This is a genomic window from Mycobacterium sp. MUNTM1, assembly GCF_054660795.1.
In genome coordinates this window covers 1-57,251 of sequence record NZ_BAAGDE010000010.1, presented here as the reverse complement: position 1 = coordinate 57,251, position 57,251 = coordinate 1, and the positions used below count along the sequence as shown (strand labels likewise).

Genomic DNA, 57,251 nt, shown 5'->3' with positions numbered 1-57,251 from the left:
TGTCCAGATCGAGGCCCTGCCGTCGCCACCCCTCGGTCATGAGCCGCGCCTGTTCCTGCCCCTCCGGCGTCGTCGGGGCGACGGTTCCGAAGTCGGCGGCGAACCGGCTGCCCTCGCTGGACAACGGAATGATGGCGTCGAGCAACCGGACTTCGGCCTCGGGCGGAAGGAACCCGATCAGCACCCCCTCGGCGAGCCACGTCGTCGGCTGATCCGCGTCAAAGCCCGCCGCCTGCAAGGCCGCCGGCCAGTCCTCGCGCAAATCGATACCCACGGTGCGGAGTTCGGCCGTGGGGGCCGCGCCGATCTCGGCCAGGGTCGCCGTCTTGAACGCGATCACCTCCGGCTGGTCGATCTCGTACACGGTCGTCCCGGCCGGCCACCGCAACCGGTAGGCCCGGGAGTCCAGACCCGATGCCACGATCACCACCTGGCGCAGCCCGGCCTGCCCCGCCGCGGCGAAATAGTCGTCGTAAAACCGGGCCCGGGCGGCGAATGTGTCCACCATCCGCGAGAATCCGACGCCTTGCTCCAGGTCCATCGAATCGAGTTCGCCGGCGGCGAGCCTGGTGAATACGTCCAACCCCACGGCGCGCACCAGCGGCTCGGCGAACTCGTCGGTGATGACCGGTTGCGGGCGCCTGGTTGCCGCCGCCCGGGCCGCGGCCACCATGGTGGCGGTCGCACCCACGCTGTTGGCCAGGTCCCAGGTGTCGCCTTCGGTTCGTGCCATGGCTGCTCCTTCGATGTGGTGGCAAAACCACGGTATGCCTGCTCGGTAAATAGCGACGTCGCCTACGGTTTCCCTATGCCTGCAGTGACTCTGGAACGTCTCGAAGACAACATCGCCTGCATCACCCTGAACCGGCCGGAGCGCCTCAACGCCATCGATGGGTCGTTGATCGGCGGCGTCCACGAGGCCCTGGATGTGCTGGACAAAGGTGAGTACCGGGTGGCGATCCTGACCGGTGCCGGACGCGGATTCTGCGCCGGCGCCGATCTGAGCGGCACCGGCCAACCCTGGACGCAGAACAAGCCAACCACCCCGGCGTTCAAGGTCAACTACGACGCCCAGGTCCGGCTGGCCAACCTGTACACCCGGATCTACGAGATGGACATTCCAGTCATCGGCGCGGTGAACGGCGTCGCCGTCGGGGGTGGGCTGGCGTTCTCGTTGGTCTGCGATATCCGGGTCGCCTCCGAGCAGGCCCGGTTCGGCTCGGTGTTCATCAAGGCGGGATTCTCGTCGATGGACATGGGCACCAGCTACCTGCTGCCCAAGATCGTCGGCGCCGGGGTGGCGCGCGAACTCATGCTCACTGGTCGCATCATCGACGCGGCCGAGGCCTACCGCATCAAGCTGGTGCACGAGGTCGTCGCCGCCGATGAGCTGATGCCAGCCGCGCTCAAGCTGGCCCGCTCGATCGCCGAGAACAACGCATACGGCGTGTGGCAGACCAAGATTGGCCTCAACGCCGCGCTGGATGCGCCCAGCCTGCGCCATGCCATCGAGATCGAGAACCGCACCCAGATCCTCAGCGGCTTCACCAACAACCCGGTCGAGGCCGCGATGGCGCACCGGGAAAAGCGCGCCCCGAAATGGGATGTGCTGTAACGCTTTTAAAGCTTCGCGATCACGTTCTCGGCGAACATCTCCAGGTTGCGGATCTTGCTGTCCAGCGGCTCGGTGTCCTTGCCCTTGATGTAGGGGATGCGGAAGCCGACGATGACGTCGGTGACGCCCTTGTCCTCGAGCCGTTTGATCCCGTCCGCGGTGTAGGCGTCGGTCGAGATCACATGGATCTCGAACGGCCCGGTCTTGCCGGCTTCTTCGCGGAACTTCTTGAGCTTGGCCAGCAGGTGGTCGAGTTCTTGCGCGTCACCGCCGCCATGCATCCAGCCGTCCAGGCGCGCCGCGCGCCGCAGCGCCGCATCGGCGTGCCCACCGATCAGAATCGGGACGGGCTTGGTGGGGGCCGGGGACATCTTGGTCTTGGGGATGTCGTAGAACTCGCCGTGGAATTCGAAGTAGTCGCCGGTGGTGAGGCCCTGGATGATCTCGATACACTCGTCCATCCGCTTGCCGCGCCTGGCGAACGGGACACCCAACAACTCGTAGTCCTCGGGCCACGGGCTGGTGCCGACACCGAAGCCCACCCGGTTGTCGGTCATCGCGGCCAGTGACCCGATCTGCTTGGCCACCAACGCCGGTGGCCGGATGGGCAGCTTGAGCACGAAGAAGTTGAACCGCAGCTTCGTGGTCACCGCGCCCAATGCCGAAGTGAGCACGAAGGTTTCGATGAACTCCTTGCCGTCCAGGAATTCGCGGTTGCCGTCCGGGGTGTAGGGGTACTTCGAGTCGGATTCGAAGGGATAGGCGATGCTGTCGGCGATCGTCATGGCGTCGTAGCCGGCCGCCTCGGCTGCCTTGGCCAGCGGGATGTAGTACCTAAAGTCCGTCATCGCCTCTGCGTAGGTAAACCGCACGTCATCTGCCTTCCTGAAGGGGTCGTCAGTCGACATTAGAACGTGTTCTAGTTTCAGCACAACCGGCAGATCGGCGCGGCGGCACCCGGGCCGCCGGCCAGAGCAGGTTTCGGTCTACAGCTGGTTCTCGGGGCCGATCACAGCCCAGACCGTCTTGCCCGACGAGGTGGGCGTGCTGCCCCACGCTCGGGACAACGCGTCCACGATCGCCAGCCCGGACACGTCGATGCCCTTCTTCGGCGACGGCAGTCGCACCGCGGGCGTGTTGCTCGCATCCGACACCGCGATGGTCGCCGTGGTGCCCAGCGCTTCGATCCGCACCGCCGGAACGCTGGCGGTGTGTTCCAGCACGTTCTCCACGAACACGTTGACCACCACCAGCGCCACCGGAATGAGCTTGGACTGCGACCAGGTGGTGAGCCATTCACGGACCAGGCGCCGCGACTCGCGCAGGCTGGTCAGATCGGCGGGTAGCTGCACATCGGCGCGCCGCACCGGGCGGCGGCTGTTCTGGCCGAGCGCCTTCAGCGCGGCTTTCTCACTCGCATAGACCGGCATGAAGTGGGTGACCCCGCTATTGGCGATCGCCTCGCGGACCGCGCGGTTGGTGCAGACGAGCACGATCGGAATGTGCGGCGCACCGCCGGCCTGCCAGTACGCGCTCATGAAGGTTGCCCACGCCGATTCGGAGGGCACCTTGAGCCCGGAGACATTGACGATCACGGCGGCGGCATCGTCCAGCGTGGCTTTGAGGATGCGTTCGCGGAGTGCGCTCGAGTTGGCGGCATCAAGCTCGCCGTCGACGGTCAGGACGGCAACCGAATCATCGGTCCGCATCGCAACGGCCACCGGGCTCATCCCAGCTCGGTCCTGGCGTCCGGTTCCATTTCCCGCTCCTCGCATCATGCCGGGCCGATTGCTTGAGTATCCGCTCTCAGCGGCAAAAGTCTACTTCGCGAACCAGCGGCCTCAATACAGCCGGAAACCGCAGGCTGCGTTCGGGATCCCGGTAAATCCATTCCGCAAACCCGCAACGAAAGCACCATGCGCCCCCTCCCACACGCCCCGGGGAGTCGACCAGCCCCACCCCGACGCGCTATGGAGTCGAATGCCCAGCACGCGCTTCCATCCCGGTTACCACGCGGTGACCGCCGCCAAACTTTTCGGTATGCCCCGAAAAACAGCGCGTTAACCAGCGCAAAGGCATCAGCCATCGCCCGGCGCGGCCGAGCCCTATCGGCTCAGCGGTTGCTCAGCGCGTACGGGGGCGCGCCCACCCCCGCGACCGAGTGCGTCCCCCACGGTGTCTGTTCGACGATGCGCGCCCGCGCGCTGCGCTCGCCGACCGTCAGGGTGCCCGTCCGTGATTGCTTGAGGATCTCGCCGGACAACGGTCCCGACGGAGAACCGAACAGCGTTCCCTGCCAGTGGTAGCGGCCGTCGATCGGGTCCAGGTGGCCGGTCAGCCGGACCCGCACCGGGTGGCGGGCGCCGCCGATTTCCAGCGTGGCGGCGCCGTCGTATGTGTCGTCGCCGGCGGGCGCGCTGGCCGAGAGGTCGAAGGCGGACGCCACCGGGGGCGGCTCTGCCGGCCGCAGTTGGGCGCGCTCGTTGAACACCCGCTGGCTGCTGGCGCGCACCTCGATGCGACCGCTGGCCGTGCGCTCCATGACTTTCAGGCACTCGGCGACGTAGCGCGCCTGAGCGTCCGGATCGGGAGCGGTGACGAAGAAGTAATTGGGGAACCCGCGAATCGCCACCCCGCAGAACGGCTCCATGCCGTCGTGCCAGGCCTGCCGGATGGTCAGCCCGGCCGAGCCGACCAGGGTCTGGTCGGCGACGTCCTCGGGGATGAAGTAGCCGGTGCCGTAGATGATGGCATCGACGCGGTGGACGGCGCCGTCGGCGGTGCGCACGCCCGACGCCGTCACCGCCTCGATCGCGGACGCGGCGATGGCGACCCGGGGCCGCGAGGCCGGCGTGCGGCGCAACCGGCGAGCGGCGCGGGCGTACCACGCCGGGATGTCGGCCACGACGCGACGCGGCGCGCGGGCGAACACGGTGACCGAGTTCGCCACCTGGGTCAGCCGCCCGAGGTGGTGGGCGGCCGCGGCGTCGGTGCCGATCACCGCGATCTGCTTGCCGGACGGATCGAATCCGGGATCCCACGCCGCGGCGTGAAACGCCGCTCCGCCGAACTCGTCGTGTCCGGGGATGGCCGGCAGCCAGGGCCGCTGGACCGGATGGTCGGCGGCGACGACGACATCGGCCCGGATTCGGTCGCCGCCGGCCATGGTCAACAGCCAGGTATCGGAGTCGTCGTCAAAGCGTGCGTCCCGGGTCGGCCCGTCCAGCATCACCAGGCCGGTGAAACCGGCTGCCAGCAAGGCGGTTTGGGCGCTCTTGCCGCACACGCCCGCCCCGGCGACGACGATGTGGCAGCGGCGCTCGGCGCGATCCGGCGGCTGCGTCACAGAAACCTGCTGCGCTTCCAGCCGAGGCGTGCGATCGAACCCATCAGGCCGACCTCGGTCAAAAATGCCGCCAGTGGCGCGAATCCGGCGACCTGTATGTCGCGGCGATGCGGACTGGTGCGCGCGGCCTTGCGGGCGCGTTTGGGGTCCAGACCCGCCCGCGCATAGGGCACGGGGTTGCTGAACAGGTAATTGAAGAAGTAGCCGCCCAGCCCGTTGATGTTGGCCATGAACCAGCGGTTGAGCCGGGGCATCTCGACCACGCGCTTGCGCGCGCCGTCGCGCGCGAACTGGATGTGGCGGGCCTCTTCGGTGACGTGAATCCGCATGAGTCGCTGAATGATTGGCTGCAGTTCCGGGTCGTCCATCATCTGCCGCTGCAGCGAGTCGAAGATCTCCTCACCGATCAGGGCGGCCACCCACAGCATCGATCCGCGCTGGAACGCCAGCGGCAGGCAGTTGATGATCATTCGGTGAAACAGTTTGGGGCGCACCGGTTTGGCGCCGATGCGTTCGATCGCCTTGCCGAACATCACCATGTGGCGGGTCTCGTCGCCCAGTTCGGTCAGCTTGTAATGGGTCGACCGGCTGGTCGGGTCCTCGTGCAGGATCGTGCGCAGCAGCGCTTGGTTGAGCATGTTCTCAAACCAGATGCCGGCCGACAGCGTGTTCACCAATTCCTGCCGGGACAGCTCGATCTGTTGCTCGCGGGTCATCTCGTCCCACATCGGCGTGCCGTAGAGCGACACCAGTCGGGGCGGCAGATAGAACTTGTCCGGGTCCAGCGGCGCGTCCCAGTCGATGTCGACGACGGGTTCGTAGGACTTTTTGACCGAGCCCTTCAGCAATCGGTCCGAGAAGTCTTCACGACTCGGCCCACCTGGCTTCACCGGTGTAGTCATCGCTGGCGTCCCTCCATTGGGTGCTTCAGACGGTACCCATGGTACTGGGTACTTGCGGTCCCGGCTAGATGCTGGAGGCCGCGATTCGGCAATCTGACGGGCAACGAGCATCAGGAGGCGGCGGAGTGGGCCGGCACATTCACGTCATCGGCGTCGGCGCCGGTGACCCCACCTACGTGACCGTGCAGGCGATCGAGGCGCTCAACGACACCCAGGTGTTCTTCGCGATGGACAAGGGCGAGCAGAAGAGCGACCTGGTGGCGCTGCGGCGCGAGATTTGCGGGCGTTTCATCCGTGAGCCGGGCTACCGCTTCGTCGAGCTGCCCGACCCCAAGCGGGGCGATGACGCCGACTACCGGGACGCGGTCGCGGATTGGCACGCCGCCCGCGCGAAGATCTGGGCCGACGCCATTTCCGCCGAGCTGGGCCCGCACGGCGTCGGCGGGTTTTTGGCCTGGGGCGACCCGTCGCTCTACGACAGCACGCTGCGCATCCTCGACGCGGTGGCCGAACGGGTCGACTTCACGTTCGATGTCATCCCGGGCATCACCGCCGTGCAGGCGCTGACCGCCCGGCACCGCATCCCGCTCAACGAGGTCGGCGAACCCGTGCTGATCACCACCGGGCGGCAGCTGCGCATCCACGGGCCGGCCGCGGGGTCCGCCGTCGTGATGCTCGACGCCGACTGCTCGTTCCAGGTCTGCCCGCCGGACACGCGAATCTGGTGGGGCGCCTACCTGGGCACCGACGACGAGCTGCTCATCGCGGGCGCGGTCGGCGAGGTGGGTCCCCGCATCGTTTCGCTGCGAGCGCAAGCCCGCGCCCGGCACGGCTGGATCATGGACACGTATTTGCTGCGACCGGCACACTGAAACCGTGCCCGAACTACCCGAGATCGAAGCGCTGGTCGACCATCTGCGCCGCCACGCCGTCGGCCTGACGATCGGGCGGGTCGACATCGCCGCCCTGTCCGTGCTGAAGACGTTCGACCCGCCGATCAGCGCGCTGCACGGCCAGGCCGTGACCGGGGCCGAGCGGTGGGGCAAGTACCTGGGGCTGCGCACCGACAACCTTTTCCTGATCGCCCATCTGTCACGGGCGGGCTGGCTGCGGTGGTCGGACAAGCTGGCCGCGGCTCCGCTGCGGCCCGGCAAGGGCCCGATCGCGCTGCGGGTGCACCTGGGCACGCCCGGTGCGGCGCCTGGCTTCGACCTCACCGAGGCGGGCACCCAGAAGCGGCTGGCGGTGTGGCTGGTGGCCGACCCGCAGCAGATCCCACAGATCGCCGCCCTCGGGCCGGACGCGCTGGACTTGGACCTGGATGCGCTGGGTGATCGGTTGGCCGGCAACACCGGCCGAATCAAAACGGTCATCACCGACCAGAAGGTGATCGCCGGGATCGGCAACGCCTACAGCGACGAGATCCTGCATGTGGCACGCATATCGCCGTTCGCCACCGCCGGCAAGCTGTCCGACGGGCAGCTCGCCACGCTGCACGACGCGATGGTCTCGGTGCTCACCGATGCGGTGAGCCGGTCGGTCGGGCAGGGGGCGGCCACCCTCAAGGGCGAGAAGCGCTCCGGATTGCGGGTGCACGCCCGCACCGGGCTGCCCTGCCCGGTATGCGGGGACACCGTGCGCGAAGTGTCGTTCGCGGACAAGTCTTTCCAGTACTGCCCCACGTGTCAGACCGGCGGCAAGATCCTGGCCGACCGGCGCATGTCGCGTTTGCTGAAGTAGTCGCCCGACTCGGATTTGACACCTGTCGATATGCTGCCCCGATGACTCGCCAGAAGATCCTCATCACCGGCGCCAGCTCGGGCCTGGGCGCCGGCATGGCGCGCGCCTTCGCCGCCAAGGGCCGCGACCTCGCGCTGTGCGCGCGTCGCACCGAGCGGCTCGATGAGCTGAAAGCCGAGCTGTCGCAGAAGTATCCGGGCATTCGGATCGCGGTCGCCGCGCTGGACGTCAACGACCACGAGGCCGTCCCCAAGGTGTTCGCCGAACTCAGCGACGAGCTGGGCGGCATCGACCGCATCGTCGTCAACGCCGGCATCGGCAAGGGCGCGAAACTGGGCTCCGGCAAGTTGTGGGCCAATAAGGCCACCATCGAGACCAACCTGGTCTCGGCGCTGGTGCAGATCGAGACCGCGCTGGAGATGTTCAACAAGAACGGTTCGGGCCACCTGGTGCTGATCTCGTCGGTGCTCGGCAACAAGGGCGTGCCGGGCGTCAAGGCCGCCTATGCCGCGAGCAAGGCCGGGGTGAGCTCCCTGGGCGAATCGCTGCGCGCCGAATACGCCAAGGGCCCCGTCAAGGTGTCGGTCATCGAGCCCGGCTACATCGAGTCGGAGATGACGGCCAAGTCCAACAGCACAATGTTGATGGTGGACAACGAGACCGGTGTCAACGCGCTCGTCGCGGCCATGGAACGGGAGCCCGGCCGCGCCGCGGTGCCGTGGTGGCCGTGGGCCCCACTGGTGCAGCTGATGCGGGTGCTGCCGCCCCAGCTGACGAAGATGTTCGCCTGAGGTTAGCCCCCCGCGCGAGCGTGCGTTGCCTGTCCGCGACACGCCGACCGCGCGCGTGCAACTGCGCACGCTCGGCGGAGAAAAGTCAGCTGGTTCGCCCGCGCTCGCTGCGATACCGGCGCACCAGGGCGTCGGTGGAGCTGTCCGACTGCGGCGCCGGCGACCCGTCCGCGGTGATCACCGGAAGCAATGCCTTGGCCTGGGTTTTGCCCAGCTCCACGCCCCATTGGTCGAACGAGTCGATTCCCCAGATCACGCCCTCGGTGAACACCTGATGCTCGTAGAGCGCGATCAGCTGGCCCATCACCGACGGGGTGAGCCGATTGGCCAGGATCGAGGTCGACGGCCGGTTACCGGGCATCACCTTGTGCGGCACGATATCCGCGGGCGTGCCTTCGGCGGCGATCTCTTCGGCGGTCTTACCGAAGGCCAGCACCTGGGTCTGGGCGAAAAAGTTGCTCATCAACAAGTCGTGCATGCTGCCGTCGCCCTCGGCGGTGGGCAGGTCGTCGAGTGGCTGGCTGAAGCCGATGAAGTCGGCGGGCACCAACCGGGTGCCCTGATGCAGCAACTGGTAGAACGCGTGCTGCCCGTTGGTTCCCGGTTCGCCCCAGAAGATTTCACCGGTGTCCGTGGTGACCGGGCTGCCGTCCGCGCGGGTCGACTTGCCATTAGACTCCATGGTCAGCTGTTGCAGGTAGGCCGCAAAGCGCGCCAGGTCGTTGGAGTACGGCAGCACGGCGCGCGATTGCGCGCCCATGAAGTTGGAATACCACAGACCGATAAGCCCAAGCAGGACAGGCGCATTGGATTCCAGCGGCACGGTCTTGAAATGCCGGTCGACGATGTGGAACCCGGAAAGGAAGTCCGCGAAGGCTTCTCGGCCGATGACGGCCATCACCGACAGTCCGATCGCCGAGTCCACCGAATAGCGGCCGCCGACCCAATCCCAGAAACCGAACATGTTGTCGGTGTTGATACCGAAGTCGTCGACCAGACGTTTGTTGGTGGAGACGGCGACGAAGTGCTGCGACACCGCGGCGTCGCCGAGGGCATCGGTGATCCAGCGGCGCGCGGCCGTGGCGTTGGTCAGGGTTTCCAGCGTCGAGAACGTCTTCGAGGCGACGATGAAAAGTGTTGTGGCGGGGTCCAAGTCGGCCAGGGTGGCGATCAGATCCGCCGGGTCGACGTTGGAGACGAACCGCGCCGAGATTCCCGCGTCCGCGTAGTGGCGCAGCGCCTGATTGACCATCACCGGGCCGAGGTCCGATCCTCCGATGCCGATGTTGACCACCGTGCTGATGCGTTTCCCGCTGGCACCCGTCCATTCACCGCTGCGCAACCGATCGGTGAATTCGCCCATGGCGTCCAGCACCTCGTGCACGTCTTGGACGACGTTCTCGCCGTCGACGACCAGCTCGGCGTCCCGGGGCAGTCGCAGCGCGGTGTGCAAGACCGCGCGATCCTCCGAGGTGTTGATGTGCACGCCGGCGAACATCTGATCGCGACGCTCTTCGAGGTTGGCCGTGCGCGCCAGATCGACCAAGAGCCGCAGCGTTTCTCGCGTGATGCGGTGCTTGCTGTAGTCGATGTAGAGGTCGCCGACCGAGACGGTCAGCTCGCGGCCGCGATCGGGGTCGTCGTCGAAGAACTGCCGCAGATGGGTGTTGCCGATTTGTTCATGATGCCTGCGCAGGGCGTCCCACGCCGGGGTGGCGGTGATGTCGGAGAGGGTGGGCACGGAGGTCATTGGCGTCGCTCCATCTTCATCGCTTTGCTCTGCATCGTCGCCGATGCGGGTCATGCCTCGACCCTATGGGCTGTGACGTGACGGAGCCAGGTGTAGCGGGGAGCTCTGCGTCGGCGGGAATGAACCGCCGACGTCAGTGGCCGAGCCGGCCCCTGCCCAACCGCAGCAGCAGTATCGCAAGGTCCTTGCCTTCGGGGCCGAGCGCGCTGTAGCGCTCTATGACCTTCATTTCGCGGCTGTGCACAAGCCGCGTGCCGCCGGACGCCATCCGGGCCTTGCCGATCGCCTGTGACACTTCGGTGCGCCGCTGCACCGCCGCGAGGATCGCGGCGTCGAGCCGGTCGATCTCTTGGCGCAACTCGTCGATGTCGGTGACCTCTTGGGTCTCCACCGTGTCGATGTTCATCTCTGCTGACTCCGCGTCTTCGTCGTGATGTGGGGGTTCTGGTCTCATGCAGTATCGGGCCTCACAAAAGACGAGCCCCGAGTGCCGAAAGCGGACCACGGGGCTCTGCGGAAGCAGTCAGGCCACGGGCACCGCGAACCGGTACCCGTAGGGAAATCGGCGCCGCCACTCCTGGTTCGAAGAGCGTCGCCGGCACTGCACGTTGAGCACGAATCGAGTGTGCCACTACAAACGGCAACGGCGCAAAGAAAACGCGTTTAAGCTGCGCCTTTTGCACTTGGGTGCAATTACGCCGCCGGACGGAATCCGGGCGGAAAGTGCATTACTACACGCCGGATCCCCGCTCGTCCGCGTGACGCCGTCCCGGCCGCCCGGCCCACTAGCCTGGTCTGATGCCAGGGCGGTAGTGCGTCAGTGGGCGGCGGTAAGTTTGGACTGACATGAGTGTGCACGCAACAGATGCCAAGCCGGCCTCCGAAGCAGACCAGCTGCTCGAGGGCCTCAACCCGCAACAGCGCCAAGCGGTCGTGCATGAGGGTTCCCCACTGCTGATCGTCGCGGGTGCGGGTTCGGGAAAGACCGCGGTGTTGACCCGCCGCATCGCCTATCTGATCGCGGAGCGCGGGGTCGGGGTCGGCCAGGTGCTGGCCATCACCTTCACCAACAAGGCCGCCGCCGAGATGCGCGAACGGGTGGTGCGGCTGGTGGGCAACCGGGCCCGCGCCATGTGGGTCTCCACCTTCCACTCGACCTGCGTGCGCATCCTGCGCAACCAGGCATCCCTGATCGAGGGTCTCAACTCCAACTTCTCCATCTACGACGCCGACGACTCGCGGCGCCTGTTGCAGATGATCGGGCGCGACATGGGGCTCGACATCAAGCGCTACTCGCCCCGGCTGCTGGCCAATGCCATCTCCAACCTGAAGAACGAGCTGATCGATCCCGCGCAGGCGGTGGGCAACCTGACCGACGATTCCGACGAGTTGTCCCGCACGGTGGCCAGCGTCTATGGCGAATACCAGCGGCGGCTGCGGGCGGCCAACGCGCTGGACTTCGACGACCTGATCGGGGAAACCGTGGCGGTGCTGCGGGCCTTCCCGCAGATCGCCCAGCACTACCGGCGCCGGTTCCGGCACGTCCTCGTCGACGAGTACCAGGACACCAACCACGCGCAGTACGTGTTGGTGCGCGAACTGGTCGGCCGCGGCGGTTCAGCGAGGCTCGCCGGAACGGGCCCCCAGGCCGGCGCAGGCGAGGCGAAGCTGGGACCGCCGAATCAGCCCGATTCTGACGAGGTTTCCGACGAGGTGCCGCCCGCTGAACTGTGCGTCGTCGGCGACGCCGACCAGTCGATCTATGCGTTCCGGGGCGCCACGATCCGCAACATCGAGGACTTCGAGCGCGACTACCCGGACGCGACAACCATTCTGCTGGAACAGAATTACCGCTCGACCCAGAACATCCTGTCCGCGGCCAACTCGGTGATCGCCCGCAACTCCGGGCGACGCGACAAGCGGTTGTGGACCGCCGAGGGTGCCGGTGAGCTGATCGTCGGGTATGTCGCCGACAACGAGCACGACGAGGCCCGTTTCGTCGCCGAGGAGATCGACGCGCTCGCCGAGAAGGGCGAGATCAACTACAACGACGTCGCCGTCTTCTACCGCACCAACAATTCGTCGCGGTCGTTCGAAGAGGTATTCATCCGCGCCGGCATCCCGTACAAAGTCGTTGGGGGAGTGTGCTTTTACGAGCGCAAGGAGATTCGCGACATCGTCGCCTATCTGCGGGTGCTGGACAACCCCGGGGACGCGGTCAGCATGCGTCGCATCCTCAATACCCCGCGCCGCGGCATCGGCGATCGTGCCGAGGCGTGTGTGGCGGTGTACGCCGAGAACACCGGCGCCAGCTTCGCCGACGCGCTCGTCGCCGCGGCCGAAGGCAAAGTGCCGATGCTGAATTCGCGTGCGGAGAAGGCGATCGCCGGTTTCGTCGAGTTGCTCGACGAGCTGCGCGGCCGCCTGGACGACGATCTCGGAGACCTGGTCGAGTCGGTGCTCGAACGCACCGGATATCGCCGGGAACTCGAATCCTCCACCGATCCGCAGGAGCTCGCGCGCCTGGACAACCTCAACGAACTCGTCAGCGTGGCACACGAATTCAGCACCGACCGGGCCAACGCCGCGGCGCTGGGCGAGTCGCTGCAAACGCCCGAAGACGAAGACGTGCCGGACACCGGTGTGCTGGCGGAGTTCTTGGAGCGGGTCTCGCTGGTCTCCGACAGCGACGAGATCCCCGAGGACGGGGCCGGCATGGTCACCCTGATGACGCTGCACACCGCCAAGGGCCTGGAGTTTCCGGTGGTGTTCGTCACCGGCTGGGAGGACGGAATGTTTCCCCACATGCGGTCGCTGGACGATCCGGTGGAACTCTCCGAGGAGCGGCGGCTGGCCTACGTCGGAATCACTCGGGCGCGGCAACGGCTCTATGTGAGCAGGGCCATCGTCCGGTCGTCCTGGGGGCAGCCCATGCTCAACCCGGAATCACGCTTCCTGCAAGAGATCCCGCAGGAGCTCATCGAATGGCGGCGCACGGCGCCGGCCCCGTCGTTCAGCGCGCCGGTGAGCGGCGCCGGCCGGTTCGGCACGCCGCGGGCGGCCCCGACCCGCTCGGGGATGAGCAAGCGCCCGCTACTGGTGCTCGCGGCGGGCGACCGGGTGACGCACGACAAGTATGGGCTGGGCCGGGTCGAGGAGGTGTCCGGCGCCGGCGAATCGGCGATGTCGCTGATCGACTTCGGCAGCTCCGGGCGGGTGAAGCTGATGCACAACCACGCCCCGATCAGCAAGCTCTAGCGGGCGGCGTTCGGCGAAGCTCAGGCGTCCAGCCAGCGTTTGGTCTGCGGCAGCAGCACCAGCACGACCGTGGCGATCGGCAATATCGGCAACAGGTGGACCACCCACGCGACGCGGGCGCCGGCGATGAACACGCCGATATAGGTGAGGACGGCGACCAGCGCGCCGGCCATCAGAAGGTAGCGGCTGATCGATCGCCGCTGCAGCAACAGGATCACGCCCGACACCGTGGTACCGGCGAACACCAGGGCCAGGAAGGCGACCGCGATGCAGAACAGCCGGTCGGTGCGCCACCAACCGGCGATCAGGTCGGTGGCCACCACCGAGGTGGCCCAGCCGCTGACGATGCTCACCGCGCAGGCGGCGACGGCCGTTCGATCGGTGGGCTCAAGGGCCGGCACTCCGGCATAGCCGGTGCGACCCGGACGGGAACCGGCCCGGTAGGGCGCGGGTTGCGGGGCGAAGTGGGTGGTCGGGCTGTCCGGTGTGGTTGGGATGGGCCCGGTCGGCGCGCGCCGGATGATCCGTGTCCGTGATTCGGAGGGCGAATCGTGCTCGTGCGTGGGCTCGGGCGGACGCGGACCGGAAGTTTCGTCGTTCGGCGCGGTCACCTCAGCCAGCGTAGTTGCCGACCATAAGACCACGCTTAGCGAGCCACGGCACGGGGTCGATCCGTTCGCTGCCGCCCTGCAGCACCTCGAAATGCAGGTGCGGGCCGGTGGAATTGCCCCGGTTGCCCATCGTGGCGATCTGGTCGCCGGCCATCACGCGCTCACCGACGCTGACCAGCGTGGTGTTGATGTGGCCGTAGAGCGTGACTGTGCCGTCGGCGTGTCGGAGCTTGACCAGCATGCCGTATCCGCTGGCCGGGCCGGAGTCGATGACGACGCCGTCGGACACCGCGTAAATCGGTGTCCCGATCGAGTTGGCCAGGTCGATACCGGCGTGCAGCACGCCCCACCGGTAGCCGAAGTTGGAGGTGAAGATGCCCTTCGTCGGCATCACGTAAAGCGGCTGCGACAACCGCGCCTCGCGCTGAGCGCGATCGTTGGCGAAGGCGACGCCCTTGGCGAGCTCCTGATTGTGCAGCGCGGCGGTGGCCGCGGGCGCCGCGGCGATCACCTGGGGGCCGCGGACGGTGTTGGTGCCGCTCGCCCCGCCGGTGAGCGCGGACGCGTTGGCGGTCAGCACGGCGTCGGTCTTGGGGGCGTCAGCGTGGCTGGTGGCCGTGTGGGCGGCCGCGGCGGCGGCGCCGGCGGCCATCGCCGAGATCAGCAGCCGGCCCCGGGCCGCGCTGGTCGGTTGTTTGCGGTGCTGCCCGCCGCGGCGGGCCACGCCGACGACGTCCGTAGTGTGCGAGCGCTCGGTGCGCGGCTCGACGGACACCCGCGGCAGCACCTCGGTGACGGGCGCGGCCAGCCATACCGGGCGCACGTCGTCGGCCTCGTTGAGGTCGTCGAGCTCGGGCGCCAGCAACACCTGGGCTTCGTTGTCGAACGGTGAGTCGCTGCTGAAGTCCAAGTCGCCGAGATCGCCGGCGTCGTCGCTGAACTCGAAGTCATCGAAGTCAAACCCGTCGAGCGGAAGGATCTCGGTGACTTCGGTGCGATGCGGTGCGTCGGCCCACCGGGCGCCCGCGGCGCGACCTACCCTCACGACGCCTTCAGTTACGGCAGACGGCCGGGCAAAAAGGTGCTGGGACAACCTGAAATGTCCTCGTATCGTGACCATAACGTTATCTGGACCCTAGGAAGGTATCCGCTGACGCGCGGGGCTGGCAACCTCGTTGGAAAATCCGGGCGGAATTGTGATTTGGATCACGCGGGCGGTCAACCCCTAGCCGGTGAGCTGTGCCACATCGGCGGACGCGGCGGTAAAGGCTGTTTGAGGGGTGGATACAGTTCGTCCGTGCGAGTTGCCGAGTGCGGCACCGCCCACCAAGAGGCCTAGTAGTTGAGTCGAGCGAAGACAGAGAGTCCATGGACCTTTTCGAGTATCAAGCAAAAGAATTGTTCGCCAAGCACAACGTACCGACTACACCGGGACGCGTGACCGACACCGCCGAGGGGGCTCGGGAGATCGCCACCGAGATCGGGCGTCCGGTGATGGTCAAAGCGCAGGTGAAAGTCGGCGGGCGTGGCAAGGCCGGCGGCGTCAAGTACGCGGCGACGCCCGACGACGCCTACGAGCACGCCAAGAACATCCTCGGCCTGGACATCAAGGGACACGTCGTGAAGAAGCTGCTGGTCGCCGAGGCCAGCGACATCGCCGAGGAGTACTACATCTCCTTCCTGCTCGACCGCGCCAACCGCACCTACCTGGCGATGTGCTCGGTCGAGGGCGGCATGGAGATCGAAGAGGTGGCCGCCACCAAGCCCGAGCGCCTGGCCAAGGTTCCGGTGGACGCCGTCAAGGGTGTCGACCTGGCGACCGCGCGTTCCATCGCCGAGCAGGGCCACCTGCCCGCCGAGGTGCTCGACGCCGCCGCGATCACCATCAACAAGCTGTGGGAGGTCTTCGTCGCCGAGGACGCCACCCTGGTTGAGGTCAACCCGTTGGTGCGCGACCCGCAGGACCAGATCCTGGCGCTGGACGGCAAGGTCACGCTGGACGCCAATGCCGACTTCCGTCAGCCCGGCCACGCCGAGTTCGAGGACCGCGACGCCACCGACCCGCTGGAGCTCAAGGCCAAGGAGCACGACCTCAACTACGTCAAGCTGGACGGCTCGGTCGGCATCATCGGTAACGGTGCGGGCCTGGTGATGTCGACGCTTGACGTCGTCGCCTACGCGGGCGAGAAGCACGGCGGGGTCAAGCCGGCCAACTTCCTCGACATCGGTGGTGGCGCGTCGGCCGAGGTGATGGCCGCGGGCCTCGACGTCATCCTGAACGACAAGCAGGTCAAGAGCGTGTTCGTCAACGTGTTCGGCGGCATCACCTCCTGTGACGCCGTCGCCAACGGCATCGTGACCGCGCTGAACATGCTCGGCGACGAGGCCAACAAGCCGCTCGTGGTCCGGCTCGACGGCAACAACGTCGACGAAGGCCGGCGCATCCTGGCCCAAGCCAACCACCCGCTGGTGATCCAGGCCGAGACCATGGACGCCGGTGCCGACAAAGCCGCCGAACTGGCGAACAAGTCTTAAGGAGAGATGACCCATGTCTATATTCCTGAACGCAGACTCCAAGGTCATCGTCCAGGGCATCACCGGCGGTGAGGGCACCAAGCACACCGCGCTCATGCTGAAGGCCGGCACCCAGGTGGTGGGCGGCGTGAACGCCCGCAAGGCCGGCACCACCGTGTCGCACGTGGACCCGGTCGGCAAGGACGTCGAGCTGCCCGTCTTCGGCACCGTCGCGGAGGCGATGAAGGAGACCGGCGCCAACGTGTCGGTCGTCTTCGTACCGCCGAAGTTCGCCAAGGACGCGATCATCGAGGCCATCGACGCCGAGATCCCGCTGCTGGTGGTCATCACCGAGGGAATTCCGGTGCAGGACAGCGCCTATGCGTGGGCCTACAACGTCGACAAGGGGCACAAGACGCGCATCATCGGGCCGAACTGCCCCGGCATCATCACCCCGGGCGAGGCGCTGGCCGGGATCACCCCGGCGAACATCAGCGGGCCGGGCCCGGTCGGCCTGGTGTCCAAGTCGGGCACCCTGACCTACCAGATGATGTACGAGCTGCGCGATTTCGGCTTCTCCACCTCGATCGGCATCGGCGGTGACCCGGTGATCGGCACCACCCACATCGACGCCATCGAGGCCTTCGAGAAGGACCCCGACACGAAGGTCATCGTGATGATCGGTGAGATCGGCGGTGACGCCGAGGAGCGCGCGGCCGACTACATCAAGGCCAACGTGTCCAAGCCGGTCGTCGGCTACGTCGCGGGATTCACTGCGCCGGAAGGCAAGACGATGGGCCACGCGGGCGCCATCGTGTCCGGCTCGTCGGGCACCGCGGCCGCCAAGAAGGAGGCCCTGGAGGCGGCCGGCGTCAAGGTGGGCAAGACCCCGTCGGAGACGGCCGAGCTGGCCCGGGAGATCCTGCAGAGCCTGTAGGGCTTCACCGAAGCTGCGGTTGGGTCGCGAATCCGCGATCCGGCCGCAGTTTCTTTTTGCCCCGGGCCATCGGTTAGCCTGTCGAACTAACAGTTGCCAGGAGGTTTGTCATGCCGGTCGATCCTCGTACTCCGGTGCTCGTCGGCGTCGGCCAGTTCACCGAGCGCATCGACGACCCCGACTATCGGGGAATGTCGGCGGTCGACCTCGCGACGGCGGCCGCGCGGGCAGCACTGGACGACACCGGCGCCAAAGGCGTTGCGAGGGCCATCGACACGGTCTTTGGGCTACGGCAGTTCGAGATCTCTGGACCGATGCCTGCGAGGCTGGGCAAGTCGAACAACTACCCGCGTTCGGTGATGAACCGGCTCGGCGGCGATCCGGCCCGCGTGGTACTCGAACCAGTCGGCGGGCAGGGGCCGCAGAAGCTTGTCACCGAGGCGGGCAACGCGATCGCGGCGGGCGCGGCCGACGTCGTGATGATCATGGGCTCGGAGCCCGGATCGACGGCTCGCTACTTCGCCGATCGCGAGGACAAGCCTGACTTCACCGAACACGTCGAGGGCCAACTGGAAGATCGAGGCCACCGGATCTCCAGCTATATCGACGAGTACACGATCCAGCACGGTCTGACCGGGGCGCCCGTGCAGTACGGGCTCCTGGAGAACGCTCGGCGCGCGCGGCTGGGGCGCGGCGTGGCCGACTATCGGCGCGAGATGGCCGAACTGTTCGCCCCGATGTCCAAAGTGGCCGCCAAGAACCCGTTTTCGTCGTCGCCGGTGGAGCGTTCGGTCGACGAGATCGTCACGATCACCGACGACAACAGGATGATCTGTGACCCCTACCCCCGGTTGCTCGTGGCTCGCGATCAGGTCAACCAGGGCGCGGCGGCGGTGCTGATGTCGGTAGAGGCGGCGACCCGTCTCGGGGTGGCCGAGGAAAAGCGGGTGTACGTGCACGGCCACTCGGACATGGCCGAGCAGTCGCTGCTGGATCGCATCGACCTCGGTGCCAGTCCAGCAGCGGTCCACGCGGCCCGAGAGGCGTTGCGGGTCGCCGGAATCGGCATCGACGACATCGCTACCTTCGACCTGTACAGCTGCTTCCCGTTCCCGGTGTTCGTGATCTGTGAAGCGCTGGGCATCGACGGTGACGACCCGCGGGGCCTGACCCTGACCGGCGGATTGCCGTACTTCGGTGGTCCCGGGAACAGCTACTCGTTGCACGGGATCGCCGAGACGGTCGCCCAAATGCGGGACAGGCCAAGGCAGTTCGGCCTCGTCGGCGCCAACGGCGGCATCATGAGCAAGTATTCCATCGGTATCTACTCGACCACGCCGGTCAATTGGCGGACCGACAACTGCGCACAGTTGAGGCAGCAGATCGACGCGCTGCCGAAGGTCGACGTCACGAAGACGCCCGACGGCGCGGCGAGGATCGAGACATACTCCGTGCACTACGATTGGCCGGTCCGCACCGGCGTCATCGTGGGCAGGCTCGAAGCGGACAACACTCGGTTCATGGCCACCACCGACGACGACGATCTCGTCGCGTTGATGTGCGATGGCGATCCGCTCGGTGCCGAGATCGCGGTGTGGTCGACCGACAACGGTAACCGGGCTTCGCTCGGCTAGATGTTCTACCGCCTCTGACCGCGCGACACATCAACCACGCACACGGCGCGCCGCGAACGGTCGCCGTTCAAGTCTCGCGAGATGAAGGGCAGTCAGACCAGGGCGGCGAGTTTGCCGGCCAGCCGCTCGACATAGGTGGCGACCTCGTCCTCGGACTTGTCCGGCAGCCCGAACAGCACCTCGGTCACCCCGAGTTCCGACCAACGCGCCAGCTTCTCGGGCACTGGCTTGAAGTCCAGCGCCACGATCTGCGGGGCGCCGTCGCGGCCCGCGGCCGCCCAGGTGTCCTGCAGCAGCTTCACCGGCTCGTCGATGTTGAAGTCGCGCGGAGTGGTGATCCAGCCGTCGGCGCTGCGCGCGATCCACTTGAAGTTCTTCTCGGTGCCCGCGGCGCCCACCAGCACCGGGATGTGCGACTGCACCGGCTTGGGCCACGCCCAGCTGGGACCGAACTTCACGAACTCGCCGTCGTACTGGGCTTCCTCCTCGGTCCACAGCGCCCGCATCGCCTCGAGGTATTCGCGCAGCATGGTGCGGCGTCGGCCCGCTGGCACGTTGTGGTCGGCGAGTTCGTCGGTGTTCCAGCCGAACCCGACGCCCAGGCTGACCCGTCCACCTGACAGGTGGTCAAGGGTGGCAATACTTTTCGCCAAGGTGATCGGGTCGTGCTCCACCGGCAGGGCCACCGCGGTGGACAGCCGCACCCGCGAGGTGACCGCGCAGGCAGCCCCGAGACTCACCCATGGGTCTAGTGTCCGCATGTAGCGATCGTCGGGCAGCGATTCGTCGCCCGTCGTGGGGTGAGCCGCCTCGCGCTTCACCGGAATGTGAGTGTGTTCTGGCACGTAGAAGGTCTGAAAGCCGTGGTCGTCGGCGAGCTTCGCGGCCTTCGCCGGGGAGATGCCGCGATCGCTGGTAAAAAGCACAAGCCCGTAATCCATGCAGAGAATTAGAACGTGTTCTACCTCTGCTGAGCAAGCCGTTGTGACACGGACCGTCTCGCGAGGGGGTGGCGGCGGCGCCGGTGTGGGCCGCACCGTCCAAGCCAGTGGCGACGGCACGGGTTGCCGCACGTGCGCTAGCGTGGGTGATCGACCGCGTCGCTAACGCAGCGAGGCGCCTGGAAGCACAGCGTTGCACTGCAACCGTGGCGACCGCTAGGCAGTTCAAGGCACTGAAAAGCAACAGGAGGAGCCATGACCTACTCTCCCGGAAGCCCGGGCTATCCGCCGGCGCAACCCGGCGGCGGCTATGCGGGCGCCACACCGTCCTTCGCCAAGGACGACGACGGAACGAGCAAGCTGCCGTTCTACCTGAACATCGCGGTGGTTGTGCTGGGTCTGGCGGCGTACCTCCTGAACTTCGGGCCCACGTTCACCATCGGCGCCGACCTCGGCCCGGGCATCGGTGGGCGCGCCGGCGACGCGGGCACCGCGGTGGTGGTCGCCGTGCTGGCCGCGCTGCTGGCCGGGCTCGGCCTGCTGCCGAAGACCAAGAACTACTCGGGAATCGTCGCGGTGATCGCGGTTCTGGGTGCGCTGCTGGCCATCACCGAGACGATCAACCTGCCCGCCGGTTTCGCGATCGGGTGGGCGATGTGGCCGCTGGTGGCGGCCGTCGTGCTGCAGGCGATCGCCGCGGTCGTCGTGGTCCTGCTGGAGTCCGGGGTGATCACCGCACCGGCGCCGCGGCCCAAGTACGACCCCTACGCGCAGTACAACCAGTACGGGCAATACGGCCAGTACGGCCAGCAGCCCTACTACGGACAGCAGGCGGGCGGCCAGCAGCACGGGGGCCAGCAGCAGTCGCCGCAGGGATACGGTTCGCAGTACGGCGGCTATTCGCCCAGCGCGGCGCCCACCCAAAGCGGCGTTCCGACCGGCGGTTTCGGTGCTCAGCCGTCGCCGCAGTCGGGTGCCCAGCCCTCGGCGCAGCAGCAGGGCCCGTCCACGCCGCCCACCGGCTTCCCCAGCTTCAGCCCGCCCCCGAACGTCGGCGGATCGGATGCCGGTTCGGCGACGACGAACTTCTCTGAGCAGGGTGGGGGCCAGCAGTTCGGCCAGGAGCAGCAGTCGGGGTCGTCACCGTCTGGGCCAGCGCCCGTCTAACCGTGCGCTGTCGCGCCTAGTCGGGGACGTGCCCCAGAGTGACACGGGTGGAGGACAACCGGGCAGCAGGCGCTCGCCAGGCGCGTGACCTCGTCAGGGTCGCGTTCGCGCCGGCGGTGGTGGCGTTGGTCGTCATCGCCGCGGTCACGCTGATCGAGTTGTTGATCGCCAACAGCGACATGACCGGCGCGCTGGGCGCGATCGCCAGCATGTGGCTGGGCGTGCACCAGGTCCCGGTCTCGATCGGTGGCCGCGAACTCGGTGTGATGCCGCTGCTGCCGGTCCTGTTGATGATCTGGGCGACCGCGCGCAGCACGGCTCGCGCCACCACGCCCCACTCGTCGTGGCTGGTGGTCCGCTGGGTCGTCGCCTCCGCGCTGGGCGGCCCGCTACTGATGGCGGCGATCGCCCTGGCGGTCATCCACGACGCGTCGTCGGTGATCACCGAGCTGCAAACACCCAACGCCCTGCGCGCGTTCCTCAGCGTGCTCGTGGTGCACGCCATCGGCGCCGCGATCGGTGTGTGGTCCCGGGTGGGGCCGCGCGCGCTGGCGGCGGCGTCGCTGCCGTTCTGGCTGGGCGACTCCGTGCGCGCCGCATCCGCCGGTCTGCTGGCGTTGCTCGGGATGTCCGGCCTGGTGGCCGCCGGGTCGCTGGTCGTGCACTGGTCGACCATGCAGGAGCTCTACGGCATCACCGATTCGATCTTCGGCGAATTCAGCCTCACCCTGCTGTCAATGCTCTACGCGCCCAACGTGATTGTGGGCACCGCGGCGATGGCCGTCGGCTCCAGCGCGCACATCGGGTTCGCGACCTTCAGTTCATTCACCGTGTTCGGCGGCGACATCCCGGCCCTGCCGGTGCTGGCCGCGGTCCCCCGGCCGCCGTTGGGGCCGGTCTGGGTGGCGCTGCTGATCATCGGTGCGTCCTCCGGCGTCGCGGTCGGCCAGCAATGCGCCCGGCGTGCGCTGCCGCCGCTCGCGGCCGCGGCCAAGCTGCTGGTCGCCGCGGTCGGCGGGACGCTGGTGATGTCGTTGCTCGCCTACGCCGGCAGCGGCCAGCTGGGCAACTTCGGTCACGTCGGTGTCGACCAGGGCGCGTTGCTGGTCGGCGTCTTCCTCTGGTTCGGGGTCGTCGGCGGGATCACCGTGGTGATGAGCGGCGGGATCATGCGTCGTCCCCGACGGATCAAGCCCAGGCCCGCACCCGTCGCGGCTGTCGACGAACCCGCGGACTTCACGGGCGTTTTCGATGACTTGCCGCCGCCCGAGGACGTGGACGGGGCGGGGCAGGACGCGGTCCCGGCGGATTCGAGCGACGTGCCCGCGGGCGATGTGCCTCCGGACGATGCGGTCGCCCCTGGTGACCCCGCCGAACCCGACGCATCGGCCGGTGGCGACGAGCCGCCGCCCGCCGAACCGGGGCGGGATCCGTCCGAGCGAGATTCCGCGGATTAGGGCTTTTGCCCTGCGGCCAGCCTGATCGTCGGCGCGATGACGTCGCCAGTAGGCTCGCCGATGTGGTCGAACCGCTCCATGTGCCCCCGAACGCACCGGCACGGGTAGTGGTGCTGGCGTCGGGCACCGGGTCGCTGCTGAACTCGCTGCTGACGTCCGCCGTCGCGGACTACCCGGCCCGGGTGGTCGCCGTCGGCGCCGACCGCGACTGCCTGGCCACCGAGATCGCCGCGGCCGCGTCCGTGCCCGCGTTCACCGTCCGGCTCCGCGATCACCCGGACCGCGACGCCTGGGACGCGGCCATCACCGAGGCCACCGCCGCGTACTCGCCCGACCTGGTGGTCTCCGCAGGGTTCATGAAAATCCTTGGGCCGCAGTTTCTTTCGCGATTCTACGGCCGGGTCATCAACACCCATCCCGCGCTGCTGCCGGCGTTCGCGGGCGCGCACGGAGTGGCCGACGCGTTGGCCTACGGTGTGAAGGTCACGGGCTGCACGGTGCACCTGGTAGACGCGGGGACGGACACCGGGCCGATTCTGGCGCAGGAATCCGTTCCGGTGCTCGACGGCGACACCGAAGAGACCCTGCACGAACGCATCAAAGTCACCGAACGCAAGCTCCTGGTGGACGTGGTGGCCGCGATCGCGACCGGCGGCCTGACCCTGGTCGGGAGAACAGCGACGATCGGACGAAAGGCGACGAACCGATGAGCACCGACGACTGGCGCGAAGACGCCAAACGGCCGATCCGGCGCGCCCTGATCAGCGTGTACGACAAGACCGGGCTGGTCGACCTCGCGCAGGGCCTGGCGGGCGCGGGCGTCGAGATCGTCTCGACCGGGTCCACCGCGAAGGTCATTGCCGACAAAGGCATTCCGGTGACCCGGGTCGAGGAGCTGACCGGTTTCCCCGAAGTCCTCGACGGCCGCGTCAAGACCCTGCACCCGCGCGTGCACGCGGGCCTGCTGGCGGACCTTCGCAAGCCCGAGCACGCCGCCGCGCTCGAGGAACTCGGGATTGCGGGCTTCGAGCTCGTCGTCGTCAACCTGTATCCCTTCACCGAGACCGTCGACTCGGGGGCCAGCATCGACGAATGTGTCGAACAGATCGACATCGGCGGCCCGTCGATGGTGCGGGCCGCGGCGAAAAACCACCCCAGCGTGGCGGTGATCACCGATCCGCAGGGGTACGACGGAGTGCTCGCCGCGGTGCGCGGCGGCGGCTTTACCCTCGCCGAGCGCAAAAAGCTGGCCTCGCTGGCGTTTCAGCACACCGCCGAATACGACATCGCGGTCGCGAGCTGGATGGAGTCGACGCTGGCTCCCGAACACCCCCCGACGACCTTCCCGAAGTGGCTGGGCCGCAGCTGGCGTCGCTCGGCGATGCTGCGCTACGGCGAGAACCCGCACCAGCAGGCGGCGCTGTACAGCGACCCGGGCGCGTGGCCGGGCCTGGCGCAGGCCGAGCAGCTGCACGGAAAAGAGATGTCCTACAACAACTTCACCGATGCGGACGCGGCCTGGCGGGCGGCCTTCGATCACGAGCAGACCTGCGTGGCAATCATCAAGCACGCCAACCCATGTGGCATCGCCATCTCGTCGGCGTCGGTCGCTGACGCACATCGCAAGGCGCACGAGTGCGATCCGCTGAGCGCCTTCGGTGGGGTCATCGCGGCCAACACCGAGGTCAGCCTGGAGATGGCCGAGTACGTCAGCACCATCTTCACCGAGGTCATCGTCGCGCCCGCGTACGAGCCGGCCGCCCTGGAGGTGCTGACCCGCAAGAAGAACATCCGGGTGTTGGTGGGTTCGGAGCCGCTGAGCGGTGGCACCGAACTGCGGCCGATCAGCGGTGGCCTGTTGGTGCAGCAGCGCGACGAGCTCGACGCGCACGGCGACAACCCGGCGAACTGGACGCTGGCCACCGGCTCACCCGCCGATCCGGCGACGCTGGCCGACCTGGTGTTCGCGTGGCGCGTCTGTCGCGCCGTGAAATCGAACGCGATCGTGATCGCCGGCGGCGGCGCCACCATCGGCGTCGGCATGGGTCAGGTGAACCGGGTCGACGCCGCGCGGCTGGCCGTCGAACGCGGCGGCGACCGAGTGCGCGGCGCGGTCGCGGCCTCGGACGCGTTCTTCCCGTTCCCCGACGGTCTCGAGACGCTGACCGGCGCGGGAGTGACGGCGATCGTGCACCCCGGCGGATCGGTGCGCGACGACGAGGTGACCGCGGCGGCCGCCAGCGCCGGCATTTCGCTCTATCTCACCGGGGCGCGTCACTTCGCGCACTGAAGATCAGACCTTCTCGAGATCGGTCCTTGCCCCGCGGTGGCAAATGCAAATAGCATCCACCTTGGGTCGGTAATAGTGAGGCGAAAACAATTCGAGAGGAATTGATATGTGCGCGCACGCAATACGAACGGCCACAGTTTCCGTCGCGATCGCGAGCTTTGCACTGTTCGGCGTGAGTTGTCAGGCAAACAAATCCGGCCAAGCGGGGAGTTCGACGACTAGCCCCGTTTCGTCGGCGGCAACCTCGAGCTCGGCGACCGCGGGTACGTCAGCAGCAACGACGCCGAACGCGCCGGGCAGCACGACGCAGATTCCCGGCGCAAACGGCACGCCGTACACCGTTCAGGGGCCGATCCTGACGAAGTACCAGTCCCTCGACGATAAATCGCGGAAGGACTTGGGAGCGCCGAAGGACAACCAGCAAACGAACCCCGACGGCGGTATCTACCAACAATTCGACGACGGCGTCATCGTGTACAAGGCGCAGGCCTACGTGGTGTGGGGCTTGATCCGCGACAAGTGGAATGAGCTCGGCGGCTCGCAGGGGAAGCTCGGTTATCCGACGAGCGACGAGGTCGACACCCCCGATGGCATGAAGAAGTCGACCTTCGAGCACGGCGCGATCACGTGGAAGCCGGGTGACGCCCAGGCCTCTGTCACCTATAGCTAAGCGGTTTTTGGTTGCCGGGCGGTCGATGCGATCGCCCGGCATCCGCCCGCTTGGGGGAGGGCAAAGTGCCGTGGCGGCGGCACCGTCGTAGCGTGGAGTGGTGACGTCACCGAGCAACCTGCCCCGCACAGTCGGCGAACTGCGTGCCGCCGGTCATCGTGAACGGGGAGTCAAGCAGGAACTACGCGAAAATCTGCTCGCGCGCCTCGCCGAAGGCGGAGATGGTGAAGCCATCTGGCCGGGCATTCTGGGATTCGACGACACGGTCTTGCCCCAGCTGGAGCGGGCGCTGATCGCGGGCCACGACTTCGTTCTGCTGGGTGAACGCGGCCAGGGCAAGACCCGGCTGCTGCGCGCGTTGACCGGATTGCTCGACGAGTGGACGCCGGTGATCGCCGGGGCCGAACTGGGTGAGCACCCCTTCTCGCCGATTACGCCGGAGTCCATCCGCAAGGCCGCCACCCTGGGCGACGACCTGCCGATCGAATGGAAGCACCGCAGCGAGCGCTACACCGAAAAGCTCGCCACGCCCGACACCAGCGTCGCCGACCTGGTCGGCGACATCGACCCGATCAAGGTCGCCGAGGGCCGCAGCCTGGGGGACCCGGAGACCATCGCCTACGGCCTGATCCCGCGCGCGCACCGCGGGATCGTCGCGGTCAACGAACTGCCCGACCTTGCCGAGCGCATCCAGGTATCGATGCTCAACGTGATGGAGGAACGCGACATTCAGGTCCGCGGCTACACGCTGCGCCTGCCGCTGGACGTGTTGGTGGTCGCCAGCGCCAACCCCGAGGACTACACCAACCGGGGCCGCATCATCACCCCGCTCAAAGACCGCTTCGGCGCGGAGATCCGCACCCACTACCCGCTGGAGCTGGACGCCGAAGTCGGCGTGATCGCGCAGGAAGCGCACCTGTCGGCACTGGTTCCCGACTACCTGATGCAGGTGATCGCACGGTTCGCCCGCTACCTGCGGGAGTCCAACTCCGTCGATCAACGCTCCGGGGTGTCGGCGCGGTTCGCGATTGCCGCCGCCGAGACCGTCGCCGCTGCCGCGCGGCATCGCGGTGCGGTGCTGGGCGAGACCGATCCGGTGGCACGGGTGGTCGACCTGGGCACGGTGATCGACGTTCTGCGCGGCAAGCTGGAATTCGAGTCCGGCGAGGAGGGTCGCGAGCAGGCCGTGCTCGAACACCTGTTGCGCCGGGCGACGGCGGACACCGCGTCGCGGGTGCTGGGCGGCATCGACGTCGGTTCGCTGGTGAGCGCGGTCGAGGGCGGTTCGGCGGTGACGACGGGCGAGCGGGTGTCGGCCAAGGACGTGCTGGCCGCGGTCCCCAACCTGCCGGTGGTGGACAAGATTGCGGCCAAGCTCGGCGCGCAGTCGGAAGGCGAACGCGCCGCGGCGCTGGAGCTGGCGCTCGAGGCCCTGTACCTGGCCAAGCGCATCGACAAGGTTTCAGGGGAGGGCCAAACCGTCTATGGCTAGGTCTGATGGTGACGACCCGCAGCGACCGGCTACGCCGCGCTCGCGATCGTCACGAGGGCATTCCTCGCGCTACTCGGCGTACACCGGCGGGCCCGACCCGCTGGCCCCGCCGGTGGATCTGCGCGAGGCGCTCGAACAGATCGGCCAGGACGTCATGGCCGGCACGTCCCCGCGCCGCGCGCTGTCCGAGCTGCTGCGTCGCGGCACCAAGAACATGCCCGGTGCCGACCGGCTGGCCGCCGAGGCCAACCGGCGACGCCGGGACTTGTTGCGGCGCAACAACTTAGACGGAACCCTGCAGGAGATCAAGAAGCTGCTCGACGAGGCCGTGCTGGCCGAACGCAAGGAGCTGGCCCGCGCGCTCGACGACGACGCCCGGTTCGGCGAACTGCAACTGGACGCGTTGCCGTCGTCGCCGGCCAAGGCCGTCCAGGAGCTCTCCGACTACAACTGGCGCAGCGGCGAGGCGCGCCAAAAGTACGACCAGATCAAGGATCTGCTCGGCCGCGAGATGCTCGACCAGCGCTTCGCCGGCATGAAGGAAGCGCTCCAGGGCGCCACCGACGAGGATCGCCAGCGCGTCAACGACATGCTGGACGACCTCAACGACCTGCTGGACAAGCACAATCGCGGCCAAGACACGAGTGCGGACTTCGAAGACTTCATGGACAAGCACGGCGAGTTCTTCCCGGAGAACCCGCGCAACATCGACGAGCTGATGGACTCGCTGGCCAAGCGGGCCGCCGCCGCGCAACGCTTCCGCAACAGCCTTAGCCCCGACCAGCGGGCGGAGCTGGATGCCTTGGCGCAGCAAGCATTTGGGTCGCCGTCGTTGATGAACGCCTTGAGCCGCCTCGACGCGAACCTGCAGGCCGCCCGGCCCGGCGAAGACTGGATGGGCTCCGAGCAGTTCTCCGGTGACAACCCGTTCGGGATGGGGGAGGGCACCCAGGCGCTGTCCGACATCGCCGAGCTGGAGCAACTGGCCGAGCAGCTCTCGCAGAGCTATCCGGGCGCCACGATGGACGACGTCGACCTGGACGCGCTGGCGCGCCAGCTCGGTGACGAGGCCGCCGTCGACGCCCGCACCCTGGCCGAACTGGAACGCGCGCTGGTCAATCAGGGCTTCCTGGACCGCGGCTCCGACGGCCAGTGGCGGCTGTCGCCGAAGGCCATGCGCCGGCTCGGGGAGACGGCGTTACGCGATGTGGCACAACAACTTTCCGGTCGCCGCGGCGAGCGCGACCATCGGCGCGCGGGCGCGGCCGGCGAGCTCACCGGCGCCACCCGGCCCTGGCAGTTCGGCGACACCGAGCCGTGGAACATCTCCCGCACGTTGACCAATGCCGTTCTGCGGCAGGCGGGCACCGCCACCCTGGACGGCCCGGACGAGCGGTTGAAGATCACCGTCGACGACGTCGAGGTCTCCGAGACCGAGACACGTACGCAGGCCGCGGTCGCGCTGCTGGTCGATACCTCGTTCTCCATGGTGATGGAGAATCGCTGGCTGCCGATGAAGCAGACGGCGCTGGCGCTGAACCACCTGGTGTGCACGCGTTTTCGCTCGGATGCCTTGCAGATCATCGCTTTTGGCCGATACGCCCGCACGGTGACCGCCGCCGAGCTCACCGGGCTCGAGGGCGTCTACGAGCAGGGCACGAACCTGCACCACGCGCTGGCGCTGGCCGGGCGCCATCTGCGCCGGCATCCCAACGCGCAGCCCGTGGTGCTGGTGGTGACCGACGGGGAGCCGACCGCGCACCTGGAGGACTTCGACGGCGACGGCACCACCGTGTTCTTCGATTATCCGCCGCATCCGCGGACCATCGCCCACACGGTGCGCGGCTTCGACGAGATGGCGCGCCTGGGCGCCCAGATCACCATCTTCCGGCTGGGCAGCGACCCGGGCCTGGCCCGGTTCATCGACCAGGTCGCCCGGCGCGTCGAGGGACGGGTCGTGGTGCCCGATCTTGACGGACTGGGAGCGGCCGTGGTCGGCGACTACCTGCGGTCTCGCCGCCGCTAACCGCCGGCCTGGCGCCCCGGTCCGGGGGTAGGCGTGCTGTGGACTGGGTACAGGGACTCAGAAGGAGGAGAGGCATGAGCCAGGTTCCAACGATCAAACTCAATGACGGAGTCAGCATTCCGCAGCTGGGATTCGGGGTGTTCCAGATCAAGCCCGACCAGACCGCGGCGGCGGTGAAGACGGCGCTCGAGATCGGCTACCGCCACATCGACACTGCCGAAATGTACGGCAACGAGAAGGAAGTCGCGCAGGGCATACGCGATGCGGGCCTCGACCGCGGCGATGTCTTCGTCACCAGCAAGCTCAACAACGGATTTCACAAGCCTGACGATGCACGCCGCGCCTTCGACGAGACGCTGAAGAAGCTGAATTCCGACTACGTCGATCTGTTTCTCATCCACTGGCCGCTGCCCACCCTGTACGACGGTGACTTCGTTTCGACGTGGCGGGTGTTCGAGGAGTTCGCGCGCGACGGACGCGCCCGCAGCATCGGTGTGTCGAATTTCCAAGTCGCACATCTGGATCGACTCGCCAACGAGACCAACACGGTCCCGTCGGTCAATCAGGTCGAGGTGCATCCCTATTTCGGCAACGACGAAGTACGGGCCTACGGACGCGAGCACGGCATCGCCACCGAGGCGTGGGCGCCCATCGCGCAGGGCAGGGTGCTCGACGATCCGGTGATCAACCGCGTCGCCGCGGCCCACGGCAAGTCGGCGGCGCAGGTGGTGCTGCGCTGGCACATTCAGCGGGGTGACATCGTCTTCCCGAAATCGGTGACGCCGGAGCGGGTGAAAGAAAACTTCGAGCTGTTCGACTTCGAGCTGGACGACTCGGACATGGACGCGATCGCGGGGCTGAACAAGGGGGAGTCGGGACGCAACGGGCCCAACCCCGACACGTTCGATTACGTGCCCGACTGACCGCTGCTGCTAACCGCGCGGCCGGCGGGCCTTACGGATGATGCCGACCCCGCCCCACAGCGAGAAGCCGCGAATGTGGACGGTCGGCGCCCCGGGCGTGCCCTTGCCGTGGACGGCGCGGTCGAAGTTGCCCATCACGCCACGGCCGTGCACCTCGACGTTGACCTCGGGTGGCAGCAAAATGTTCTGCACACCCATAATCGACATCGCATGAATGTCGACCTCGGTCGAGGTGAAGTCGGCGTAGCGCAGATCGACCACCCCGCTGCCCCACAGGGTGAAGGTGGTGAGCTTCTTCGGGACGTTCCACCGACCGCGGCGCTCGAAGCCGCTCATCAATGCCAGCAGGAGCGTCGACGGCGCGGGATTGGGCTTGCCGCCCCGGCGGGGGCTGATCGGCGTCCCCGGCAGATCGGCCCGCAGCTGATCCAGTTCCTCGTACGTCGTCGCCGCATAAGCCCTGGTCAGGCGGTCTTCGTAGTCATTGAGCTGCAGGCGGCCCTGCTCGGCCGCGTACGCAAGCAATTGCGCAATTTGAATGCGATCGGTGTCAGCCGCACGCGACGGCTCGCCGCGCGTGTCCTCCGCATCTCGTTGCGTTGAGTTGCTCATCACCCACGAGCCTACGACGTCCAGGTTTTGCTGCAAGAGGATTGGCTAAACTGCAACCTTGCGCCTGCCCGCGCAGCACCGCCGGCCGTCCGGTCGGGCCCTTTGTTTGACATCTGGCTAACTTCTCGGCTGGCTAACTCGTCCAGTTGGGCGGCCGCTTCTCCAGGAACGCCAGCATGCCTTCGCGCGCTTCGTCGGACACGAACAGCCGGGCCGATTCCTCGGCGAGCCGTTCGGCGTCGCGGTCGAACCCGTCCAGCACCGCGGCCGTGGTGAGTGCCTTAGAGGCCGCGAGGCCCTGCGGCGAGCCGCGGCCGATGTCGGAGACCAGTGCGGCGACCGCGGCGTCGACGTCCTCGGCGGCCTCGGTGATCAGTCCGATCTCGGCCGCCCGGCCGGCGTCGAACGTCTCGCCGGACAGGTAGTAGCGCGCCGCGGCCCGCGCCGACAGTTTCGGCAGCAGCGTCAACGAGATGATCGCCGGGGCGACGCCGATCCGGGCCTCGGTCAGGGCGAAGGTGCTGCGCGGGCCGGCGATCGCGATATCGCAGGCACCCACCAGACCGAATCCGCCTGCACGGACGTGCCCGTTGACCGCGGCGATCACCGGCAGCGGCGAGGAGACGATGGCCCGCATCAAGGCGGCCATCTCCCGGGCCCGCTCGACGGCCATGTCGAACGCCGACGGTGGCGACCCGCTTCGCCCGGCTACGCCGCCCTCGCGATCGCCACTAGGGTCGCCCCCGCCGGCCTCGCTCAGATCCGCTCCGGCACAGAAGGTGCCGCCGGTGTGGCCCACCACCACCACCCGCACGGCCGGATCGGCCGAGGCGTCGCGCAGGCCCTGATGCAGCTGGTTGACCAGCCTGGTGGACAGGGCGTTGCGGTTGTGCGGTGAGTTCAGCGTCAGCCGCGCGTACGGGCCGCCCGTGTCGGCGGGCCCGGCGTATTCGACGAGCGCGTCCATCAGTAGCTTCGCGGCAGGCCCAGCGAGGTCTGTGCGACGAAGTTCAGCACCATCTCGCGGCTGACCGGTGCGATGCGGCCCAGCCGGGCCGAGGTCAACATCGCGGCCACGCCGTACTCCTTGGTCAGGCCGTTGCCGCCCATCGACTGCACCGCCTGGTCCACCGACCGCGTGGCCGCCTCGGCCGCAGCGTATTTCGCCATGTTCGCGGCCTCGGCCGCGCCCATGTCGTTGCCGGAGTCGTAGAGGGTGGCGGCCTTCTGCAGCATCAGCTTGGCCAGTTCGACCTCGATGTGGCACTGCGCCAACGGATGTGACAATCCCTGGTGCGCGCCGATCGGTGTGCCCCACACCTGGCGGGTCTTGACGTAGTCGGCGGCCTTGTTGAGGGCGAACCGTCCCATCCCGACGGAACTCGCCGCGCCCATGATGCGTTCGGGGTTGAGGCCGGCGAAAAGCTGCGCGATGGCGGCGTCTTCGGCGCCCACCAGCGCGTCGGCGGGAAGCCGCACGTCGTCGAGGAAGACCTGGAACTGGCGCTCGGGGCTGATCAGTTCCATTTCGATTGGCGTGTAGGTGAATCCGGGCGCATCGGTGGGCACCACGAACAGCGCGGGGCGTAGCTTGCCGGTCTTGGCCTCTTCGGTGCGGGCCACCACGAGTACCGCCTGCGCCTGGTCGATGCCGGAGATGTAGACCTTCTGGCCCTTGAGGATCCAGTCGCTGCCGTCGCGGCGGGCGGTCGTGGTGATCTTGTGCGAGTTGGAGCCGGCGTCGGGCTCGGTGATGGCGAACGCCATCGTCAGCGTGCCGTCGGCGATGCCCGGGATCCAGCGCTTCTTCTGCTCCTCGGTGCCGAACTTGCTGATGATGGTGCCGTTGATGGCGGGCGAGACCACCATCAGCAGCAGCGCGCTACCCGCGGCCGCCATCTCTTCCATGACCAGCGACAGCTCGTACATTCCGGCGCCGCCACCGCCGTACTCCTCGGGTAGGTTAACCCCGAGGAAGCCGAGTTTTCCCGCCTCCGACCATAATTCGTCGGTGTGCTCGTGAGCGCGGGCCTTGCGCAGGTAGTACTCGCTGCCGTAGTTGGCTGCCCACGCCGCCACCGATTTGCGGAGGGCCTGACGCTCCTCGCTCTCGATGAAGCTGGTGTCGGTCATGCTTGATCCCCTTCTGATTGCGGCGCTTCCACTCGCGCCAGCACGGCGCCGACTTCGACTTGCTGACCGGTCTTGACGTTGAGTTCGGCGAGCACCCCGTCGACCGGGGCGGCGATGGTGTGTTCCATCTTCATGGCTTCCAGCCAGATCAGCGGCTGGCCGGCGGTGACGGTGTCGCCGATCGCGGCGCCGAGCCGGATCACACTGCCGGGCATGGGCGCCACCAGCGAGCCCTTTTCGACGGTCGAGCCGGGCTCGGGGAAGCGCGGCAGCGCGATCAGGCGCACGGGCCCGCGTGCGGAATCGACATAGACGTCGGAATCGTAGCGGCGCACCGAGAAGCCGTGGTCGACGCCGTCGGCCCGCAGCACGACGTTGGTGGCGGTGGCCGACACCAGCTGCACCGACGGGTCGTCGGGGAGCGCCAAACCGGTTCTGGTGAACCGGTATTGAACGCGATGCTCGTTATCCTGCTCGTCGCGGAAGTCCCTGACCTGAGGGCCCGACGACAGGTTGCGCCAGCCGCTGGGCACGGCGCCCAACACCGGGGCGACGGCGCGGTTGTGCGCGGCGTCGGCGAGCGCGGCCGCGATGGCGGACAGGCGGACCACCGCGGCGTCGGCAAGCGGCGCCGCCAGCCGCGCGAGGTCGTGGGTATCGAAGAACGCGGTGTCGGTGGCGCCGTCGAGGAACGCCGGATGCCGTAGCACGTTCACCAGCAGATCGCGGTTGGTGCGCACCCCGTGCACGCGGGCGCGGGCCAGCGCGTCGGCGAGGACCAGCGCCGCCTGGCGGCGCGTCGGCGCGTAGGAGATGACCTTGGCCAGCATCGGGTCGTAGTGGATCGAGACGGTGAACCGGTCGACGAGGCCCGAATCCAGCCGGATGCCGGTCCGGTGTCTCAGCGAGCTGAACTCGGCGCGGACCGACGGCACGTCGAACGCGTGCACCAGGCCGGCCTGCGGCTGCCAGTTCTTGGCGGGGTCCTCGGCGTAGAGCCGGGCCTCGATCGAATGTCCTTGGGCGGCGGGCGGTTGCGCGTCGAGACGCCCGCCGTCGGCGACGGCGAGCTGCAGTTCGACCAGGTCGAGCCCGGTGGTCTCCTCGGTGACCGGGTGTTCGACCTGCAGCCGGGTGTTCATCTCCAGGAAGTAGAACTCGCCGTCGTCGTCGGCCAGGAACTCCACCGTCCCGGCGCCGGTGTACCCGATGGCTTCGGCGGCCAGCCGGGCCGCGTCGAACAGCTTGGCGCGCATGCCGGGCGTGCGCTCCACCAGCGGCGAGGGCGCCTCTTCGATGATCTTCTGGTGGCGGCGCTGAATCGAGCATTCGCGTTCGCCGACCGCCCATACCGTGCCGTGGGTGTCGGCCATGACCTGAACCTCGATGTGGTGCCCGGTCGGCAGGTAGCGCTCGCAGAACACGGTCGGGTCGCCGAATGCGGACTGCGCCTCGCGGCTCGCTGCGGCGACTTCGCCTGCCAGAGCGGATAATTCGCGGACCACCCGCATGCCGCGGCCACCGCCGCCGGCGGAGGCCTTGACCAGCACCGGCAGCTGCGCCTCGGTGACGGTGTCGGGGTCGAGCTCGTCGAGCACCGGCACCCCGGCCGCGGCCATCAGCTTCTTGGACTCGATCTTGGAGCCCATCGCGCGCACAGCGTCCACCGGCGGGCCGACCCATGTCAGGCCGGCGTCTTGGACGGCGGCCGCGAATTCGGCGTTCTCCGAGAGGAACCCGTAGCCGGGGTGGATCGCGTCGGCGCCCGCGGCCCGGGCGGCCGCGATGATGGCCGCGGCGTTGAGGTAGTCGTTGGTCTTGTCGAGCCGCACCCGGGCGTCGGCCTCGCCGACGTGCGGCGCGCCGGAGTCGGGGTCGGTGTAGACGGCGACGGTGCCCAGGCCGAGCCGGCGGCAGCTGGCGAACACCCGCCGGGCGATCTCGCCCCGGTTGGCGACCAGAACTCGAGTGATCATCGGGCTCACATCCGGAAGACGCCGAAGTTCGACGTCCCCTTGATCGGGCCATTGGCGATGGCGGACAGGCAGATTCCCAATACGGTGCGGGTATCGCGCGGGTCGATCACCCCGTCGTCGTAGAGCATCCCGGACAACACCAGTGGCAGCGACTCGGCTTCGATCTGGCCCTCGACCGCGGCCCGCATCGCCGCGTCGGCCTCCTCGTCGACCTGCTGGCCGCGCGCCTCGGCGGCCGCGCGGGCGACGATCGACAGCACGCCCGACAGCTGGGCGCCGCCCATCACCGCGGACTTGGAGGTTGGCCAGGCGAAGAGGAACCGCGGGTCGTAGGCGCGGCCGCACATGCCGTAGTGGCCGGCGCCGTAGGACGCGCCGATCAGCAGTGAGATGTGCGGGACGGTCGAATTGGAGACGGCGTTGATCATCATCGAGCCGTGCTTGATCATCCCGCCCTCTTCGTAGTCTTTGCCCACCATGTAGCCGGTAGTGTTGTGCAAGAACAACAGTGGCGTGTTGGAGCGGTTGGCCAGCTGAATGAACTGGGTGGCCTTCTGGGACTCCTCGCTGAACAGCACGCCGCGCGCGTTGGCCAGGATGCCGATCGGATAGCCGTGTAACCGGGCCCACCCCGTCACCAACGAGGACCCGTACAGCGGCTTGAATTCGTCGAATTCGGAGCCGTCGACGATGCGGGCGATCACTTCGCGCGGATCGAAGGGAATGCGCAGATCCGCGGGCACGATGCCGATGAGCTCGTCGGTGTCGAACAGCGGCGGGGTGACCGGTCTGGGCTTGGGGCCCTGCTTGACCCAGTTCAGCCGGGCGACGACGCGGCGCCCGATCCGGATCGCGTCGAGTTCGTCGACGGCGAAGTAATCGGCCAAACCCGAGACCCGGGCGTGCATTTCGGCGCCGCCGAGCGATTCGTCGTCGGATTCCTCACCGGTGGCCATCTTCACCAGTGGGGGACCCGCGAGGAATACCTTGGAACGTTCCTTGATCATCACCACGTGGTCCGACATGCCCGGCACGTAGGCGCCGCCCGCGGTGGAGTTACCGAACACCAAAGCGATGGTGGGAATCCCGGCGGCCGACAGCCGGGTCAGGTCGCGGAACATCCGCCCGCCCGGAATGAAGATCTCCTTCTGCGTGGGCAGGTCCGCACCGCCGGACTCCACCAGGGAGATGACCGGTAGCCGGTTCTCGAAGGCGATCTGGTTGGCCCGCAGGATCTTCTTCAGGGTCCACGGGTTGCTGGTGCCGCCTTTGACCGTCGGGTCGTTGGCGACGATCATGCATTCGACGCCTTCGACCACGCCGATGCCGGTGACCGTGCTGGCGCCGACCTTGAACGCGCTGCCCCACGCGGCCAGCGGACTGAGCTCCAGGAACGGCGAGTCCTGGTCGACGAGCAGTTCGATGCGTTCGCGCGCGGTCAGCTTGCCGCGGTCATGATGGCGCTCAACGTATTTGGTCCCGCCGCCGGCCAGTGCATTGGCCAGCTCGACGTTGATTTCCTCGAGTTTGGTGAGCGCCGCCGACGCCGCGTCGGTGAAGTCGGGGGCCTCGGCGTCGAGGGTGGACTGCAGCACGGTCATGACCACCGCCGACGATGCAGTGGGGGCACCCCCAGCCGCGCAGCGGCGAGGGGGCGAGGAGGCGGTGAGATCATGATTGGAATCCCAGCAGTTTGGCGGACAGTGCGGTGAGGATTTCGGTGGTCCCGCCGCCGATGCCCAGGATCCTCATATCCCGGTACTGGCGTTCGACCTCGGATTCGGCCATGTAACCCATCCCGCCGAACAGCTGGACGGCTTGGTTGGCCACCCATTCGCCGGCCTCGACGGCGGTGTTCTTGGCGAAACACACCTGCGGAATCAGGTTCGTCTCGCCGGCGAGCTGCCGCTCCACCACGCTGCGCGAGTAGACGCGGGCGACGTCGATGCGACGGGCCATCTCGGCCAACGTGTTCTGCACCGACTGCCGAGATATCAGCGGGCGGCCGAACGTTTCGCGGTCGCGACACCACTGCACCGTCAGGTCCAGGCACCGCTGCGCGCTCGAATAGGCCTGTGCGGCAAGACCGATCCGTTCCGAGACGAAGGCCTGCGCGATCTGGGCGAAGCCGCTGTTCTCGGCGCCGACCAGGTTGTCCACCGGCACGCGGACGTCGGTATAAGACAGCTCGGCGGTGTCCGAGGAACGCCAGCCCATCTTGTCCAGCTTGCGGGTCACCTCGAATCCCGGCGTGCCCTTCTCGACCACCAGCAGCGAAACCCCGCCCGCGCCAGGACCTCCGGTGCGCACCGCGGTGACGACGTAGTCGGCGCGGACCCCGGAGGTGATGTAGGTCTTGGCGCCGTTGACGACGTAGTGGTCGCCGTCGCGCACCGCGGAGGTCCGCAGATGCCCGACGTCGGAACCGCCGCCGGGTTCGGTGATGGCCAGCGAACCGATCAACTCCCCGGCCAGCGTCGGGCGGACGAACTCCTCGATCAGCCGCTGATCGCCCGAGGCGATCATGTGCGGCACCGCGATGCCGCAGGTGAACAGCGACGCGAACACGCCGCCCGGCGCTCCGGCCTGATGCATCTCCTCGCAGATGATCACCGCGTCCGCGCCGTCGCCGCCACCGCCGCCGACCGATTCGGGGAAGCCCGCTCCCAGCAGTCCGGCGACCCCCGCGCTGCGGTGCAATTCGCGGGGCAGGTCGCCGGTCCGCTCCCACTCGTCGACGTGGGGCAGGATCTCGCGTTCTGCGAAGGAGCGCACCGTCTTTCGCAACTGTTCGCGCTCGGGCGTGGTCCAAAGATTCACAGCAGACTCTCCGGGATGTCGAGGTAGCGGCCGCGGAGCCATTCGCCCAGCCCCTTGGCCTGAGGATCGAAGCGAGCCTGGTAGGCGACACCCTGGCCGAGGATGTCGTCGATCACGAAGTTGACCGCTCGCAGGTTCGGCAGCAGGTGGCGGGTCACGTCGAAGTCCGCCGCCTCGGGCAGCAGCTCCTCGAGCAGCTCGACGGTCAACGTGTTGGCCAGCCATCGCCATTGCTCGTCGGTGCGCACCCAGACCCCGACGTTCGCCGAGCCGCCCTTGTCGCCGCTGCGCGCGCCGGCGATGCGGCCCAGCGGCACGCGGCGGGTCGGCCCGTCCGGCAGGGGGTCGGGAAGCGGTGGCTCAGCGGCGGGGGAGAGCTCCAAAGTGTCTGTGGCGCAGGGGATGTCGACGCGGGTGCCGTCGGTGTGTACCGCAACGTGCCGTACCTGATCGGCGGCGACGTAGCCCGGGGTGAACACGCCGTAGACCTGGCCGTCAGCCGGGGGTGCGGTGACGTGGAATCCTGGATAGCTGGCCAACGCCAATTCAACTGCGGCCGAGGAGAATTGGCGTCCGACGTTGGCGGGGTCGGGGTCGCGCACGACGCAATGCAGCAGGGCGCTGGCGGCCTCTTCGGTGTCGGCGTCGGGGTGATCGGTGCGGGCCAGCGACCACTGCAGCTCGGCGGGCTTGACGGTGAGCGCGGCGTGGAGTTGCCGGCGCACCAGGTCGGCCTTGGCCTCGATGTCCAGGCCGGTCAACACGAAGGTCATCGAGTTGCGGAATCCGCCGATGCTGTTCATCGACACCTTGTAGGTGGGTGGCGGGGCCTCCCCGCGCACTCCGCTGATGCGCACCCGGTCGGGCCCGTCGGATGACAGCTCGACGCTGTCCATCCGGGCGGTCACGTCGGGGTTGGCGTAGCGCGCCCCGGTGATCTCGTAGAGCAGTTGTGCGGTGACGGTGTCGACGCTGACCAGCCCGCCGGTGCCCGGGTGTTTGGTGATCACCGAAGATCCGTCGGCGCAGACCTCGGCCAGGGGGAAACCGGCGTGGGTGAGATCGGCGACCTCGGTGAAGAACGAGTAGTTGCCGCCGGTCGCCTGCACCCCGCACTCGATGACGTGGCCGGCGACCACGGCTCCGGCGAGCCGGTCGTAGTCGGTGCGTTCCCACCCGAAGTGCGCGGCGGCCGCCCCGACAATCACCGAGGCGTCGGTGACGCGGCCGGTGACGACCACGTCGGCGCCGTCGTCGAGGCAGTCGACGATCCCCCAGGCGCCCAAGTACGCGTTCGCGGTCAGCGGCCTGCCCAGGCCGAGTTCGGCGGCACGCGACAACAAGTCGTCGCCCTCCACGTGGGCGATCCGCGCGTCGATGCCCAGCCGCTCGGCCAGCGCGCGTATCGCGTCGGCCAGCCCGGCCGGGTTGAGGCCGCCGGCGTTGGCGACGATGCGGACCCCGCGGTCGCGTGCCTCGCCCAGGCAGTCCTCGAGCTGGGTCAGAAAGGTCTTCGCGTAGCCGCGCTCGGGGTGTTTCATCCGGTCCCGGCCCAGGATCAGCATGGTGAGTTCGGCCAGGTAGTCGCCGGTGAGGTAGTCGACGTCACCGCCGGTGAGCATCTCGCGCATGGCCGACAGCCGGTCGCCGTAGAACCCCGAGCAGTTCGCGATCCGGACGGCGCCGGAACTGCCCGAGGCGCCGGAAGCGCCGGAAGCAGAGGCCATGCCTGTCCTCCATTCGGAGATTCACCGGTTCGGACCAACCAACCGGTAGGTTAGCGGGTACCGTCGGTGTCACGTCAAGGATCCCACTTCGGAACAGGCTCCCCGCGGCGCGCCCGCGGGCACCCGATCGGCACGCGGGCGTCCATTTTGGCCACAGGCGGACCAGCGACTATCCTGATATCCGATCGTCGCCCGTTCGGCCCACCGGCCACGCCGTGCGACATGCCGAACTGCAAGTCCCACATTGAGGAGTTAGGCCCGACCATGGCCGTACCCAAGCGCAGAATGTCGCGCGCGAACACCCGTAGCCGGCGCGCGCAGTGGAAGGCCGAGAAGACCGAACTCGTCGGCGTGACGGTCGCAGGTCAGCGGCACAAGGTGCCCCGGCGGCTGCTCAAGGCGGCCCGCCTCGGTCTGATCGACCTCGACCGCCGCTAGCCCTGATGGCGGCGGCCCGCTGCGCCCGGCTTCGCCGCCCTTGCGACCGCCGCTAGCCCGACTGCGGCGCGCCTCTCAGGTCAGTCTCAGGCGGTGGGACGAAACTAGGGGCCGTGCGAATACTGGTCGTCGACGATGATCGCGCGGTGCGCGAGTCGCTGCGTAGGTCGTTGTCCTTCAATGGCTACTCCGTTGAGCTGGCCCATGACGGGGTCGAGGCCCTGGAACTGATCGCGAACGAGCGGCCCGATGCCCTCGTCCTGGACGTGATGATGCCGCGCCTGGACGGGCTCGAGGTGTGCCGTCAGCTCCGCAGCACCGGTGACGACCTGCCCATCCTGGTGCTCACCGCGCGCGATTCGGTGTCGGAGCGGGTCGCCGGACTGGACGCCGGCGCCGACGACTACCTGCCGAAGCCGTTCGCGCTGGAAGAGCTGTTGGCCCGGATGCGCGCGCTGCTGCGCCGCACCAAGCCGGAGGACGAAGACGCCGATTCGGTGGCGATGACGTTCTCCGACCTGACGCTGGACCCGGTCACCCGCGAGGTCACCCGCGGTCAGCGCCGGATCAGCCTGACCCGTACCGAATTCGCGCTGCTGGAAATGCTGATCGCCAATCCGCGCCGGGTGCTCACCCGCAGCCGCATCCTCGAGGAGGTCTGGGGATTCGACTTCCCCACCTCGGGCAACGCGCTGGAGGTCTACGTGGGCTATCTGCGGCGCAAGACCGAAGCCGATGGGGAGTCGCGGCTGATCCACACCGTGCGCGGTGTGGGTTACGTCCTTCGGGAGACCCCCCCGTGACGATGCGGGTCCCGCGATGATCCGGTTCCCCCGGCCTCAACGTCCACCGATGCGCCCACCGTTGCGCGCAACGCCATCCCTGTCGTTGCGGTGGCGGGTGATGCTGCTGGCCATGTCGATGGTGGCGATGGTCGTGGTGCTGATGGCCTTCGCCGTGTACGCCGTGATCTCCGCCGCGCTGTACAGCGACATCGACAACCAGCTGCAAAGCCGGGCGCAACTGCTGATCGCCAGCGGTTCACTGGCCGCCGACCCGGGGAAAGCCATCGAGGGCACCGCCTATTCCGACGTCAACGCGATGCTGGTGAACCCGGGCCACGCGATCTACACCGCCCAGCAGCCGGGTCAGACCCTGCCGGTCGGTTCGCCGGAAAAAGCGGTCATCCACGGCGATCTGTTCATGTCGCGGCGCACCGCCGGTGATCAGCGAATCCTCGCCGTGCACCTGCAGAACGGCACCTCGTTGCTGATCTCCAAGAGTCTCAAGCCCACCGAGGCGGTGATGAACCGGCTGCGCTGGGTGCTGCTGATCGTCGGCGGTGTGGGTGTGGCGGTCGCCGCGGTGGCGGGCGGCATGGTCACTCGAGCCGGGTTGCGCCCGGTGGCACGGCTGACCGAAGCGGCCGAGCGGGTGGCGCGCACCGATGACCTGAGACCCATTCCGGTGTTCGGTAGCGACGAATTGGCAAGGCTCACCGAGTCGTTCAACCTGATGCTGCGCGCGCTCGCCGAGTCCCGGGAACGGCAGGCACGGCTGGTCACCGATGCCGGGCATGAACTGCGCACGCCGCTGACGTCGCTGCGGACCAACGTCGAGCTGCTGATGGCCGCGATGGAGCCGGGGGCGCCCCGTCTGCCCGAGCAGGAGATGGTCGACCTGCGCACCGACGTCATCGCGCAGATCGAGGAATTGTCAACGCTGGTCGGCGATTTGGTGGACCTCACCCGCGATGACGCCGGACAGGTGGTGCACGAGTCCGTCGACATGTCCGAGGTCGTCGATCGCAGCCTGGAGCGAGTCAGGCGGCGGCGCAACGACATTCACTTCGACGTCGACGTGACGCCCTGGCAGATGTACGGCGACGCCGCTGGGTTGTCACGCGCGGTCCTGAACCTGCTCGACAACGCCGCCAAGTGGAGCCCACCCGGCGGGCATGTCGGTGTCACGATGCGCCAGCTCGACCCGTCGCACGCGGAGCTGGTGATCGCCGACCACGGCCCCGGCATCCCGCCCCAGGAGCGCCGCCTGGTGTTCGAGCGGTTCTACCGCTCGACCACGGCACGCGCCATGCCGGGTTCCGGACTCGGGCTTGCCATCGTCAAAAAGGTCGTCCTCAATCACGGGGGACTGCTGCGCGTCGAGGACACCGTGCCCGGCGGCCAGCCCCCGGGCACGTCCTTCTATGTGCTGCTGCCCGGCCGGCCGCTCCCCGCCTCGACGTATGCCACGGCCGGCGACGACGCGGCAACCGGCCAGGCAGACGCCGCGACCGGCCCTACCCAAGCGGTGACCGACGACGAGGCGAACTCTCGGGAATCGGCGAACGTTATCTCAGTGGACTCTCAGTCCGCGCGGGCAAGGTAGGTCTGCGGCTACTGTTGAACCCAGCCGTCGACTTGCCGAAACACTGAGATAGAGGAAGAGCGACTTAGCGACATGACGAATGACCCGAGGTATTCGCCACCGCCGCAGCAGCCGGGATACCCTCCCGCGCCGAATCAGCCTGCGCACGTCCCGAGCCACGCGGGGTCCTCCGGCTACGCCCCGGGACAGCAGCAGCCGTACCACCAGCAATATGACTGGCGCTATCGGTCGCAGCCCTCGTCGTCGCCGACGACCCAGTTCCGTCCGCCCTACGAGCCCTTCAGCAACACCGGGCCGGGTCGGATCCCCGGGGGGACCGGCGCGGGCGCGATCCCCGGCGGCACCGGCGCGGGTCCCATTCCCGGCATGCTGCCCGGGATGCCCACCCCGCCTGAACCCCAAAAGCGTTCTCGCACAGGTCTGTTGGTCGTCGGTGCGTTAGCCATCGCGGTGGTGTCGGCCGGTATCGGCGGTGCCGCGGCGACGGCCGTCGAGCTCGGCACGCACACGACCGGGAACGGCGGCGGGCGGGTCATCGGGGCGGCGCCCAGCGTCCCGGCCGCGAACATGCCGCCCGGCAGCGTCGAGGGGGTCGCCTCCAAGGTGGTGCCCAGCGTCGTGATGCTCGAGACCGACGTCGGGCGTCAGTCCGAGGAGGGCTCCGGCATCGTCCTGTCCACCGACGGGCTCATCCTGACGAACAACCATGTCATCGCCGCCGCGGCGGGGCCGCCCAAGGGGCCCGGCGGCCCTACGGGCACTCCGCCCGGGGCCCCCGTGCCTCCGGGCATCCCGGGTGGTCCCAGCGGCGGGGGGGCCGGCTCCCCGACGCCCAAGACCACGGTGACCTTCTCTGACGGTCGCACCGCACCGTTCACGGTGGTCGGCGCGGACCCCACCAGCGATATCGCCGTGATTCGGGTGCAGGGCATATCCGGGCTCACGCCCATCTCGCTGGGCTCCTCGTCGGACCTTCGCGTCGGCCAGCCAGTCGTCGCGATCGGGTCGCCGTTGGGTCTGTCGGGCACTGTGACCACCGGCATCGTCAGCGCGCTGAACCGGCCGGTGTCCACCACCGGTGAGTCGGGCAACCAGAACACCGTGCTGGACGCGATTCAGACCGACGCCGCGATCAACCCCGGTAACTCCGGTGGCGCGCTGGTCAACATGAACGGCCAGCTGGTGGGCGTCAACTCGGCCATCGCCACGCTGGGGGCCGACTCGCCGGACGCCCAGAGCGGTTCCATCGGCCTGGGCTTCGCGATCCCGGTCGACCAGGCCAAGCGCATCGCCGACGAGCTGATCGCCACCGGCAAGGCGTCGCACGCCTCGCTCGGCGTGCAGGTGACCAACGACAAGGGCACCCCGGGCGCCAAGGTCGTCGACGTCGTCGCGGGTGGCGCGGCCGCATCCGCCGGTGTCCCCAAGAACGTGGTCGTCACCAAGGTCGACGACCGCCCGATCAACAGCGCCGACGCGCTGGTCGCCGCCGTGCGGTCCAAGGCGCCCGGCGACAAGATCTCGCTGACGTTCCAGGATCCCGCTGGTGGCGGCAGCCGGACGTTGCCGGTCACCCTCGGGAAGGCGGATCAGTAGTGAAAGTCGACGAACCCTCGGCGACGGGATTGTCTGAGCTCGGATATACGGTTGCTCCCATGGAAACGGGTGCGGAGTTGGTAGTTGGCCGGGCGTTGGTTGTGGTGGTCGACGATCGCACCGCGCACGGCGACGAGGACCACAGCGGTCCGCTGGTGACCGAGCTGCTGACCGAGGCGGGATTCGTGGTCGACGGTGTGGTCGCGGTCGCCGCTGACGAGATCGAGATCCGTAACGCGCTGAACACCGCGGTGATCGGCGGGGTGGACCTGGTCGTCTCGGTCGGCGGCACGGGCGTCACCCCGCGCGACGTCACCCCGGAGGCCACGCGGGAGATCCTGGATCGCGAAATCCTCGGTATCGCAGAGGCTATCCGCGGGTCGGGCCTGTCGGCGGGGATCATCGACGCCGGATTGTCACGCGGTCTGGCCGGGGTGTCCGGCAGCACGCTGGTGGTCAACCTGGCGGGCTCCCGTTACGCCGTGCGCGACGGAATGGCGACGCTGAATCCGTTGGCGGCCCAGATCATCGGGCAGTTGTCGAGCCTGGAGATTTAACCGCCGCGGCTAGGCGTGGTCCCGGCTGGCGACGTCAGCGCGGGTTATTTCGACTCGGCTTCCGCGCGGGGTCCGTACTCCGGCGGCGGCGTGGTGCCCACGCTGCCGTGCTTGCCCGACGAATCGCCGTTGGTCTGGGCGAGCAGGTCGCGGATCTCCTTGAGCAGGACCACCTGCGCGTCATCGGCCGGCTCGACTTCACCGCGCTTGCGCAGTGTGGTGTACGGCAGCACGACCAGGAAGTAGACCACCGCGGCGATGATCACGAAGTTGATGGCGGCCGACAGGACGTTGTTGAGATCGATCGCTTGACCGCCACCGATGCCGATGCGCAGGATGCCGAAATTGGACTGCTGATTGACGCCGATGCGGTTGATCAACGGTTTGATGATGTTGTCGGTGAACTGCGTGACCAGGGCGGTGAACGCGGTACCGATGACCACCGCGGTGGACAGGTCGATGATGTTGCCCCGCGAGAGAAACTCCTTGAACCCTTTGAGCATTGGGGATGGCCTTTCTGGGACTGGACAGAGTTTGCTGTCGACTCGCAGACCAACAACGGCCAGGCACTCAGTGCAGGGTGAGCGTCACGGTCTGGCCCAACGCCGACCCTGCCACCGTGTTCGCCACACGAGCCGGCAGCGCAACTAACACTACGCGGTCGCCGTCGGCGGCCTGAATTTTTTCTTTGGCCGACACCAACACCACCACGGCGTCGGTGGCCACCACCTTGGGGGCGGCGTGGGTGTCGTCCGGCGCGCTGCTGGCCGGCGCGGCCAGCACGTCGACCACGTCACCGACCCGGACGAGGTCGATCAGGGCGGCGTCGGCCAGATGCAGCGGCACGATGCGGGCACCCGGCCCCGCCGTCACCTCCGCCAACCGGCTGCCCAGTAACCGGATGTCGGTGAGCACCTCACCGCGCCGGGTCGGGCCGGCCAGCGTCGAACCCACCACCGCGCCCAGGTCGGCTCGTGCCCCATCGGGAATGGTTGCTACCAAACGCTTTTCGAGCCGAACGTCGTCGGGAGTCAACGCCGCGCCGGGACGCAGGTCATGCTCGGCCACCACGACTTGCGCGTAGTCGCCGTCGGGGTTGGAACGCAGCGTCGCGATCCCGGCCAGCACCACCAGCCCGCCCGCGGCGACGCGACGCGCCAGGACGGTGCGAGTCCAGTCCGGGCGCAGCCACAGCGATACCCGGCTCAATAGGCTTGGGTTCAGCGATGATTCGCCCACGCGGCAACGGTAGGCGTTACCCGACGCCCGGGCTCACGGCCGGCGGGGCGGGTGTGGATAACCGTCAGCTGGTCGCGGCGGCGGTGGAGGTTGTGGAGCTGCTGCCCGACTTGTCGCTCGAGCTGGAGCTGGACTTGTCGGTCGAGCTCGAGCTCGACTTGTCGCTGGAGCTCGAGCCGTTGGATCCCGAGTCGCTCGACGAGGAGCCGTTGCTCGAACTCGACTTCTTGCCGGACTCGCGGCTGTCGGTGCGGTAGAAGCCGCTGCCCTTGAACACCACGCCGACGGAGTTGAAGCGTTTGCGCAGCCGCCCGGCGCAGCGTTTGCAGGTGGTCAGCGCGTCGTCGGTGAAGGCCTGCACGATGTCGAAGCGATCGTCGCACTCGGTGCACTGATAGCTGTAAGTCGGCACAAAAACCTCCGGATGATTGCAAACCTGGTTAGCACTCTAGCGTCTCAAGTGCTAGAACCGCCACGTGACATGACTCATTCCCATCAGCGCCCATCCAGATCGATCAATCCCCGTCGCGGCGTGAGCGCGTGGGTCATCGGAACGTCATGCGGATCGGCCGGCACTTCATCGAGCACTTCAGCGTCGCGGACGACAGCGATCAGCGGCGCGTGCGGGTCGCGGCCGCCCAGCGAGCGGTCGTAGAAACCGCGGCCGCGGCCCAGCCTCGCACCGCGGCGGTCGACGGCCAGGGCCGGCACCAGCACCACGCCGGCTTGCGCCAGGGCGGATGGCGGCAGCCACGGCTGCGGCGGCTCGAGCAGCCCCCACCGCCCGGTGGTCAGCGTGCCGGGCCGGTATTCGCCCCAGGACAGCGGTAGCGGCGTGTTGTCGGCCGCGGTGCGCGCCACCGGTAGCAGCACCCGCCCGGTGCGCCGCAGCAACATGTCGAGCATCTCGATGGACCCCGGCTCGGTGCCCACCGGCACGTAGGCGCAGATCGTGCTGTCGCTGGTCACAATGCCGTCCAGCGCCTCCAGCCGCTCGCAGACCTGCCGCGCCTCGGTGGCGCGGACGCCGTCGGCAACGTGGCGCCGGGCGGCAAGCAGCTGGTCGCGCAGCGCGGCTTTGCTGGTGGTCGCCATGCGTTAACCATGACAGCCGCGTCTTAGCCCGCGCCACATCGACTCGGCTATGGGGATGCGGGTTATCGTGTGAACAATGTCAAGCCCAAACGTGGTGGTGCCACGCACTGCGGTCGTGCCCGCCGCGGGTCTCGGGACCCGCTTCTTGCCGGCGACCAAAACGGTCCCCAAGGAGCTGTTGCCGGTTGTCGACACGCCGGGCATCGAACTGGTGGCCGCCGAGGCGGCCGAGGCCGGTGCCGAGCGCCTGGTGATCATCACCTCGGAGGGCAAGGACGGCGTCGTCGCGCACTTCGTCGAGGACCTGGTGCTGGAAAGCACGTTGGAGGAGCGCGGCAAGACGGCGATGCTCGACAAGGTCCGCCGCGCGCCACAGCTGATCAAGGTCGAGTCCGTGGTGCAGAGCGAGCCGCTGGGCCTCGGGCACGCGATCGGCTGCGTGGAGTCGCGGCTGGCCGACGACGAGGACGCCGTCGCGGTGTTGCTGCCCGACGACCTGGTGCTGCCCACCGGCGTGCTGGGCACGATGTCGAAGGTGCGCGCCCACTATGGCGGCACGGTGCTGTGCGCCATCGAGGTGACGCCCGAAGAGGTCAGCGCCTACGGCGTTTTCGACGTCGAACCGATTCCCGACGACGACAATCCCGACGTGCTCAAGGTCAACGGCATGGTCGAGAAGCCTTTGGCCGAGGACGCGCCGTCGCTGTTCGCCGCGGCCGGTCGTTACGTGCTCGACCGCGCCATCTTCGACGCGTTGCGCCGCATCGAGCGTGGGGCCGGCGGCGAAGTACAGCTCACCGACGGCATCGCGTTGCTGATCGCGGAGGGCCACCCGGTGCACGTGGTCGTGCATCGCGGATCTCGACACGACTTGGGAAATCCTGGCGGCTACCTCAAGGCTGCGGTTGACTTTGCATTGGATCGTGACGACTACGGCCCGGATTTGCGGCAGTGGTTGGTGGCGCGATTAGGTCTGGCCGAGCAGTAGCCGGGCGCTGACCCGGCTCGCGGACGACGGCGGGTCGGTGGAACGCGTAGCGGTCCCGGGCGGGGATGCCCCGTCTGCGCAGTGAGCGGGTCGCCCGATGCGCGGCCCGACGGCAGAGAGGCGCGCTGTGCGTTCGGTGGAAGAGCAGCAGGCCCGGATCACGGCCGCCGCGGTGGCCCCGCGGCCCATACGTGTGGCGATCGCCGAGGCGCAGGGGTTGTTGTGCGCCGAAGAAGTGGTGACCGAGCGCCCGATGCCCGGCTTCGACCAAGCCGCAATCGATGGCTACGCGGTGCGCAGCGTCGACGTCCTCGGTGTCGGCGAGGTGGGCAGCGAGGGCCTGCCGGGGCCGTTTGACGAGTCGGGCGAGGGCGGCGGGCGCGAGGGCCTGGTGCTGCCGGTGATGGGCATGGTCGAGGCGGGGTCGCGCACCCCGAGCCGGTTGCAGCCGCGGCAGGCCGTGCGGGTGCAGACCGGCGCGCCGCTGCCGACGCTGGCCGACGCGGTCCTGCCGTTGCGGTGGACGGACGGCGGGACGCAGCGGGTGCGGATTCTGCGGGGCGCGCCCTCGGGCGCCTACGTGCGCCGCGCCGGCGACGACGTCCAGCCCGGTGATGTTGCGGTGCGGTCCGGCACGGTGATCGGTGCGGCGCAGGTCGGGCTGCTGGCCGCGGTCGGGCGCGAGCGGGTGCTGGTGCACCCGCGGCCCCGGGTGACGATCATGGCGCTGGGCGGCGAACTGGTCGACATCTCGCGCACCCCGGGCAACGGGCAGGTCTACGACGTCAACTCCTATGCGCTGGCGGCGGCTGCGCGAGATGCCGGTGCGGAGGTCAACCGCGTCGGGATCGTCAGCGGCGGGCCCCGCGAGCTCCGCGAGATCGTCGAGGGCCAGATCAATCGCGCCGAGGTGATCGTCATCGCCGGCGCGGTCGGGGGCGCGGCGGCCGAGGCGGTGCGCCAGGTGCTCGCCGAGCTCGGCGAGTTGGAGGTGGTGCGGGTGGCCATGCATCCGGGATCCATCCAGGGTTTCGGGCAGCTGGGCCGCGAGGGCGTGCCGACCTTCCTGCTGCCGGCCAACCCGGTGAGCGCGCTGGTGGTCTTCGAGGTGATGGTCCGGCCGTTGATCCGGTTGTCGCTGGGCAAGCGCCAGCCGATGCGCCGCATCGTGCAGGCGCGCACGCTGTCGCCCATCACGTCGGTGATCGGGCGCAAGGGCTTCCTGCGCGGCCAGCTGATGCGCGACCAGGAGAGCGGGGAGTATCTGGTGCAGGCGCTCGGCGGCGCCCCCGGCGCCTCGTCGCACCTGCTGGCCACCCTCGCCGAGGCGAACTGTCTGGTCGTGGTGCCCAGCGGCGCCGAGCAGATCCGCACCGGCGAGATCGTCGACGTCGCCTTCCTGGCTCAGCGCGGCTGAGCGAAAAGACTGCACACACCGTGAACCTGTTGCGCGCCAATTCCCGTCATCCAGGGTGGCCCATGAGCGTTGGGCCCCTGCGGGTTCCGGCCGGCGTTGTGCGGTTGCGGGCGGTGCGGCTGCGAGATGGGGCGCAGTGGAGCCGGATCCGGCTGACCGATCGTGCGCACCTGGAACCGTGGGAGCCCAGCTCCGAGGGCGATTGGACGAGCCGCCACGCGGTGGCGGCCTGGCCGGCGCTGTGCTCCGGGCTGCGCGCCGAGGCGCGGCAGGGGCGGATGCTGCCCTACGTCATCGAGCTCGACGGCCACTTCTGCGGCCAGCTGACCATCGGCAACGTCACCCACGGCGCGCTGCGGTCGGCGTGGATCGGCTACTGGGTGCCGCGGTCGGCCACCGGCGGCGGTGTGGCCACCGCGGCGCTCGCACTGGGGCTGGATCACTGTTTCGGCCCCGTGATGTTGCACCGCGTCGAGGCCACCGTCCGCCCGGAAAACGCCGCGAGCCGGGCCGTGCTGGCCAAAGTCGGCTTCCGCCAGGAGGGCCTGCTGCAGCGCTACCTGGAGGTCGACAGGGCCTGGCGCGACCACCTCTTGATGGCCATCACCGTCGAAGAGGTGAGCGGATCGGTGGCATCGGCGCTGGTCCGAGCGGGTCACGCCAGCTGGGTGTGACGGCCTCGCCTAAGGCGCCGTGGCTTTCGCCGACCTGTACCGCGGTTTCCGGCGGCTCGCTGGAGAGGCCAAATCGTTGCCATTCTGGGACTGGCGCGACACGAGTGACTCGTGGTGCTTGTGAGAGGGAAATTACAGGTGTGTAATTGTCCTGGTCAGTACGACCCGGCCGCGTTGGCCACCAATGGGCTTCGCGGGGGATGGACACCGAAGAGAGCAGGTCATCATGCCAAGCATCCCGCAGTCATTGTTGTGGATATCGCTCGTGGTGCTGTGGCTGTTCGTCTTGGTGCCGATGCTCGTCAGCAAGCGCGACGCGGTGCGGCGCACCAGCGACGTGGCCCTGGCGACCCGGGTGCTCAATGGCGGGGGCAACTCCCGGCTGATCAAGCGCAACGGTCCGGCCGCCGGGCATCGCAGCGACCCCAATTGGACGCCGCCGGAAGAGTCGGCCGACACCGACCTCGACGAGGACCGCGACCTCACCGACGATGAAGACCGTGACCACGAGGCGGACGACGACGCCGACACCGACGAGCTGAGCCGCCGCCGCCCCGTCGTGATGAAGATGGCCGTCGCCGAGCCCACCGAGCCCGACTACCTCGACGTCGATGTGGTCGAGGATTCCCACGTGCTTCCGGCGGGGGCCAGCGAATCTGCCGCCGAGCCGGAGACCGCCGACATTGAGCCGATCGAAGAGGACGAGGCGGAAACCGAGGCCGTCGCCAAACACGACGGCGAGGACGAGGACAGCTTCGAGTACGTCGAGGACTCGTCCGGTCTGGAGCCCGCCGACGAGGCTGACGACGCCGACGAGGAGGCGCCGGCGCCCCTGCCGCGCAACGCATCACGGCGGCGCCGGTTCGACAACAAGACCGCGGCCGCGGTCAGCGCCCGTAAGTACGCCTTCCGCAAGAAGGTTCTGATGGTGATGGCGGTCGTCCTGGTCGGCTCGGCCACCGCGGCCTTCAAGATCTCGCCGACCGCCTGGTGGGTGTGTGGCACCGCCACCGCGATCACCCTGCTGTACCTGGGTTACCTGCGGCGCCAGACGCGCATCGAAGAGAAGGTGCGCAACCGCCGGATGAAGCGGATGGCGCGGGCACGGCTCGGCGTGGAGAACGCCTACGACCGCGACTACGACGTGGTCCCGTCGCGGCTGCGACGCCCCGGCGCGGTGGTCCTGGAGATCGACGACGAGGACCCCGTCTTCGAACACCTGGACTACGCGATGGCGATGCGGACCTTCGGTTGGCCGCGGGACTTGCCGCGCGCCGTCGGCGAATAGTCCTGGCAGTTCGGTAGTTGGTGCCGCGGCTGGTAGCCTGCTAGCGGTCAGGGGCTATGGCGCAGTTGGTAGCGCGACTCGTTCGCATCGAGTAGGTCAGGGGTTCGATTCCCCTTAGCTCCACAGAGTTTGATCTGGTCAGAGTGTGTTCGGCGGGTTTCCGCTCGTCCCGCGATGCGTCGAGGGTCTGGTAGTCGGCGTCCTCAGCACATAAAGTTGCTGTGCCTGTAGCGACCCATCACGCGTCGTCCCCATTGGGGGTAATAGATGGCTGCCGACACGCTGCCACCCGGCCCTCGTCTGCCCGTGGCGGTGCAAACCGCCGAGTGGATAGCCCGGCCGTGGGAATTCATGGAACGCGCCGCCGCCCGATACGGCGACACGTTCACCATGAAGTTGGTCCGTGAGGGACCGATCGTGATGGTCTCGCATCCAGACGCCGTGCGGCAGATTTTCACCACGCCTCCGGAACTGGCGCTCGCCGGGGAAGCGAACCGCATCCTGCTGCCCGTGGTGGGCCCGAACTCCGTTCTCCTGCTCGACCGCGGCGCCCACAAAGAACAGCGCCGACTCCTCATGCCCGCCTTTCGCGGCAGTCACTTGCAGAACTACATGAGCACGGTGACCGCCATCGTGCAGGCCGAGATGGCCGGCTGGCCACGGGGTGTGCCGGTGCGCCTTCATCCTCGGATGCAGGCGTTGACGCTCGAAGTCATCTTGCACCTGGTGTTCGGGCTCGAACGCGGGGAAAGTATGGACCGGCTGCGCGAGGCGCTACAGCGGATGCTCGCCCTCACGACCCATGCCGTCGCGCAGATGTTTCTTTTGGTCGTCGGCCCCCAAAAGCTGAGGACCGCGCTCACCAACACGTTGCTCGCCGAAGTAGATCGCCTGCTGCACCACGAGATCGTCGCTCGCCGGCGACAAGAGGACCTTGATGTCCGCACCGATGTCCTGTCGATGCTGTTGAAGGCCACGCACGAAGACGGTAACCCGATGAGTGACAAAGAGATTCGGGATGAACTCGTCACGCTGCTACTGGCAGGCCACGAAACGACGGCATCGGGACTGGCCTGGGCTGTCGAGCGGATCATCCGTCATCCGGATGCGCATTCGCGGCTCATCGAAGAGACGCGGTCCGGCGACGGTCAGGGGTACGTCGATGCCGTGGTGAAGGAGACACTCCGGATGCGGCCGGTGCTCGCCCTGGTCAGCAGACGACTCACTGAACCGATGGACGTCGACGGGTTCTCGTTGCCCGCCGGGGTAAAGGTCGCGCCATCGATCTACCTCATGCACAGACGTCCCGACATCTACCCCGACCCGGAGCAGTTTCGTCCCGAGCGGTTTCTCGACAACCGGGCAGGAACGTACACGTGGATTCCATTCGGCGGGGGCGTACGGCGTTGTCTTGGCGCGACATTCGCCGAATGCGAGATGCGGATTGTGCTTGGCACGCTGTTCAGCACAACCCGGGTGCGCCCTGTCGATTTCAAATCCGAGGCGATACACCGCCGGTCGATCACCCACGTGCCGGGTCGGGGGACCACGGTAGTACTCGAGTGAATCGGCCATTCGTCGGTCGGCAGATCCACCACCGACCTCGCAGCTGAAGGCCGGTTGGCTTGCCTCACTGACCGTTTGACGGTTCGTGATCGTAAAACACATCTGATCTAGCGCATTTGCGGCGCGAAGCGCCTCGCCGCCGCCGCCGAACGTGAGCCGCGATTCCCGGGTGAGTAGCTCTGCTCTGACCTGCCACACATTGCGGATCTACCGCCCCTGTCAGGGCAGATTGATCCGCCAGTACAACCCGACAAGGAAGTCCGCGAGCTGGGCGGCGGACATGTCGAGAAGTCCTTCGGCCCACGCGATCAACAGTTCTGAAGCAGCCCCGGCGAAGGCGAAAGTCTTCGTCCGTGTCTCTAGGGAGCTGCTTTCAAAATTGCCCCCGTCGGTTCCCGACCACCGGTAGAAGTTCTGGGCCGCGCGCAAGAGGATCTCGTTGCGGCGAGCGCCGGCACGCCCGCCCTTGCCGAGTGCCTCGATGAAGATAATCCGGATCATGCGCGGATCGCTGGCCAGAGTGTCCGCGGTTGTTCGCAGTACGACGGATATCCTCGACACAGCGTCATCGGGCGCGTTTACGACAGCGGCGTTCACGGCACTTTCGACCGCGTCGTTAGCCAGTTCGAGTACCGCGTCGAACAATGCGTCCAAGTCGCTGAAGCTCTCGTAGAAGTACCGCTCGGTCAGCCCGGCTTCGACGACCACGTCCTTGACCCGAACCGATGCGGAACCCGCGGAACCGAACAGGTTCATGCCGGCTTCGATCAACTTCCGGCGCCGCTCGGCAATCCGCTGTTCACCTGTTGCTCCGCCGTACACGCGGCCAGCCGACACGTTCGCTCCTACGGTTAATCTGTTCCGCCACCAGCATAAGTGCCGACCGACCGCTCGACCGACCAATGACATTCGATCCAGATCGTCGGCGGAACGATGGCCTTGGCCCGCTGCGACCAGCCACAACGATGCGCCAGCGGGGCAATCCCGAGCCCGGTCCACGGTCGCCGCTTGTACTGCTGGCCGATCCGTCGTCCCAGCCGACACGAGACACAAATCTGACATGAAATGCTGTCAGAGACGCTTGTCTGGGGCCCGGCCGCTTGGCGCGGCAGAGTTTGGAAAGCTTTCCGCCGGACACGCACATGTGCTGGTGGCAACACGCGCAGGTTGACCCAGCACCGTGTTGCTCGGGTGGGTTAAATGACGAATCCTGAACTACCGCAACCATTTTGTAGAGCGGCAGGAAATCGGGATCATCCACTGGGACCGCCGACCGTGCTGGACTTCCCTCTCGCTAGAACGTGCTGCGCCCATTCGCCGTCAGCTGGATGCCGGGAAAACGGGTATGCGCCCAGGGAAGGGAACTGCGAGCTTGACAGTGTGACCCGCCGCACACATAATCTGACATGTTGTCATGTCAATTTGTGAACGCCGTACAGCCAGCGGGTTTCCTGCGCTCGCACGGACAGTGACCCCGTTTCCGGGTGAACACACCGGATCCCCACGACCGGTAGGAAGAGAGTGAGGCATGACCAGACTTCAGTGCTTCACGGGTTCGCGCTTCGAAGACGCGTCATTCCTTCCGGCCACCCTCGAGTCCGTCCGTCGCTGTCCGGCCCGATCCGACTTCATCGAGCTGTGCTTCGCGACGGACGAGGGCGGATGGACGTGGTGCTTTCGGGACCCAGCCGAGAGGGGTGAGGGCAGCTCCGACGGCACGCTCGCATTGACGGTCGGGCCGTATGGCGCCCAGGCCCGTAACGTCGAGGAGGGCGGTCTAGGGCCTGCGTTGCCGACTTCGGAGGCGCTGCCGATTATCCTCGGTGGTTCCCGGGTATACCTGGCGCGCCAGCTGGTTGAACGATGGTAGCCAATTCAGCTGCAGCCCTTGACCATTCGGTACTTCCGCGCCGACGGCGTGGTCAAACATGCATCGAAGATCATCGTCGATATCAGCACCGCACGCAGAATGCAAGCGTTCATGTGTCGTCGAATACAGCGGGGCGACCCACGGCCGCGTCAGGCTGGCGCAATTCATTCGGAGGTTGCGAATGGGATCGGTCATGACGGTGCGCGGCGCAAAGCGCTGCGCATCCCGAGTGTTTTGCTGTGTGGCGGCACTTGTCGCGACTTGCGTCGGGGTGCACGGTCAGTCAAGTGCCGATCCGTCCGACCCACCACCCCCGCTCTTGCCGCAGTTCGTCCCGACCGTCAGCAGCTTCACTCCGCAGTTTCCGTATCCCTATGACGAAACACGCAACAGTGTCACGCCCGCCGACATCAATGCAGAGCGGGAGATGTGCCAATGGTTCAACGCGCAATATCATGATCTGCGAAGCCAACTGGACCAATTCGGATTCAATCTGCTGGCAGCCAACAACGACTGGACGGTCGGAACGATCCAGGCGCAGGCCGATAATGTGGCCACGAACGTCGAACAGGCCGTCGCTTTCCTTGCACCGCGAGCGCAGGCTCTGACACAGACCCAAGATTTTGCAGGCGACAACTATTTCCCGCTCTACCAGGGGGAGAGTTTCTACCGGCTGTGGCAGCACCTGTCCAATACCGGCGTCGGTATCAGGGCACGGAACACCGCCTGGATCTACGGGCCCTCGCAGCAGCGAGAAGAACATTGGGGCAGCAGGATCGAGCGGTCGCATGTCTGTGGATAAGCGCCAAATACGTTGCGGGGACGTCGATATCGTCGTCGGTCGTAGCTGTCGCCAGGTACTCGTGACCCGTCGTCATATCAGAGGAGTCGTGGGGACGGCAGTTCAGCTGATCATCAGGAGCGGTGTTGCGCAGCGCGCGTCTCTTCTGGCTGATCGACTCGCGGTTGTGGCGGTATTCCTTGTCGCCTGCTTCGCCACTGTTACGGCCATCGGTGCCGCAAGGTCCGATGCCAAAGTCGGTGAACTGGGGCCGCCGCCTGATGATTCCGAGATCAAGCAAGTCCTCATCGACCTTTATCAAAGGGGTCAACCGCCGGACTTCACTGTCGACGTTCAATTTCTCGGCCCGACCATTGTGGGTCAGCCGACCGTGCACCCGAACCCCCCGCCCCAACCGTGGTGCGTGCGCTGCGCGCACCCAGATCCAGGTGCGAGCCCGATGTACCCGGTGCTCGCGCTTGTTTCGGTCACTACCACGCAGGGGCTGGGGTCCAGCGCGCTGCCACCTTCCAGTTTCGTCCACACGATTACCACCACCTATGACGGCAAGCCCTGTCCCGGGGAGACCAATGCGCAGTATTGCCCGACATACTTTTTTTACCGCGACGACGGCGGCCATTGGCAGGTCGCCTGATGACTTTGCTTGAGAAAGTGAGGTTTTCGGTATCGATAGCGGGGGAGGCGAACTGAGATGGCGCCTCGGCGTGTGGTTGTCATGGCGACGATGGCCGCTATGGCGGTGATGCTGGTCGCGCCCACGGCGTCGGCGGATTCGACCGCGGACTTGAGGTCAGCGGTGGCCGCCAAACGCGGCGGATGTCCTGCACTGCAATCCGATCCGGTGCTCGAGAGGCTCGCCCAGCGCGCCAACCTCGAGACGCAGAGCTACGCCAACCACACCGCGAGGTTCCAACCAATGGAGGATCCGATGCCGACACTGCGCCAGTTGTCCTACCCCGCGGCCAAGGCGAAATTGCTAGCGGGATTCGCAAGCGCTGACCGATTCGCAGACGCCCCGCAAAAGGCCATCTATGGAGCCACGCTATTTGGTTGGGACACCATTCCCGATTGCTCATACACGCGCTACGGCGCGGACGTGGTGACGGACACGAACACCGGCAACACCACGGCGGCCGTCGTATTGGCAGGCGGTTGATGATGCTGTGCGGAATCGGTTGCGCAGGGGCGGCGCTTTGTGGTCGCTTGGACCAGGTTTGTGATGTGGTGCCGACGGTGCTGCTATGTGGCCGCTTTGTAGCTAGCGATCGACGCGCCCCGGGGTGCATCCCGGGCGCGTGGACAAGCGCCGCCCGTTTACGCGGCAGCAAATTCTTGATGGCTTTGTCTGCCACTCCGAGGTCGAAGGCAAACCCAGCATTAGGCGCCCCTCGGACAGGCTCGATTAGCGCCGCACAACATGACTCCGTAGAGCGCTACAGATGGGTAGGCCAGCCGCGGGGATTATCTAGAGGTATGCCGGCCCTGGCCGCCAGATGGCATCGACCGCAGGTGGGGCCGTCAATCGAGCGGCACGATCCGCATCGTACCAGATCGATCGATCTATTTGACAATCTGACAATGCAATGAGATAAGATCCTCCGAACGACTGAGATCGCCGTCACAGTCACCTGGGTTTACCGCAGGTGTACGCACCGGCACCTGTGTCTCGGTCAGCCAATCACAGGGAACGAGCCAGCAAACGGATGACAGTCACAAGCACTGGTGAGCTTCACGTCCCAACGGACGCGAACCGGGGGCGACGCGGCAGGGTGTTGACGGCGGGTCCGGTCCGCCGTCGGCCGCCCGGGACGGTTCAGCGCTTGGCGACGGCGCCGGTGGACAGTGCCAATACCACCGGTCGTGCGGTACTGATGGCGGCGGCGGTGATTCGCTACATCGTCCAGGACGTAATTTCGCTGCGGTTCTGAGGGGGACCCATTCGGTGGTCCAGTCGCTATGCGGCTTGGGGTTGGTGGGTCGTGGTCCACTGTAGAGCGAACT

52 protein-coding genes, 1 tRNA gene and 1 pseudogene (1 of these 54 running past the window's edge) are annotated in these 57,251 nt (G+C 67.6%); 32 read left to right on the top strand and 22 right to left on the bottom strand.

The genetic code is table 11. The features are described from left to right. Positions 1-733, bottom strand: the 5' portion of a protein-coding gene (locus tag ACYQ8K_RS08065) for a class I SAM-dependent methyltransferase (protein ID WP_459967956.1). It extends 185 nt beyond the left edge of the window; only the first 733 of its 918 coding nucleotides appear in the window; its start codon is at positions 731-733; the stop codon falls past the left edge of the window. Between the two features lie 75 nt (positions 734-808). Here ACYQ8K_RS08065 and ACYQ8K_RS08060 point away from each other — a divergent pair, with 75 nt between their 5' ends. Continuing rightward, the gene (locus ACYQ8K_RS08060; protein WP_459967955.1) at positions 809-1,615 is read left to right on the top strand and encodes an enoyl-CoA hydratase/isomerase family protein; all 807 of its coding nucleotides are present in this window, start codon (positions 809-811) and stop codon (positions 1,613-1,615) included. Positions 1,616-1,620: 5 nt separating this feature from the next. Here the strand turns inward: ACYQ8K_RS08060 and ACYQ8K_RS08055 are convergent, their stop codons facing one another. The 4 genes from ACYQ8K_RS08055 to ACYQ8K_RS08040 form a co-directional block, all read right to left on the bottom strand. After that, complete coding sequence (locus ACYQ8K_RS08055) at positions 1,621-2,487, bottom strand: LLM class flavin-dependent oxidoreductase (RefSeq protein ID WP_459967954.1); 867 nt, start codon at positions 2,485-2,487, stop codon at positions 1,621-1,623. A 114-nt stretch (positions 2,488-2,601) separates the two neighbouring features. Next, a complete protein-coding gene (locus ACYQ8K_RS08050; RefSeq protein ID WP_459967953.1) occupies positions 2,602-3,345 on the bottom strand; it encodes an STAS domain-containing protein in 744 nt (247 codons plus the stop codon). 383 nt (positions 3,346-3,728) lie between these two features. Beyond that, positions 3,729-4,961, bottom strand: coding sequence for a DUF4873 domain-containing protein (locus tag ACYQ8K_RS08045; protein WP_459967952.1), 1,233 nt, complete (start codon positions 4,959-4,961; stop codon positions 3,729-3,731). After that, positions 4,958-5,863, bottom strand: a complete 906-nt coding sequence (locus ACYQ8K_RS08040) for an AurF N-oxygenase family protein (protein ID WP_459967951.1) — start codon at positions 5,861-5,863, stop codon at positions 4,958-4,960. The genes ACYQ8K_RS08045 and ACYQ8K_RS08040 overlap by 4 nt, the downstream gene beginning before the upstream one ends. A gap of 125 nt (positions 5,864-5,988) precedes the next feature. Here ACYQ8K_RS08040 and cobF point away from each other — a divergent pair, with 125 nt between their 5' ends. From cobF to ACYQ8K_RS08020, 4 genes and pseudogenes are all read left to right on the top strand, one after another. Further along, on the top strand, positions 5,989-6,735 hold the full coding sequence (gene cobF / locus ACYQ8K_RS08035) for a precorrin-6A synthase (deacetylating) (RefSeq protein ID WP_459967950.1): 747 nt from the start codon (positions 5,989-5,991) through the stop codon (positions 6,733-6,735). 4 nt (positions 6,736-6,739) lie between these two features. Beyond that, positions 6,740-6,982, top strand: a pseudogene (locus ACYQ8K_RS08030) (DNA-formamidopyrimidine glycosylase family protein); the annotation flags it as partial. A gap of 153 nt (positions 6,983-7,135) precedes the next feature. Continuing rightward, positions 7,136-7,603 (top strand): zinc finger domain-containing protein, encoded by a 468-nt coding sequence (locus tag ACYQ8K_RS08025; protein WP_459968017.1) that lies wholly within the window; start codon positions 7,136-7,138, stop codon positions 7,601-7,603. Between the two features lie 41 nt (positions 7,604-7,644). Next, positions 7,645-8,394, top strand: coding sequence for an SDR family oxidoreductase (locus ACYQ8K_RS08020; protein WP_064953245.1), 750 nt, complete (start codon positions 7,645-7,647; stop codon positions 8,392-8,394). Positions 8,395-8,479: 85 nt separating this feature from the next. On the opposite strand, the gene pgi is transcribed toward ACYQ8K_RS08020, so the two are convergent. Continuing rightward, positions 8,480-10,144: a glucose-6-phosphate isomerase gene (pgi, locus tag ACYQ8K_RS08015; protein WP_459967949.1), complete on the bottom strand. Its 1,665-nt coding sequence runs from the start codon at positions 10,142-10,144 to the stop codon at positions 8,480-8,482. A gap of 133 nt (positions 10,145-10,277) precedes the next feature. Beyond that, positions 10,278-10,598 (bottom strand): chorismate mutase, encoded by a 321-nt coding sequence (locus tag ACYQ8K_RS08010; protein ID WP_459967948.1) that lies wholly within the window; start codon positions 10,596-10,598, stop codon positions 10,278-10,280. 392 nt (positions 10,599-10,990) lie between these two features. Here ACYQ8K_RS08010 and pcrA point away from each other — a divergent pair, with 392 nt between their 5' ends. Continuing rightward, entirely contained in the window at positions 10,991-13,402 is a 2,412-nt protein-coding gene (gene pcrA, locus ACYQ8K_RS08005; RefSeq protein WP_459967947.1) for a DNA helicase PcrA, read from the top strand. Between the two features lie 20 nt (positions 13,403-13,422). Here pcrA and ACYQ8K_RS08000 read toward each other — a convergent pair whose 3' ends face one another. Further along, positions 13,423-14,013: a hypothetical protein gene (locus tag ACYQ8K_RS08000; RefSeq protein ID WP_459967946.1), complete on the bottom strand. Its 591-nt coding sequence runs from the start codon at positions 14,011-14,013 to the stop codon at positions 13,423-13,425. Position 14,014: 1 nt separating this feature from the next. Continuing rightward, the gene (locus ACYQ8K_RS07995; RefSeq protein ID WP_459967945.1) at positions 14,015-15,058 is read right to left on the bottom strand and encodes a M23 family metallopeptidase; all 1,044 of its coding nucleotides are present in this window, start codon (positions 15,056-15,058) and stop codon (positions 14,015-14,017) included. Positions 15,059-15,381: 323 nt separating this feature from the next. Between ACYQ8K_RS07995 and sucC the strand changes: the two genes are divergently transcribed. From sucC to ACYQ8K_RS07980, 3 genes are all read left to right on the top strand, one after another. Further along, positions 15,382-16,548: an ADP-forming succinate--CoA ligase subunit beta gene (gene sucC, locus ACYQ8K_RS07990; RefSeq protein ID WP_459967944.1), complete on the top strand. Its 1,167-nt coding sequence runs from the start codon at positions 15,382-15,384 to the stop codon at positions 16,546-16,548. Between the two features lie 13 nt (positions 16,549-16,561). Then, complete coding sequence (gene sucD / locus ACYQ8K_RS07985) at positions 16,562-17,464, top strand: succinate--CoA ligase subunit alpha (RefSeq protein ID WP_459967943.1); 903 nt, start codon at positions 16,562-16,564, stop codon at positions 17,462-17,464. Positions 17,465-17,574: 110 nt separating this feature from the next. Next, positions 17,575-19,098 carry an acetyl-CoA acetyltransferase gene (locus tag ACYQ8K_RS07980; RefSeq protein ID WP_459967942.1) on the top strand — a complete coding sequence of 508 codons (1,524 nt, stop codon included), beginning with the start codon at positions 17,575-17,577 and terminating at the stop codon, positions 19,096-19,098. Positions 19,099-19,190: 92 nt separating this feature from the next. Here the strand turns inward: ACYQ8K_RS07980 and ACYQ8K_RS07975 are convergent, their stop codons facing one another. Beyond that, entirely contained in the window at positions 19,191-20,039 is an 849-nt protein-coding gene (locus ACYQ8K_RS07975) for an LLM class F420-dependent oxidoreductase (protein ID WP_459967941.1), read from the bottom strand. 255 nt (positions 20,040-20,294) lie between these two features. On the opposite strand from ACYQ8K_RS07975, the gene ACYQ8K_RS07970 reads away from it, so the two are divergent. From ACYQ8K_RS07970 to ACYQ8K_RS07935, 8 genes are all read left to right on the top strand, one after another. After that, positions 20,295-21,206, top strand: coding sequence for a DUF5336 domain-containing protein (locus tag ACYQ8K_RS07970; RefSeq protein WP_459967940.1), 912 nt, complete (start codon positions 20,295-20,297; stop codon positions 21,204-21,206). Between the two features lie 47 nt (positions 21,207-21,253). After that, positions 21,254-22,663: a cell division protein PerM gene (locus tag ACYQ8K_RS07965; protein WP_459967939.1), complete on the top strand. Its 1,410-nt coding sequence runs from the start codon at positions 21,254-21,256 to the stop codon at positions 22,661-22,663. Between the two features lie 62 nt (positions 22,664-22,725). Continuing rightward, positions 22,726-23,373, top strand: a complete 648-nt coding sequence (gene purN, locus ACYQ8K_RS07960) for a phosphoribosylglycinamide formyltransferase (RefSeq protein ID WP_459967938.1) — start codon at positions 22,726-22,728, stop codon at positions 23,371-23,373. Beyond that, on the top strand, positions 23,370-24,953 hold the full coding sequence (gene purH, locus ACYQ8K_RS07955; RefSeq protein ID WP_459967937.1) for a bifunctional phosphoribosylaminoimidazolecarboxamide formyltransferase/IMP cyclohydrolase: 1,584 nt from the start codon (positions 23,370-23,372) through the stop codon (positions 24,951-24,953). The genes purN and purH overlap by 4 nt, the downstream gene beginning before the upstream one ends. Positions 24,954-25,059: 106 nt before the next feature. Further along, entirely contained in the window at positions 25,060-25,623 is a 564-nt protein-coding gene (locus ACYQ8K_RS07950) for an LGFP repeat-containing protein (protein WP_459967936.1), read from the top strand. A gap of 97 nt (positions 25,624-25,720) precedes the next feature. Further along, entirely contained in the window at positions 25,721-27,115 is a 1,395-nt protein-coding gene (locus ACYQ8K_RS07945; RefSeq protein ID WP_459967935.1) for a sigma 54-interacting transcriptional regulator, read from the top strand. After that, positions 27,108-29,141, top strand: coding sequence for a vWA domain-containing protein (locus ACYQ8K_RS07940; RefSeq protein WP_459967934.1), 2,034 nt, complete (start codon positions 27,108-27,110; stop codon positions 29,139-29,141). Before ACYQ8K_RS07945 ends, ACYQ8K_RS07940 begins: the two co-directional genes overlap by 8 nt. A gap of 74 nt (positions 29,142-29,215) precedes the next feature. Then, a complete protein-coding gene (locus ACYQ8K_RS07935) occupies positions 29,216-30,064 on the top strand; it encodes an aldo/keto reductase (protein ID WP_459967933.1) in 849 nt (282 codons plus the stop codon). Between the two features lie 9 nt (positions 30,065-30,073). Here ACYQ8K_RS07935 and ACYQ8K_RS07930 read toward each other — a convergent pair whose 3' ends face one another. From ACYQ8K_RS07930 to ACYQ8K_RS07900, 7 genes are all read right to left on the bottom strand, one after another. Continuing rightward, positions 30,074-30,676, bottom strand: a complete 603-nt coding sequence (locus ACYQ8K_RS07930) for a DUF1707 SHOCT-like domain-containing protein (protein WP_459967932.1) — start codon at positions 30,674-30,676, stop codon at positions 30,074-30,076. A 133-nt stretch (positions 30,677-30,809) separates the two neighbouring features. Next, the gene (locus ACYQ8K_RS07925; protein ID WP_459967931.1) at positions 30,810-31,643 is read right to left on the bottom strand and encodes an enoyl-CoA hydratase family protein; all 834 of its coding nucleotides are present in this window, start codon (positions 31,641-31,643) and stop codon (positions 30,810-30,812) included. Further along, positions 31,643-32,809: an acyl-CoA dehydrogenase family protein gene (locus ACYQ8K_RS07920; protein WP_459967930.1), complete on the bottom strand. Its 1,167-nt coding sequence runs from the start codon at positions 32,807-32,809 to the stop codon at positions 31,643-31,645. Before ACYQ8K_RS07920 ends, ACYQ8K_RS07925 begins: the two co-directional genes overlap by 1 nt. Further along, positions 32,806-34,785 (bottom strand): acetyl/propionyl/methylcrotonyl-CoA carboxylase subunit alpha, encoded by a 1,980-nt coding sequence (locus ACYQ8K_RS07915; RefSeq protein ID WP_459967929.1) that lies wholly within the window; start codon positions 34,783-34,785, stop codon positions 32,806-32,808. The genes ACYQ8K_RS07920 and ACYQ8K_RS07915 overlap by 4 nt, the downstream gene beginning before the upstream one ends. 5 nt (positions 34,786-34,790) lie before the next feature. Then, on the bottom strand, positions 34,791-36,380 hold the full coding sequence (locus ACYQ8K_RS07910; RefSeq protein WP_459968016.1) for an acyl-CoA carboxylase subunit beta: 1,590 nt from the start codon (positions 36,378-36,380) through the stop codon (positions 34,791-34,793). A 76-nt stretch (positions 36,381-36,456) separates the two neighbouring features. Next, positions 36,457-37,605: an acyl-CoA dehydrogenase family protein gene (locus ACYQ8K_RS07905; RefSeq protein WP_459967928.1), complete on the bottom strand. Its 1,149-nt coding sequence runs from the start codon at positions 37,603-37,605 to the stop codon at positions 36,457-36,459. Then, a complete protein-coding gene (locus ACYQ8K_RS07900) occupies positions 37,602-39,332 on the bottom strand; it encodes an acyclic terpene utilization AtuA family protein (RefSeq protein WP_459967927.1) in 1,731 nt (576 codons plus the stop codon). Before ACYQ8K_RS07900 ends, ACYQ8K_RS07905 begins: the two co-directional genes overlap by 4 nt. Before the next feature lie 264 nt (positions 39,333-39,596). Here ACYQ8K_RS07900 and rpmF point away from each other — a divergent pair, with 264 nt between their 5' ends. The 5 genes from rpmF (at position 39,597) to ACYQ8K_RS07875 (ending at position 44,311) form a co-directional block, all read left to right on the top strand. Continuing rightward, on the top strand, positions 39,597-39,770 hold the full coding sequence (gene rpmF / locus ACYQ8K_RS07895; RefSeq protein ID WP_003872812.1) for a 50S ribosomal protein L32: 174 nt from the start codon (positions 39,597-39,599) through the stop codon (positions 39,768-39,770). A 113-nt stretch (positions 39,771-39,883) separates the two neighbouring features. Next, the gene (gene mprA / locus ACYQ8K_RS07890; RefSeq protein WP_459967926.1) at positions 39,884-40,573 is read left to right on the top strand and encodes a two-component system response regulator MprA; all 690 of its coding nucleotides are present in this window, start codon (positions 39,884-39,886) and stop codon (positions 40,571-40,573) included. A 16-nt stretch (positions 40,574-40,589) separates the two neighbouring features. Next, on the top strand, positions 40,590-42,158 hold the full coding sequence (locus ACYQ8K_RS07885) for a HAMP domain-containing sensor histidine kinase (RefSeq protein ID WP_459967925.1): 1,569 nt from the start codon (positions 40,590-40,592) through the stop codon (positions 42,156-42,158). Between the two features lie 72 nt (positions 42,159-42,230). After that, the gene (locus tag ACYQ8K_RS07880; protein WP_459967924.1) at positions 42,231-43,754 is read left to right on the top strand and encodes a S1C family serine protease; all 1,524 of its coding nucleotides are present in this window, start codon (positions 42,231-42,233) and stop codon (positions 43,752-43,754) included. Positions 43,755-43,813: 59 nt separating this feature from the next. Beyond that, a complete protein-coding gene (locus ACYQ8K_RS07875) occupies positions 43,814-44,311 on the top strand; it encodes a MogA/MoaB family molybdenum cofactor biosynthesis protein (RefSeq protein ID WP_044487196.1) in 498 nt (165 codons plus the stop codon). Positions 44,312-44,355: 44 nt separating this feature from the next. Here ACYQ8K_RS07875 and mscL read toward each other — a convergent pair whose 3' ends face one another. The 4 genes from mscL to ACYQ8K_RS07855 all read right to left on the bottom strand — a co-directional run bounded on the left by mscL (position 44,356) and on the right by ACYQ8K_RS07855 (position 46,645). After that, a complete protein-coding gene (mscL, locus tag ACYQ8K_RS07870; RefSeq protein WP_459967923.1) occupies positions 44,356-44,814 on the bottom strand; it encodes a large-conductance mechanosensitive channel protein MscL in 459 nt (152 codons plus the stop codon). A 67-nt stretch (positions 44,815-44,881) separates the two neighbouring features. Continuing rightward, a complete protein-coding gene (locus ACYQ8K_RS07865; protein ID WP_459967922.1) occupies positions 44,882-45,550 on the bottom strand; it encodes an SAF domain-containing protein in 669 nt (222 codons plus the stop codon). Between the two features lie 64 nt (positions 45,551-45,614). Further along, positions 45,615-45,962 carry an FmdB family zinc ribbon protein gene (locus ACYQ8K_RS07860; RefSeq protein WP_459967921.1) on the bottom strand — a complete coding sequence of 116 codons (348 nt, stop codon included), beginning with the start codon at positions 45,960-45,962 and terminating at the stop codon, positions 45,615-45,617. A gap of 83 nt (positions 45,963-46,045) precedes the next feature. Further along, complete coding sequence (locus ACYQ8K_RS07855; protein WP_459967920.1) at positions 46,046-46,645, bottom strand: 5-formyltetrahydrofolate cyclo-ligase; 600 nt, start codon at positions 46,643-46,645, stop codon at positions 46,046-46,048. A 76-nt stretch (positions 46,646-46,721) separates the two neighbouring features. Between ACYQ8K_RS07855 and ACYQ8K_RS07850 the strand changes: the two genes are divergently transcribed. The 6 genes from ACYQ8K_RS07850 to ACYQ8K_RS07825 all read left to right on the top strand — a co-directional run bounded on the left by ACYQ8K_RS07850 (position 46,722) and on the right by ACYQ8K_RS07825 (position 52,578). Beyond that, complete coding sequence (locus ACYQ8K_RS07850) at positions 46,722-47,633, top strand: UTP--glucose-1-phosphate uridylyltransferase (RefSeq protein ID WP_459967919.1); 912 nt, start codon at positions 46,722-46,724, stop codon at positions 47,631-47,633. A 127-nt stretch (positions 47,634-47,760) separates the two neighbouring features. Then, positions 47,761-49,050: a molybdotransferase-like divisome protein Glp gene (gene glp / locus ACYQ8K_RS07845; RefSeq protein ID WP_459967918.1), complete on the top strand. Its 1,290-nt coding sequence runs from the start codon at positions 47,761-47,763 to the stop codon at positions 49,048-49,050. 20 nt (positions 49,051-49,070) lie between these two features. Further along, positions 49,071-49,724, top strand: a complete 654-nt coding sequence (locus tag ACYQ8K_RS07840; protein ID WP_459967917.1) for a GNAT family N-acetyltransferase — start codon at positions 49,071-49,073, stop codon at positions 49,722-49,724. 226 nt (positions 49,725-49,950) lie between these two features. Further along, complete coding sequence (gene sepX / locus ACYQ8K_RS07835) at positions 49,951-51,012, top strand: divisome protein SepX/GlpR (protein WP_459967916.1); 1,062 nt, start codon at positions 49,951-49,953, stop codon at positions 51,010-51,012. A gap of 50 nt (positions 51,013-51,062) precedes the next feature. Beyond that, a tRNA-Ala gene (locus ACYQ8K_RS07830) sits at positions 51,063-51,135 on the top strand. A gap of 144 nt (positions 51,136-51,279) precedes the next feature. Beyond that, positions 51,280-52,578: a cytochrome P450 gene (locus ACYQ8K_RS07825; protein WP_459967915.1), complete on the top strand. Its 1,299-nt coding sequence runs from the start codon at positions 51,280-51,282 to the stop codon at positions 52,576-52,578. A gap of 219 nt (positions 52,579-52,797) precedes the next feature. Here the strand turns inward: ACYQ8K_RS07825 and ACYQ8K_RS07820 are convergent, their stop codons facing one another. After that, entirely contained in the window at positions 52,798-53,415 is a 618-nt protein-coding gene (locus tag ACYQ8K_RS07820) for a TetR/AcrR family transcriptional regulator (protein WP_459967914.1), read from the bottom strand. A 691-nt stretch (positions 53,416-54,106) separates the two neighbouring features. Here ACYQ8K_RS07820 and ACYQ8K_RS07815 point away from each other — a divergent pair. From ACYQ8K_RS07815 to ACYQ8K_RS07800, 4 genes are all read left to right on the top strand, one after another. Further along, complete coding sequence (locus tag ACYQ8K_RS07815; RefSeq protein ID WP_459967913.1) at positions 54,107-54,448, top strand: hypothetical protein; 342 nt, start codon at positions 54,107-54,109, stop codon at positions 54,446-54,448. 193 nt (positions 54,449-54,641) lie between these two features. Beyond that, on the top strand, positions 54,642-55,250 hold the full coding sequence (locus tag ACYQ8K_RS07810; RefSeq protein ID WP_459967912.1) for a hypothetical protein: 609 nt from the start codon (positions 54,642-54,644) through the stop codon (positions 55,248-55,250). A gap of 88 nt (positions 55,251-55,338) precedes the next feature. Next, complete coding sequence (locus ACYQ8K_RS07805) at positions 55,339-55,884, top strand: hypothetical protein (protein WP_459967911.1); 546 nt, start codon at positions 55,339-55,341, stop codon at positions 55,882-55,884. Positions 55,885-55,974: 90 nt separating this feature from the next. After that, complete coding sequence (locus tag ACYQ8K_RS07800) at positions 55,975-56,406, top strand: hypothetical protein (protein ID WP_459967910.1); 432 nt, start codon at positions 55,975-55,977, stop codon at positions 56,404-56,406. The last annotated feature ends 845 nt before the right edge of the window (positions 56,407-57,251 follow it).

Coding starts and splice junctions, on each gene's coding strand:
- ACYQ8K_RS08060 (WP_459967955.1), top strand. CDS start 809: ATGCCTGCAGTGACTCTGGAACGTCTCGAAGACAACATCGCCTGCATC.
- ACYQ8K_RS08050 (WP_459967953.1), bottom strand. CDS start 3,345: ATGAGCCCGGTGGCCGTTGCGATGCGGACCGATGATTCGGTTGCCGTC.
- ACYQ8K_RS08040 (WP_459967951.1), bottom strand. CDS start 5,863: ATGACTACACCGGTGAAGCCAGGTGGGCCGAGTCGTGAAGACTTCTCG.
- ACYQ8K_RS08020 (WP_064953245.1), top strand. CDS start 7,645: ATGACTCGCCAGAAGATCCTCATCACCGGCGCCAGCTCGGGCCTGGGC.
- pgi (WP_459967949.1), bottom strand. CDS start 10,144: ATGACCTCCGTGCCCACCCTCTCCGACATCACCGCCACCCCGGCGTGG.
- ACYQ8K_RS08010 (WP_459967948.1), bottom strand. CDS start 10,598: ATGAGACCAGAACCCCCACATCACGACGAAGACGCGGAGTCAGCAGAG.
- pcrA (WP_459967947.1), top strand. CDS start 10,991: ATGAGTGTGCACGCAACAGATGCCAAGCCGGCCTCCGAAGCAGACCAG.
- sucC (WP_459967944.1), top strand. CDS start 15,382: ATGGACCTTTTCGAGTATCAAGCAAAAGAATTGTTCGCCAAGCACAAC.
- sucD (WP_459967943.1), top strand. CDS start 16,562: ATGTCTATATTCCTGAACGCAGACTCCAAGGTCATCGTCCAGGGCATC.
- ACYQ8K_RS07980 (WP_459967942.1), top strand. CDS start 17,575: ATGCCGGTCGATCCTCGTACTCCGGTGCTCGTCGGCGTCGGCCAGTTC.
- ACYQ8K_RS07975 (WP_459967941.1), bottom strand. CDS start 20,039: ATGGATTACGGGCTTGTGCTTTTTACCAGCGATCGCGGCATCTCCCCG.
- ACYQ8K_RS07970 (WP_459967940.1), top strand. CDS start 20,295: ATGACCTACTCTCCCGGAAGCCCGGGCTATCCGCCGGCGCAACCCGGC.
- purH (WP_459967937.1), top strand. CDS start 23,370: ATGAGCACCGACGACTGGCGCGAAGACGCCAAACGGCCGATCCGGCGC.
- ACYQ8K_RS07950 (WP_459967936.1), top strand. CDS start 25,060: ATGTGCGCGCACGCAATACGAACGGCCACAGTTTCCGTCGCGATCGCG.
- ACYQ8K_RS07940 (WP_459967934.1), top strand. CDS start 27,108: ATGGCTAGGTCTGATGGTGACGACCCGCAGCGACCGGCTACGCCGCGC.
- ACYQ8K_RS07935 (WP_459967933.1), top strand. CDS start 29,216: ATGAGCCAGGTTCCAACGATCAAACTCAATGACGGAGTCAGCATTCCG.
- ACYQ8K_RS07930 (WP_459967932.1), bottom strand. CDS start 30,676: ATGAGCAACTCAACGCAACGAGATGCGGAGGACACGCGCGGCGAGCCG.
- ACYQ8K_RS07925 (WP_459967931.1), bottom strand. CDS start 31,643: ATGGACGCGCTCGTCGAATACGCCGGGCCCGCCGACACGGGCGGCCCG.
- ACYQ8K_RS07920 (WP_459967930.1), bottom strand. CDS start 32,809: ATGACCGACACCAGCTTCATCGAGAGCGAGGAGCGTCAGGCCCTCCGC.
- ACYQ8K_RS07915 (WP_459967929.1), bottom strand. CDS start 34,785: ATGATCACTCGAGTTCTGGTCGCCAACCGGGGCGAGATCGCCCGGCGG.
- ACYQ8K_RS07900 (WP_459967927.1), bottom strand. CDS start 39,332: ATGGCCTCTGCTTCCGGCGCTTCCGGCGCCTCGGGCAGTTCCGGCGCC.
- rpmF (WP_003872812.1), top strand. CDS start 39,597: ATGGCCGTACCCAAGCGCAGAATGTCGCGCGCGAACACCCGTAGCCGG.
- ACYQ8K_RS07885 (WP_459967925.1), top strand. CDS start 40,590: ATGATCCGGTTCCCCCGGCCTCAACGTCCACCGATGCGCCCACCGTTG.
- ACYQ8K_RS07880 (WP_459967924.1), top strand. CDS start 42,231: ATGACGAATGACCCGAGGTATTCGCCACCGCCGCAGCAGCCGGGATAC.
- ACYQ8K_RS07875 (WP_044487196.1), top strand. CDS start 43,814: ATGGAAACGGGTGCGGAGTTGGTAGTTGGCCGGGCGTTGGTTGTGGTG.
- mscL (WP_459967923.1), bottom strand. CDS start 44,814: ATGCTCAAAGGGTTCAAGGAGTTTCTCTCGCGGGGCAACATCATCGAC.
- ACYQ8K_RS07855 (WP_459967920.1), bottom strand. CDS start 46,645: ATGGCGACCACCAGCAAAGCCGCGCTGCGCGACCAGCTGCTTGCCGCC.
- ACYQ8K_RS07850 (WP_459967919.1), top strand. CDS start 46,722: ATGTCAAGCCCAAACGTGGTGGTGCCACGCACTGCGGTCGTGCCCGCC.
- sepX (WP_459967916.1), top strand. CDS start 49,951: ATGCCAAGCATCCCGCAGTCATTGTTGTGGATATCGCTCGTGGTGCTG.
- ACYQ8K_RS07825 (WP_459967915.1), top strand. CDS start 51,280: ATGGCTGCCGACACGCTGCCACCCGGCCCTCGTCTGCCCGTGGCGGTG.
- ACYQ8K_RS07815 (WP_459967913.1), top strand. CDS start 54,107: ATGACCAGACTTCAGTGCTTCACGGGTTCGCGCTTCGAAGACGCGTCA.
- ACYQ8K_RS07810 (WP_459967912.1), top strand. CDS start 54,642: ATGACGGTGCGCGGCGCAAAGCGCTGCGCATCCCGAGTGTTTTGCTGT.
- ACYQ8K_RS07800 (WP_459967910.1), top strand. CDS start 55,975: ATGGCCGCTATGGCGGTGATGCTGGTCGCGCCCACGGCGTCGGCGGAT.